The 46806-nt window shown below is 35.7% G+C and carries 32 protein-coding genes, 5 tRNA genes, 1 pseudogene and 1 riboswitch; of the genes and pseudogenes, 9 read left to right on the top strand and 29 right to left on the bottom strand.

Annotation, left to right across the window (positions count from 1 at the left end; all coding sequences use genetic code 11):
• The coding region (locus Q5N74_RS17505; protein ID WP_304390290.1) for an Ig-like domain-containing protein at positions 1–13340 on the bottom strand (13340 nt) is incomplete at its 3' end.
• A 337-nt stretch (positions 13341–13677) separates the two neighbouring features.
• Between Q5N74_RS17505 and Q5N74_RS17500 the strand changes: the two genes are divergently transcribed.
• On the top strand, positions 13678–15267 hold the full coding sequence (locus Q5N74_RS17500) for a peptide chain release factor 3 (RefSeq protein ID WP_304390289.1): 1590 nt from the start codon (positions 13678–13680) through the stop codon (positions 15265–15267).
• 141 nt (positions 15268–15408) lie between these two features.
• Entirely contained in the window at positions 15409–15636 is a 228-nt protein-coding gene (locus Q5N74_RS17495; protein ID WP_304390288.1) for a (4Fe-4S)-binding protein, read from the top strand.
• 48 nt (positions 15637–15684) lie between these two features.
• On the opposite strand, the gene Q5N74_RS17490 is transcribed toward Q5N74_RS17495, so the two are convergent.
• The 24 genes from Q5N74_RS17490 to Q5N74_RS17375 all read right to left on the bottom strand — a co-directional run bounded on the left by Q5N74_RS17490 (position 15685) and on the right by Q5N74_RS17375 (position 37653).
• Positions 15685–16002: a DUF3467 domain-containing protein gene (locus tag Q5N74_RS17490; RefSeq protein WP_304390287.1), complete on the bottom strand. Its 318-nt coding sequence runs from the start codon at positions 16000–16002 to the stop codon at positions 15685–15687.
• Between the two features lie 133 nt (positions 16003–16135).
• Positions 16136–20437 (bottom strand): DNA-directed RNA polymerase subunit beta', encoded by a 4302-nt coding sequence (rpoC, locus tag Q5N74_RS17485; protein ID WP_304390286.1) that lies wholly within the window; start codon positions 20435–20437, stop codon positions 16136–16138.
• A gap of 77 nt (positions 20438–20514) precedes the next feature.
• Positions 20515–24327, bottom strand: a complete 3813-nt coding sequence (gene rpoB / locus Q5N74_RS17480) for a DNA-directed RNA polymerase subunit beta (RefSeq protein ID WP_304390285.1) — start codon at positions 24325–24327, stop codon at positions 20515–20517.
• A 124-nt stretch (positions 24328–24451) separates the two neighbouring features.
• Positions 24452–24826: a 50S ribosomal protein L7/L12 gene (rplL, locus tag Q5N74_RS17475; protein WP_304390284.1), complete on the bottom strand. Its 375-nt coding sequence runs from the start codon at positions 24824–24826 to the stop codon at positions 24452–24454.
• Between the two features lie 66 nt (positions 24827–24892).
• Positions 24893–25414 (bottom strand): 50S ribosomal protein L10, encoded by a 522-nt coding sequence (gene rplJ / locus Q5N74_RS17470; RefSeq protein WP_304390283.1) that lies wholly within the window; start codon positions 25412–25414, stop codon positions 24893–24895.
• Between the two features lie 19 nt (positions 25415–25433).
• Entirely contained in the window at positions 25434–26123 is a 690-nt protein-coding gene (gene rplA / locus Q5N74_RS17465; protein ID WP_304390282.1) for a 50S ribosomal protein L1, read from the bottom strand.
• Between the two features lie 20 nt (positions 26124–26143).
• Positions 26144–26581 carry a 50S ribosomal protein L11 gene (gene rplK / locus Q5N74_RS17460; RefSeq protein WP_304390281.1) on the bottom strand — a complete coding sequence of 146 codons (438 nt, stop codon included), beginning with the start codon at positions 26579–26581 and terminating at the stop codon, positions 26144–26146.
• Positions 26582–26655: 74 nt separating this feature from the next.
• Positions 26656–27210 carry a transcription termination/antitermination protein NusG gene (gene nusG, locus Q5N74_RS17455; RefSeq protein ID WP_304390280.1) on the bottom strand — a complete coding sequence of 185 codons (555 nt, stop codon included), beginning with the start codon at positions 27208–27210 and terminating at the stop codon, positions 26656–26658.
• Between the two features lie 9 nt (positions 27211–27219).
• Positions 27220–27414 carry a preprotein translocase subunit SecE gene (gene secE / locus Q5N74_RS17450; RefSeq protein ID WP_304390279.1) on the bottom strand — a complete coding sequence of 65 codons (195 nt, stop codon included), beginning with the start codon at positions 27412–27414 and terminating at the stop codon, positions 27220–27222.
• A gap of 119 nt (positions 27415–27533) precedes the next feature.
• Positions 27534–27606: transfer RNA gene (locus tag Q5N74_RS17445), tRNA-Trp, on the bottom strand.
• A gap of 61 nt (positions 27607–27667) precedes the next feature.
• Complete coding sequence (gene tuf, locus Q5N74_RS17440) at positions 27668–28855, bottom strand: elongation factor Tu (RefSeq protein WP_304390278.1); 1188 nt, start codon at positions 28853–28855, stop codon at positions 27668–27670.
• A gap of 66 nt (positions 28856–28921) precedes the next feature.
• Positions 28922–28993 (bottom strand) — tRNA-Thr (locus tag Q5N74_RS17435).
• A gap of 67 nt (positions 28994–29060) precedes the next feature.
• Positions 29061–29133: transfer RNA gene (locus Q5N74_RS17430), tRNA-Gly, on the bottom strand.
• 74 nt (positions 29134–29207) lie between these two features.
• Positions 29208–29289: transfer RNA gene (locus Q5N74_RS17425), tRNA-Tyr, on the bottom strand.
• A gap of 62 nt (positions 29290–29351) precedes the next feature.
• A tRNA-Thr gene (locus Q5N74_RS17420) sits at positions 29352–29425 on the bottom strand.
• A gap of 101 nt (positions 29426–29526) precedes the next feature.
• Positions 29527–29829 carry a ribosome-associated translation inhibitor RaiA gene (gene raiA, locus Q5N74_RS17415; protein ID WP_304390277.1) on the bottom strand — a complete coding sequence of 101 codons (303 nt, stop codon included), beginning with the start codon at positions 29827–29829 and terminating at the stop codon, positions 29527–29529.
• 36 nt (positions 29830–29865) lie between these two features.
• Positions 29866–30756, bottom strand: coding sequence for a tyrosine-type recombinase/integrase (locus Q5N74_RS17410; protein WP_304390276.1), 891 nt, complete (start codon positions 30754–30756; stop codon positions 29866–29868).
• A gap of 151 nt (positions 30757–30907) precedes the next feature.
• Positions 30908–31102 (bottom strand): 30S ribosomal protein S21, encoded by a 195-nt coding sequence (gene rpsU, locus Q5N74_RS17405; RefSeq protein WP_304390275.1) that lies wholly within the window; start codon positions 31100–31102, stop codon positions 30908–30910.
• 85 nt (positions 31103–31187) lie between these two features.
• Complete coding sequence (locus Q5N74_RS17400) at positions 31188–32354, bottom strand: acyl-CoA dehydrogenase family protein (protein ID WP_304390274.1); 1167 nt, start codon at positions 32352–32354, stop codon at positions 31188–31190.
• A 15-nt stretch (positions 32355–32369) separates the two neighbouring features.
• Positions 32370–33239, bottom strand: a complete 870-nt coding sequence (locus tag Q5N74_RS17395; protein ID WP_304390273.1) for a helix-hairpin-helix domain-containing protein — start codon at positions 33237–33239, stop codon at positions 32370–32372.
• Positions 33240–33266: 27 nt separating this feature from the next.
• A complete protein-coding gene (locus Q5N74_RS17390) occupies positions 33267–34958 on the bottom strand; it encodes a sodium:alanine symporter family protein (protein ID WP_304390272.1) in 1692 nt (563 codons plus the stop codon).
• 104 nt (positions 34959–35062) lie between these two features.
• Positions 35063–36085, bottom strand: coding sequence for a TrkA family potassium uptake protein (locus Q5N74_RS17385; RefSeq protein ID WP_304390271.1), 1023 nt, complete (start codon positions 36083–36085; stop codon positions 35063–35065).
• Between the two features lie 3 nt (positions 36086–36088).
• On the bottom strand, positions 36089–36316 hold the full coding sequence (locus Q5N74_RS17380; RefSeq protein WP_117176134.1) for a PspC domain-containing protein: 228 nt from the start codon (positions 36314–36316) through the stop codon (positions 36089–36091).
• 68 nt (positions 36317–36384) lie between these two features.
• Positions 36385–37653, bottom strand: a complete 1269-nt coding sequence (locus tag Q5N74_RS17375; protein WP_304390270.1) for a DUF2851 family protein — start codon at positions 37651–37653, stop codon at positions 36385–36387.
• 103 nt (positions 37654–37756) lie between these two features.
• Here Q5N74_RS17375 and Q5N74_RS17370 point away from each other — a divergent pair, with 103 nt between their 5' ends.
• The 6 genes from Q5N74_RS17370 (at position 37757) to Q5N74_RS17345 (ending at position 43036) form a co-directional block, all read left to right on the top strand.
• Positions 37757–39256 (top strand): glucosyltransferase domain-containing protein, encoded by a 1500-nt coding sequence (locus tag Q5N74_RS17370; RefSeq protein WP_304390269.1) that lies wholly within the window; start codon positions 37757–37759, stop codon positions 39254–39256.
• Between the two features lie 231 nt (positions 39257–39487).
• Positions 39488–39883 (top strand): DUF2721 domain-containing protein, encoded by a 396-nt coding sequence (locus Q5N74_RS17365; protein WP_304390268.1) that lies wholly within the window; start codon positions 39488–39490, stop codon positions 39881–39883.
• A 29-nt stretch (positions 39884–39912) separates the two neighbouring features.
• Positions 39913–40722, top strand: a complete 810-nt coding sequence (locus Q5N74_RS17360) for an amidohydrolase family protein (RefSeq protein WP_304390267.1) — start codon at positions 39913–39915, stop codon at positions 40720–40722.
• Complete coding sequence (locus Q5N74_RS17355; protein WP_304390266.1) at positions 40722–41204, top strand: CIA30 family protein; 483 nt, start codon at positions 40722–40724, stop codon at positions 41202–41204. Before Q5N74_RS17360 ends, Q5N74_RS17355 begins: the two co-directional genes overlap by 1 nt.
• A 63-nt stretch (positions 41205–41267) precedes the next feature.
• Positions 41268–41380, top strand: a riboswitch (TPP riboswitch).
• 62 nt (positions 41381–41442) lie between these two features.
• On the top strand, positions 41443–42048 hold the full coding sequence (pnuC, locus tag Q5N74_RS17350; protein WP_304390265.1) for a nicotinamide riboside transporter PnuC: 606 nt from the start codon (positions 41443–41445) through the stop codon (positions 42046–42048).
• A complete protein-coding gene (locus tag Q5N74_RS17345) occupies positions 42029–43036 on the top strand; it encodes an acyl-CoA dehydrogenase (protein ID WP_304390264.1) in 1008 nt (335 codons plus the stop codon). The genes pnuC and Q5N74_RS17345 overlap by 20 nt, the downstream gene beginning before the upstream one ends.
• Before the next feature lie 134 nt (positions 43037–43170).
• Here the strand turns inward: Q5N74_RS17345 and Q5N74_RS17340 are convergent.
• The 4 genes and pseudogenes from Q5N74_RS17340 to Q5N74_RS17325 form a co-directional block, all read right to left on the bottom strand.
• Positions 43171–43537, bottom strand: a pseudogene (locus tag Q5N74_RS17340) (DUF2200 domain-containing protein).
• Positions 43538–43640: 103 nt separating this feature from the next.
• Positions 43641–44264 carry an outer membrane beta-barrel protein gene (locus Q5N74_RS17335; protein ID WP_304390263.1) on the bottom strand — a complete coding sequence of 208 codons (624 nt, stop codon included), beginning with the start codon at positions 44262–44264 and terminating at the stop codon, positions 43641–43643.
• Between the two features lie 170 nt (positions 44265–44434).
• Positions 44435–45133 (bottom strand): outer membrane beta-barrel protein, encoded by a 699-nt coding sequence (locus Q5N74_RS17330; RefSeq protein WP_304390262.1) that lies wholly within the window; start codon positions 45131–45133, stop codon positions 44435–44437.
• Complete coding sequence (locus tag Q5N74_RS17325) at positions 45130–45438, bottom strand: hypothetical protein (RefSeq protein WP_304390261.1); 309 nt, start codon at positions 45436–45438, stop codon at positions 45130–45132. Before Q5N74_RS17325 ends, Q5N74_RS17330 begins: the two co-directional genes overlap by 4 nt.
• Before the next feature lie 519 nt (positions 45439–45957).
• On the opposite strand from Q5N74_RS17325, the gene Q5N74_RS17320 reads away from it, so the two are divergent.
• Positions 45958–46734 (top strand): IS110 family transposase, encoded by a 777-nt coding sequence (locus tag Q5N74_RS17320; protein ID WP_304390260.1) that lies wholly within the window; start codon positions 45958–45960, stop codon positions 46732–46734.
• The last annotated feature ends 72 nt before the right edge of the window (positions 46735–46806 follow it).

Raw genomic sequence — 46806 nt, 5'->3', positions numbered from 1 at the left:
GGGGTGAAGGTGATCACACCTGCGATATCAATATCTACGGTTCCGTTGGTTACTGCAATGGACTGTGCTGTTCCTGGGGTTAAAGTCGTTCCGTTGATAGAAACTATATTTAAGGTATCACCGTCTAAATCAGTATCTCCAGTTAATGGTAATAATTGAACTGACGTATCTTCATCGGTCGTATACGTATCATCGACGGCTACTGGAGCATCGTTGATGGCGGTTACGGTGATGTTTTCATTAGCGGTTGCTGTATCTATACCATCTGTAATTACATATGGGAAACTTACTGCGCCGTTGTAATTAGCGGCTGGCGTGAATGTGATCACGCCTGCGATATCAATATCTACGGTTCCGTTGGTTACTGCAATGGACTGTGCTGTTCCTGGCGTCAATGCGGTTCCGTTAATCGATGCAATACTTAGGGTATCGCCATCTGGATCGGTATCTGCTGTTAATGGCAATAATTGAACAGCTGTATCTTCATCGGTCGTATACGCATCATCCACTGCTATTGGTGTATCATTTACTGCGTTTACTGTGACATTCTCATTAGCTGTTGCCGTTGCTGTACCATCCGTAATTACATATGGGAAACTTACTCCGCCGTTATAATCTGCCGCTGGAGTAAAGACAATTATTCCTGCTGTATTAACGGTAACCTTACCATTAGTAACTGTTATTGTTTGTGCTGTTCCCGGAGTTAAAGTAATTCCGTTGATGGACACAATACTTAAAGTATCGTCATCACCATCTGTATCTCCTGTTAAAGGTAATATTTGAATACTCGTATCTTCATCTGTAGTGTACGCATCATCTACTGCGACTGGTGTGTCATTTACTAAAGTTACTGTGATATCTAATGTACTACTACTTGTACCACCATTACCATCACTTATGTTATATGTTACTTGAGGCACTGCTCCATTATAATTGAGTGCTGGTACAAATTCATAGCTACCATCACTATTTATGGTTAAAGCTCCTTCCGTTAAATTCTGAGTTACCCCTACACTATATGAGATACCTCCAATTACAAAGTTTGTAACAACTAAAGTTTCATCGGCATTAGGATCTGTATCATTACTTAATAATCCGGTAGCTGCTGCAACTGTTAGAGTCGTATTCTCTAAAGTACTTTTCGAATCTGGATTTGCGGTTGGCGGTACAAAAGATTTTGGAACATCAACTCTTACTAATGCGATATCACATAGACCTGAACCATCACATACTTGATATTCGAAAGTATCTGATCCTACATTAAACCCAGCGTTAGGAGTATAAGTAATGGTTCCATTTCCATTGATTACGACCGTTCCATTTACTGGAGGTGTAACAATACTTGACACTGTTAATGCATCTCCATCAACATCTGTATCGTTTGATAAAACAGGTATAGTTACAGCGACTCCTGGATTGGTGGTTGATAAATCATTAACCGCCACTGGAGCATCGTTTACAGGCGTTATAGAAATGTTTTCATTCGCCGTTGCGGTATCTGTTCCATCTGTAATTACATATGGGAAGCTTACTGATCCGTTATAATTGACTGCTGGTGTGAACGTGATAATTCCCGCTGTATCTGTGGTAACTGTACCATTAGTCACTGTAATTGTTTGTGCCGTTCCTGGTGTTAAAGTTGTTCCGTTAATCGATACGATACTTAAGGTATCGCCATCTGCATCAGTATCCGCCGTTAATGGTAATAACTGAACGCTTGTATCTTCATCTATTGTATACGTATCATCAACCGCTATTGGCGCATCGTTTACTGGCGTAATTGTAATAATCTCGTTCGCCGTTGCTGTATCCGTTCCGTCTGTAATAACATATGGAAAGCTCACACCTCCAATGTAATTGGTTGCAGGTGTGAACGTGATGATTCCTGCTGTATCTGTAGTTACTGTACCGTTAGTTACTGCGATTGTTTGTGCAGTACCGGGCGTTAATGTGATCCCGTTGATGGATACAATACTTAAAGTATCTCCTTCCCCATCCGAATCAGCCGTTAAAGGAAGTAATTGAACGCTCGTATCTTCATCCGTAGTATACGCGTCATCCACGGCTACAGGAACATCGTTTATCGAGGTTACTGTAATATTTTCATTGGCTGTTGCCGTTGCTGTTCCATCTGTAATAACATATGGAAAACTTACAGCACCGTTATAATTCGCATCTGGTATAAATGTGATAATCCCAGGTATATCAATGGTTACGGTACCGTTGGTCACAGCGATACTTTGTGCTGTTCCTGGGGTTAAGGTAATCCCGTTAATAGACACAATACTTAAGGTATCACCATCTCCATCGGTGTCGTCTGTTAATGGTAATAATTGTACACTCGTATCTTCATCTGTAGTGTATGCATCATCAACCGCAACAGGAGTTTCGTTTACTAAAGTTACCGTAATATCTAATGTACTACTACTTGTGCCTCCATTACCATCACTTATGCTATAAGTGACTTGTGGTACTGCTCCATTATAATTGAATGCTGGTACAAACTCATAACTACCATCAGTATTGATTGTTAAATCACCTTCTGTTAAATTAACTGTGGTTCCAGCTGTATAGGTTGTTCCGCCTATTTCAAAAGTCGTAACGACTAAAGTTTCATCTGAATTAGGATCCGTATCATTACTTAATAATCCAGTAGCTGCTGCAACCGTTAATGTTGTGTTCTCTAAAGTACTCTTCGCATCTGGGTTTGCCGTTGGCGGTAAAAAGGATTTTGGAACCTCAACGGTTACTAATGCGATATCACATAATCCCGAACCGTCACATACTTCATATTCAAACGTATCTGATCCAAATTCAAAACCTGGATTTGGTGTATAGGTGATTGTTCCATCTCCATTGATTACAACCGTACCATTTACGGGTACTGTTACAATACTTGAAACCGTTAAGACATCACCGTCAACATCTGTATCGTTGGTTAAAACAGGAATTGTCACGGCCACACCTGGATTGGTGGTTGATAAATCATCGACCGCCACTGGAGTATCATTTACCGGCGTTATAGTAATTGTTTCATTCGCTGTAGCGTTTACGGTACCATCTGTAATAACATATGGAAAACTTACTGCGCCGTTGTAATTGGTGTTTGGAATAAACGTGATGACTCCTCCTATTGTGATATCCACTGATCCGTTAGTCACTGCAATTGTTTGAGCAGTTCCTGGAGTTAATGCGGTTCCGTTAATGGATACAATACTTAAAGTATCACCATCCACATCGCTATCACCCGTTAATGGTAATAATTGAATATTAGTATCTTCATCTGTAGTGTAAGCATCATTAACTGCGACTGGCGCATCGTTTATGGCATTTACAGTAATGTTTTCGTTGGCTGTTGCCGTTTCTGTTCCATCTGTAATAACATATGGGAAACTTACCGAACCGTTGTAATTGGCAGCTGGTGTGAATGTAATAACTCCTGCTGTATTGATGCTCACTGAACCATTGGTGACTGCGATTGTTTGCGCCGTTCCTGGTGTTAAAGCAGTTCCGTTGATGGATACTATACTTAAGGTATCACCATCCACATCGGTATCTCCTGTTAATGGTACTAATTGAACAGCTGTGTCTTCATTTGTTGTATAGGTATCATCAACTGCTATTGGTGCATCGTTTGTTGGATTGATTGTAATAATCTCATTTGCTGTTGCAGTTGCTGTTCCATCTGTAATAACATATGGAAAACTTACGGATCCACTATAATTGGTATCTGGTGTGAAGGTGATTATACCTCCCGTATCCGTTGTTACGGTTCCGTTTGTTACCGCTATACTTTGTGCTATTCCTGGAGTTAACGCAATTCCGTTGATAGATACCATACTTATAGTATCACCATCTGCATCCGAATCTGCCGTTAATGGTAATAACTGAACGCTTACGTTTTTATTAACGGTATAACTATCATCAACTGCTACAGGGACATCGTTCACACTATTTACCGTTACTGTTACGGTGGCAGTAGATCGATCTCCATTTACATCTGAAATGGTATACGTAAATGTATCAACACCATTAAAATTTAATGCTGGGGTATAACTTACTGAATCGTCTGTTGGATCGGTTGGTGTTCCATTATTATTTACTGTTACTGTTCCGCCATTAACGGAGGTTGCACTTGGTAACGTTATAGCCCCACTATTTGGACCATCACCACCAAAACTATCAACGCCGTTTCCGTTATCGGCTAGTACATTAATTATGGTAGCACCGCTATCTTCATTGATAGTTACAGCATCATCAACTGCTATTGGTAAATCGTTCACAGCACTTACTGTTACGGTAACTGTTGCTGTTGATGTATCGCTATTTGAATCGGTAATGGTATATGTAAAAGTATCTTGACCATTAAAATCTGAAACAGGTGTATAAATTACGGTATCATCTGTTGGATCTGCTGGTGTTCCATTATCATTTACAGTTACGGTTCCTCCTTTGGTAGTTGTACCAGTTGGTAAAGTTATAGCCCCACTATTTGGACCATCACCACCAAAACTATCGGCTCCGTTTCCGTTATCGGCTAACACATTAATAATGTTAGCACTACTATCTTCAACAACAGTTACAACATCATTTTTAGCTAAAGGCACATCGTTCACAGCATTTACTGTTACGGTTACCGTCGCTGTTGACGTGTCGTTATTAGAGTCTGTAATAGTATATGTAAAAGTATCTACACCATTAAAATCTAAGGCAGGTGTATAACTTACGGTATCATCTGTTGGATCGGTTGGTGTTCCATTATCATTAACTGTTACTGTACCACCTGCTACAGATGTTGCGCTTGGTAAGGTTATGGCTCCACTATTTGGACCATCACCACCAAAACTATCAACGCCGTTTCCGTTGTCGGCTAACACATTAATTATGGTAGCTCCACTATCTTCATTCACCGTTGCGGCATCATCTAAAGCTGTTGGTAAATCGTTAACAGGATTAACCGTTACCGTTACTGTCGCTGTTGATGTATCGTTATTAGAATCTGTAATGGTATATGTAAAGGTATCAATACCATTAAAATCTAAGGCTGGTGTATAACTTACCGTATCATCTGTTGGATCGGTTGGTGTTCCGTTATTGTTTACGGTTACTGTACCACCATTAACAGAAGTTGCGCTTGGTAAAATTATGGCGCCACTATTTGGACCGTCACCACCAAAACTATCTGCTCCGTTTCCGTTATCGGCTAATACATTAATAATGGTAGCTCCACTATCTTCATTTACTGTTGCGGCATCATCTAAGGCTGTTGGTAAATCGTTCACAGGATTTACTGTTACGGTTACTGTAGCTGTTGATGTATCGTTATTAGCATCGGTAATGGTATATGTAAAGGTATCAACACCATTAAAATCTAATGCAGGTGTATAATTTACCGTGTCATCCGTAGGATCGGTTGTTCCATTATCGTTTACAGTTACGGTCCCACCTTCCACAGATGTTGCGCTTGGTAAAATTATGGCACCACTATTTGGACCATCACCACCAAAACTATCTGCACCACTTCCGTTATCGGCTAGTACATTAATAATGTTGGCGCCACTATCTTCATTAACAGTTACGGCATCGTTTACTGCCGTTGGTAAATCGTTAACTGCCGTTACTGTTACCGTTACTGTGGCTGTTGATGTGTCTCCGTTGGCATCTGTGATGGTATATGTAAAGGTATCGACACCATTAAAATCTAATGCTGGTGTGTAACTTACGGTATCATCTGTTGGGTCTGTTGGTGTTCCATTATTGTTTACGGTTACTGTTCCGCCATTAGCAGAAACAGGACTTGGCAATGTAATGGCACCTCCATTTGGACCATCACCACCAAAGCTATCAACGCCATTTCCGTTATCCGCTAACACATCAATTATAGTAGCTCCGCTATCTTCATTCACCGTTGCAGCATCATCTAAGGCTGTTGGTAAATCATTCTGAGACACCACAAATAAATCTAATGTACTAGAAGCTGTACCAGCATTACCATCTGAAATGGTATAAACAACTTGAGGAATCGCTCCGAAATAATTTGGTGTTGGTACAAAGACATAGCTACCATCAGCATTTATGGTTAAGTCACCCTCTGCTAAATTTACCGTCGTACCTGGTGTATAAGTAATTGAATTCACTACAAATTGAGACACTGTAAGTGTTTCATCGGCATTTGGATCTGTATCATTACTTAAAAGACCCGTTGCTGCATTTACCGTTAAGGTGGTATCTTCTGGAAAACTTTTAGAATCTGAATTTGCTGTAGGTGGTAAAGGCGTTTTAGGCACTGTTACCGTTACTGATGCTGTATCGCACAATCCAGAACCATCACAAACTTCATATTGAAAGGTATCACTACCCGCTACAAATGTTACATTTGGTGTAAAGGTAATTGTTCCATCGCCATTAATAACTACGGTTCCTTGTGTTGGAGGGACTGTAATACCAGATATGGTTAAAACATCGCCATCTACATCACTGTCGTTTGTTAAAACAGGAATTGTTACGGCATCTTCTGTTACTGTGGTGGCTAGATCATTAAGGGCTACCGGCGCATCATTAATAGGATTTACGGTGATGGTTACTGTGGCCGAAGAGGTGTCTCCGTTGGCGTCAGTAATGGTATAATCAATAGTATCTGTCCCGTTAAAATTAGCGGTAGGTGTATAAGATATGGTATCATCCGTTGGGTCTGTAGGTGTTCCGTTATTATTTACAGACACAGCTCCACCATTGGCACTTGTTGCAGAAGGTATTGAAATAGCTCCTGTATTTGGACCATCAAGACCAAAAGTATCTGCGCCACTTCCATTATCTAACAATACATTAATAATAGTAAGACCGCTATCCTCATTTACTGTAATAGCATCATCTTGGGCTAATGGCACACCATTAAAATAAGTAACAGTTGGATCGTTCGTTGCATCAGCATCGGTTGTTCCATTACCGTTTGGTGATTCGATGGTTTCATTATTTGGTATGGCACTACCATTACCATCAACATCCGTATCTGAAACATCACTTACATCATCCACTCCGTTAGGGCTATCACCTAAAACAGAAGCACTATTCTCTATAAATTTGGCATTTAAATCGGTTTGCGTAATGGTTTGTGAAGCCGTCACTATAGCTGTTTCTCCGGGTGCTAAAGTCGCAATTGGGCTACCAACAATACTTCCTAAATTCGCATTAGCATCTGTAACATCTATATTTGTTATGGTTACATTACCACTATTAAAAACGATGATATCATATTCAATCACGTCATTTAACACACGACCAAATGTTGTTATGGTTTTTGTAGTTATTAATTCAGGATTAGCAACAATAATTGTTTCTGTTGGATCGTCTAAAACGTTTCCATCGGCATCATCATTATCATCACTAACATCGGTCACATTAATAGCGATAGACGTATCTCCACTTGCTGTGACACTATTAGAAACACCGCCTACATTCGCATCATTTTGAGTTAAAGTATATGTGGCTGTATAAGTTGCAATTTCATCGACTAACAACGTACCTTCTACACTCCCTAAATTTGAAGGACCTACAAATGTTGGACCACTCGTTAAAGTTAATGGTGTTGCATTTGCATCTAATAAGGTATCTATAATATTTACATTGGAAAGTTCTGTATTTCCTGTATTGGTTACAAGAATGGTGTAGGTAAGCACATCGTTAGCGCCATCAACACCATTTCCATCATCGGTTAAAACAACTGTCTTAACAGACTCAATACTTGGGTCTTGCACATACAACACACCTTCATCTTCAACTGGACACGCATTTCCTGTATGACTTATAACTACTTTATATACATTAGAATGCATCGCCAAAGTAACAGCAGTTAACGTAACGCTGTTGGCGGTTTCACCTGGCATTAACACATCATTTTCAAACCATTGAAAACTTAAACCAGCATCTGCATTCGTATCGTAATTTGGGGTTCCTGCTGTGAAACTAGAAGCCTCTAATGCTGCAGCCGAGGCTGTAAAAGTCGCATTATCGCCTTGTTGTACGGTTTCGTCTGCTACTGGTGGTGTAACCGTTGTTTGTACCGCTTTTGTAACTGCAGGTGTTAAGCCTGTATACGCCGTAACTGCCCCAGCTACTTTACCTTCAACATCGTACCCAGTACCATCTACTTCACCATCATTATTGGCATCGATATGGCCTGCTTCAATAGCATCATTACAACCATCATTATCGCTGTCTATATCTAAATAATCTGGAATAGAATCGTTATCATAATCTGAACACGAAGGTTGTGATAATATAACATTATCAATTAAAACCCCTGTTTGCCCCACACCTAAACTCGTAGACTGAATAATTATTTTTACCGTTCCGGAAGCTGTTGGTAATAAGTTAATTGTAAAGGTATTCCAAACAATGGAAGACGCTCTTGCTCCCACAACTCCAGGACTATCTACCGCTGCAATATTATTTGGTTTTAAGGTTGTTAATAAGATAGGACCTGTTCCATAATCGACAGATACTTCGGCTTCAAATAAACTTTCAACCGAACTATAATCTAATGAAAAGTTAACGGGCACCCCTTCTGTAAATCCTAAAAATGTTTTTTCAATACCTGTTGCACTTGGAGTTCCGTATAAATCTAGACTTTGAGTTCCTGCTGATGCATTAAAAATATCAAAAACAATATCGAAATTATTGGTATCAGTTAAAGTCCATCCTTCAATAGAGTTTTGTGCTAATAAGGCATCTACTTCGCCATCATTATCGGCATCTGGTCTTCCTCCTACTGTATCAACACCTAATATTTGAATGTCTGGCACTTCAAAAGAATCATTATAATATAATTCACCAGGACATTCAACACTGTCTAAAATACCATCATTATCATCATCTAAATCACAGCCATCTGGTACACCATCTGCATCTGCATCTGCGGTATCATCAAAACCATCACATATATCATTTAAATTAATAATGCCATCACCATCATCATCACATTGGTCTCCTGTAACGCTCGCATCATAAGCACTTAAGTTTGCTTGCCCGCCAGTTGCTATACTTGGTACACCATTAGTATCTACTGCATTACCAAGGCTACCATCTCCCGCTACTTGCGCCAATGTAAACCCGCCATCGCCTTCTAAAGCATCAACACAACCATCGTTATCACTATCGGTATCAAATTTATTTGGGATACCATCGCCATCGGCATCGGTAATAATAGTTGATGGGTTTATATAATTGCTAACACAATTAAACTCTATATTATGCAACCTTCCTGTTGAAGTAGCATTCTTAACTATGGCAACACCTCCCAATCTAAGTGTAAGTGAATTTCTATTGGTATATCTTGCTGAAAAATTAGATTCTGGAAAGCCATTTCCTGAGCCATTAAACACGGCCGCTTGCCCTGTAGCATACAACAAATCTTTATTTTCCATGGTTAAGCTAGTTGGCGTATTAAGCGTATAACTTACCGGAAACGTTGTTGCATTTATTTCAGAGAATTCGCCCGAGCCATCGCCATCTATATCATTATAGTTCACGAAAAATTCGGCTAAACCTGCAGGTGTAGATGTGCCCGCTTGTACAAAATCTATTCTATATTCCACAAAACCTTCATGACCAACATGAGGAAGTGTAAATCTGGTTATGGGTTTAAACGACCCTATATCTGTCGCATTATCATCTAAATCTACAACGGCAGCATGAAAGGTTTGAACAATGGTTACTAAAGCATCATAACCTACAGCGACATCGCTAAATCTAAATACTTCGTCTACTAAAAAGGTGCTTGCATTACCATCGCCTGTTTCTTCTGTATAATTAATAAAACTTAAAACAGTTCCTGCACATGAAGGTTGAAAATTAGCTACTGTTCTTGTTTCATCTTCATCTAAAATACCATCGTTATCATTATCTAAATCACCAACATCTGGCACCCCATCTCCATCTACATCATCACAGGAGTTTTGAATGGTATTGGTGTAAATGTTATTGGTTCCTGTATAACTTGCGCCAACTACAAGACCACGAGAGTCTACTGTTGGAGTTCCTGTTCCATAAAAACCATTATTATCACCATCGGCATCAGGTTCTAAACCATAATATGCTTCATCGGCATCGGTACACCCATCGTTATCACTATCTGGATCCATGTGGTCATGAATACCATCTTCATCGGAATCTACATAATTACAAGCAAACAGTATCATTTCCATAATATCTGCCGTTCCAAAATTACCAGCTTGCGAAATTTGTAATTGGAAGCTTGAAATTCTACCTTTAATTTGCAAAGAACCTGCTGCAGAACCATCACTATCATCTAATGTACTTTCTGATGTATATAAAGGATCGGCTAGCGAACCTGCACCGGCATCTCTTACGGTTGTAGGTGTTGCCAGAAAATCGTCTGTTCCTGTTAATCGTGTCCATGTGGCACCACCAACCAAGGTGATTTCTGCTGAATATTGCTCGCCACTACCGGCATTTATTTCGCCCAATCTATCAATATGTAAAATGGGGTTTACAATAACTAATGGGTTACCATACCCATCTTCAAAATTAACCGTAACTGTAGAGCCCCACTGGTATTGCCCTTCTATTGAAACGTCTCCTTCCAGCGTTTCAGACCAGAAGTTATTACCAGCAGCATTAAAATTACCGTTGGCGGTAAAACCTGGTGTTGCGTTATTAGATATACGTGCTATAACCCCGTTATCGAAATTATAAACAACCTCAGTCCCAGAGCCTCCCCACGTACCAGATTGTTCTGGTGCCAAGCAAAAGCCTTCATTAGTATCTAAAATACCATCGTTATCATCATCTAAATCATAGCCATTTGGTACGCCATCACCATCTGTATCCATAAGATTATAGGTAATAGTGATGGTTGAAATGTTAGACGTATTAGCATCATTATCATTTACTCTATATTGTATAGGTGTAGGGTTTGTTAAAAACCATGCTCGTGGTGTAAAGTTAATGATCCCTAATTTTTGGTCCAATAACCAAACACCTTCATTAGCTACTGTAAAACCAATAGCGTGACCATGTACATCATTCACAACATCTGTAGCGTTAGCAGGTACAATCACATTAATGCTCGATCTGTCTATAGTACCATCAGCATCTGAATCATTAGCCAACAAATACACAGGAACCGCAGAGCCTACTATATTATCTTCACTTAAATCGTCTTGGGTTACAGGACTTACGTAAGGAGTACAGGTTTCAAGTTCATACTCTACAGCATCGACCGAGAAATCTTGATCTATACCTGTAATTTCAACATAGCGTGTTCCCACCTCTGTTACCGTAAACTCAACAATATCTGGGTTGGATGCTAAAGCACTTGTGCTAACAGCAATTTCTGTAGCTGCAGGAAATGGGAATAACAAAAGTTGGTTATCCGCATTTATAGTACCATTATACGTACCTCCATCTTTACTTAATATATAGAATTTAATAACACTACCCACACGAGGAGATACACCGGCACCAAAATCGAGAACCATAGTACGTCCATCTTTATCTGCTTCAGCAAAATTACCATTCGGGGCGCCTAATGCTCGGGTATCATTTTTAAAATTACCAGATGTTACTGTAGTGGCATATGCTGGCGACCCAATAAGTTTTTCGTTAACACCACACCCACTAGATTCTACAGTAACCGTAATAGTTGCTGTATCACAAAGGGCTGTTGTATCACAAATCTCATAAGTTAATTGTGCCGTACCAACATAACCAGGTGTAGGCTCAAAATTAAGAAACCCATTACCGTTACTTGAAAAAGTACCTCCAGCCACAGTAAGTGCAGATGTAGGGTTGAAAGTAGCGGTGTCTATATTATTGTTATCATCTGTATCATTATCTAAAGCATTAAATACGAAAGAAGTTGTATTATAGGTTGAATAATTATCATCATTTGCAACGGGTGCCACCGGCGGTGGGTTTACCGCAAGCGGAAATGACAAAAAAGTTTCACGACCACAAGGATCTGAAACTATAAGCGTTATAATTAAATTTTCAACACTAGTTACGGGTGATGTTGAGAATGTTGGATTAGGAATATTAACATCATCAAAAGAACCTCCGCCACCATCAAAAGACCATAAGTATGTAATGTTACTTCCTGATATTGGCGAATCTGCCGAAGCATCAAAACTAATAGACTCTCCACCTTCAATAGCGCCTGAAACAGGCAGGTTATTCACTATAATAGGTGTTTTACCTGCTGGTGCATCAAACGAAAAATTAAGCATAACACGTTGTGCAGCGACATCATCTACAGACCCTTTATTATGGCTATGCCCACCCTCATACATTATTTTTCCTCTATCAGGATCTCCAAAACCAAAACCATAAGCCACTTTTGCGGCTTTACCTGGTGTATTTCCGGCTAATAAATCGGCTTGATTTTCATCCCATACAGAAACTGTGGTTGTTGGTCTCCAACTACCACCTGGACTGGGTAAGTACACTTGTTCCGATCCATTTTCAGTAGCAGCATCAATAGGCCCTAAAAATTGCATAAAAGAATCTGAAGGGTTATCATAAGTATATGGCCCTCCAGAACCATCATCATGTGCATTAAAATCTATTAAACCTGGCACCGGGTCGCTTGATAAAAAGTTAAGTCTTTGCGTAGGGTCCGATGGGTTTTCAATTCCTTCCAATACACTAACTGCGTGACATGCTGCCCAAAACCAACCTTCATTACCTCCGTTGGCTCTTGTGTTATTCCAATCGTATAAAATACCATGAGTCGCCCAAGTAGGATCGGCATGCGGTAAAATAAATAAATCGTCACAACCATTTAAGTTTAATGGTGTATCTTGTCTGTATGCCGTCGCTGGTATACCAGCGTTCTCCATATACTCTATTCCTATTGCGCCGTTATCTAAATCCATTACCCAGTTTGGGAATGTGGTAAGTTCTTTATGTAAATCTACTGTTACGTCAGTTAAAGTAGTATAGGTTACAACACCTTGTGCTTCCCAATTTGCCAAACTATTTATTACAGATTGGTTTTGAGTATAATCTTTATGAATAATAAAAGGACCACCTCTAAAATCTAAACCGTCTACAGTGAAGTCTACTCCGTTTCTAAATTTAGTTTTGTTAATTGACCATAGAACGGGTACTTTATTAACATCTAACAATTCATAAACCAAACCATAAGGTTTAAGTGCGTTACCCACTGTTTGTGGAAACACACCCATATCTATAATAATAGACCCTTTCGGAATATCTGCCGTTTGAGCTGATATCGTTAGTGAAAACAAAAGAATAAGGGAAGCAATAATAATACTTCTAAAATTATTGGCCCTTAAAAAGATACATTTAATGCAATTCATAGGATTCTTGTTAAGAAATTGACGTAACTGAATGTAAATAAGCGCCTTTTAATTGTTTATTAGGAGCCAATATCGATGAGTGGCAAAAAAGTGTAGACGGATGCGCCGTTTGGTAAGACGACCAAAACTCGATAAAAAAGGCTTTTTACCCAACTCACTCAACCTCAATATTTAACACTTAAATTGAAGTAATTTAGCCACGAAACACTCCCTTTAGAGGGCCTTCTATTTAATTGAATACGTTATGGAAGAATACTTTTAAAGAAAACAGTAATTAATCTGCTTTAACGGTATGAAATAATTATTTTTGCACCTCCTTAATATAAAATACGCAGCAATGAGTTTTAAAAGTGAAATAAATAGACGCAGAACCTTTGGTATCATTTCACATCCTGATGCAGGAAAAACAACCTTAACGGAAAAGTTACTTCTTTTTGGAGGTGCTATTCAAGAAGCAGGTGCTGTAAAAAGTAATAAAATAAAGAAAGGTGCAACCAGTGACTTTATGGAGATTGAACGCCAACGTGGAATCTCGGTTGCAACCTCTGTATTAGCTTTTGAATATAACGGAACCAAAATTAATATTCTAGATACGCCAGGTCACAAAGATTTTGCTGAAGATACTTTTAGAACCCTTACCGCTGTTGATAGTGTTATCGTTGTTGTTGATGTTGCCAAAGGGGTTGAGGAACAAACAGAGAAATTAGTTGAGGTGTGCCGCATGCGTAATATCCCGATGATTGTTTTCATCAATAAAATGGATAGAGAAGGTAAAGATGCTTTCGATTTATTAGATGAAATTGAACAAAAACTAGGTTTAAAAGTGGTGCCTTTAAGTTTCCCTATAGGCATGGGATACGATTTTAAAGGTATTTATAATATTTGGGAGAAGAACATTAACTTGTTTAGTGGTGATAGTCGAAAAGATATTGAGGAAACTATTGAAATTTCAAATTTAGACGCACCAGAATTAAACAAACTTATTGGTGACACAGCTGCCAAAGAATTACGTGAAGAAATAGAATTGGTTGAAGGTATTTATCCAGAGTTTGATAAACAAGCCTATTTGGACGGAAATTTACAACCCGTATTTTTTGGTTCGGCCTTAAATAATTTTGGAGTTCGTGAACTATTGGATTGTTTTATAGACATTGCCCCAAAACCACGCCCAAAACAAAGTGAAGAGCGCTTAGTAGAGCCTAATGAGGAGAAGTTTACAGGCTTTGTATTTAAAATACATGCCAATATGGATCCCAACCATCGTGATAGACTAGCGTTTATTAAAATCGTTTCTGGTACTTTTGAAAGAAACAAGCCGTATTTACATGTTAGAAATGGTAAAAAACTAAAATTCTCAAGTCCGAATGCCTTTTTTGCTGAAAAGAAAGAGATTGTAGATATTTCATACCCAGGTGATATTGTTGGTTTACACGATACCGGTAATTTTAAAATTGGAGATACTTTAACCGAAGGTGAAAACATTAACTATAAAGGCATACCAAGTTTTTCACCAGAACACTTTAGATACATTAATAATGCCGACCCATTAAAATCTAAACAATTATACAAAGGTATAGACCAATTAATGGATGAAGGTGTTGCCCAATTATTTACACTAGAACTTAATGGTAGAAAAGTTATTGGAACTGTAGGTGCGCTGCAGTACGAGGTTATACAATACCGTTTAGAACACGAATATGGTGCCAAGTGTACCTATGAAAACTTAAATGTATTTAAAGCCTGCTGGGTAGACCCTATTAATTCTAAGACGGATGAGTACAAAGAGTTTATACGTGTAAAACAGCGCTATTTAGCTAAAGACAAACAAAACCAGTTAGTGTTTTTAGCCGACTCGTCTTTCTCGTTACAAATGACTCAACAGACCTATCCAAGCATAAAATTCCATTTTACGTCAGAATTCGCTTAATAAAAAGGACAGTTAATCTAATTTATCGCAAAAAAAGTGCATTTCACCTAAAGTTTAGTACATTTAATCGAATCCCGATCAAAATCGAGTTTTATGTAAACTAACTTTAATGTAGAATAATAACCCCAAAACACTCTACTCATGGAAACAAATGCTACTTATTTCACCAATGAAGATATAACTGTAACCTTCGATCCTTGTGTATGTATACATGCCGAACGTTGTGCTAGAGAACTTTCAGATGTTTTTAGAAACTCTGTAATTCCATGGATTAACCTAGACGCTGCATCTACAGATAAAATAATCAGTCAAGTAAAAAAATGCCCTTCGGGAGCTCTTAAATTTTACCCCAATAAAAAAGTTGCTTAGAAAGCATAAAAAAAGCCTTTGATTTATAAAAATCAAAGGCTTTTTTTATTAAGCTTGACCAGTTGGTCCAAAATTCAAAGGCATTGGTGGTTGCTCATAATCTTTAATTTCACCATGCGCATTTTCAAACCTAGATACATTTTCACCTAAAGCTTTAAGCAATCGCTTAGCATGCTGTGGTGTTAATATAATTCTAGACTTCACCTTACTTTTAGGTACCCCTGGCATAATGCTCACAAAATCTACAACAAATTCTGATACCGAGTGGTTTATGATGGCTAAGTTTGAATAAATTCCTTCAGCTACCTGCTCATCCAACTCTATATTAATTTGCCCTGGTTTTGGGTTTTCATTTTCGTCTGACATAATCTTAATATTTTAAATTAAAAAGCCTTCAAGTTGATTTAACATGAAGGCTTTTATTTTTATATACTTCTACCTCTCACGTTCATATACATAGTAATGTATTCTGAATTTATGATGTTGCAGAACTATCTAATTAATTATAATTTAATTCTTGCTTTACTTGCATCATTTCATCAAACTCTTCTTTAGAGCCTACAATAATATCAGTATACTTACGCATTCCTGTACCTGCTGGAATTCTATGACCAACAATTACATTTTCTTTCAAGCCTTCTAAACTATCAACTTTACCAGCTACTGCTGCTTCGTTAAGTACTTTAGTTGTTTCTTGGAAAGATGCTGCCGATATAAACGATTTTGTTTGAAGTGACGCTCTTGTAATACCTTGTAAGATTGGCGTTGCCGTTGCTGGTTTCGCTTCTCTTGCAGTAACAAGATTTTTATCTTCTCTTCTTAAAATTGAATTCTCATCTCTTAAATCACGAGCCGAAACTATTTGACCTGCTTTAAGGTTTGAAGAATCTCCTGCATCTTCAACAACTTTTAATCCGAAAATGGCATCATTTTCTTGGATAAAGTCATCTTTATGTGCTAATTGATCTTCTAAGAAAAGAGTATCACCAGAATCGATAATTTGTACTTTACGCATCATCTGTCTTACAACAACCTCAAAGTGCTTATCATTAATTTTCACACCTTGTAAACGATAAACTTCTTGTACTTCGTTTACCAAGTATTGTTGTACTGCTGATGGGCCTTTAATATTCAAAATATCGTTTGGTGTTATAGAACCGTCTGATAAAGGCATACATGCTTTAACGTAATCATTTTCTTGAACAAGAATTTGATTCGATAGTTTAACCAAGTATTTTTTAACTTCACCTAACTTAGATTCAATAACAATCTCACGGTTACCACGTTTAATTTTTCCGAAAGAAACAACACCATCAATCTCACTTACAACAGCAGGATTAGAAGGGTTACGTGCTTCAAACAACTCGGTTACACGCGGTAAACCTCCTGTAATATCACCCGCCTTAGCAGATTTACGAGGTATCTTAACTAAAATCTTACCAACGCTAATTTTCTCTCCGTCGTTAATCATTAAGTGAGATCCAACTGGTAAGTTGTAAGAACGAATCGTTTCTCCGCTAGCATCTTCAATATGAAGTGTTGGAATTAACTTCTTGTTTCTAGATTCAGAAATTACTTTCTCTTGGAAACCAGTTTGCTCATCAATCTCTACTTGGTAAGTAATACCCTGTTCGATGTTTTCGTACTTAATTTTTCCAGCAAATTCTGAAATAATAACACCGTTATATGGATCCCAAGAACAAACTACATCGCCTCTTTGTAATTCTTGACCGTCTTTAATTAATAAAGTAGAACCATAAGGAATATTATTCGTGCTTAGAGTAATGCCTGTTTTCTTATCAACTAATTTAAGTTCAGATGTACGTGAAATAATAATATCAATATCATTTCCTTCTTTATCTTTACCTTTAACAGTTTTTAAATCTTCAATTTCGGCTATACCGTTAAATTTAACTGCTAATTTATTCTCTTCTGAAATGTTACCTGCAATACCACCTACGTGGAATGTACGAAGTGTTAACTGTGTACCCGGTTCACCAATAGATTGTGCAGCAACTACACCTACAGCTTCACCACGTTGCACCATTTTACCTGTAGCTAGGTTACGACCGTAACATTTAGCACAAATACCTTGTAATGCCTCACATGTTAATGCAGAACGTACTTCTAAACTATCAATTGGAGAGTTTTGTATTGCTTTAGCAATATGATCTTCAATTAATTGTCCTGAAGCTACTAATAAATTATCAGTTAAAGGATCGTAAACATCATTCAACGCTACACGTCCAACAATTCTTTCCTCTAGAGTTTCTACAACTTCATCATTTTTCTTTAATGGCTCTACTTCTACTCCTCTTAATGTACCACAATCTTCTGTGTTAATAATAACATCTTGTGAAACATCTACTAGACGACGGGTTAAGTAACCAGCATCGGCCGTTTTAAGAGCCGTATCCGCAAGACCTTTACGAGCACCGTGAGTTGAGATAAAGTATTCTAAAATTGATAATCCTTCTTTAAAGTTAGAAAGAATTGGATTCTCAATAATCTCACCACCACCTGCAGTCGATTTTTTAGGTTTCGCCATTAATCCACGCATACCTGTTAACTGACGGATCTGTTCTTTCGAACCACGCGCACCAGAATCAAGCATCATAAACACCGAGTTAAATCCTTGTTGATCTTCACGAATACGTTTCATAGACAATTCAGTCAATTCCGCATTTGTAGAAGTCCAAATATCAATAACTTGGTTATAACGTTCGTTGTTGGTAATAAGTCCCATATTATAGTTACCCATAATACCATCAACTAAAGTATTTGCTTTATCAATCATTCCTTGTTTCTCTGGCGGAATAATAATATCACCTAAACTAAATGATAAACCACCTTGGAATGCAAACATAAATCCTAATGTTCTAATCTCATCTAGGAAGTCTGCAGTTTCAGGAACTGATGTATATTTTAATATATCACCAATGATATCTCTTAATGATTTTTTAGTAAGAACTTCATTAATGTAACCAGCTGCTTGAGGTACTTTTTGATTAAATAGTACACGTCCAACAGTAGTTTCAATAATAGTTGGTGCTAATTTACCATCTTCATTAATATCTAATGTTCTAACTTTTATACCTGCATTTAAGTCTACTCTCTTTTCGTTAAAAGCGATTTCAACTTCTTCTGGTGCATAAAAGGTTAAACCTTCACCTTGTACTTTTACTTCTGGAGTCGATTTACGTAGTTTGGTCATGTAGTAAAGACCAAGTACCATATCTTGAGAAGGTACAGTTACAGGAGAACCATTTGCAGGATTTAAGATATTGTGTGATGCCAACATTAATAATTGACACTCCAAAATAGCTTCTGGACCTAATGGTAAATGTACTGCCATCTGGTCACCATCAAAATCCGCATTAAACGCCGTACAAACTAAAGGGTGTAATTGAATCGCTTTACCCTCAATTAATTTAGGTTGAAACGCTTGAATACCCAATCTGTGTAACGTAGGAGCACGGTTTAGTAATACTGGATGTCCTTTAAGAACGTTCTCCAAGATATCCCAAACCACAGGTTCTCTTTTGTCTATAATTTTCTTTGCAGATTTTACAGTTTTTACAATACCTCTTTCAATTAGTTTTCTAATTACGAAAGGCTTGTAAAGTTCTGCTGCCATATTTTTTGGCAATCCACATTCATGTAATTTTAATTCAGGTCCAACAACAATTACCGAACGTGCTGAATAATCCACACGCTTACCAAGTAAATTTTGACGGAAACGTCCTTGCTTACCTTTTAATGAATCTGATAATGATTTTAACGGTCTGTTAGAATCTGTTTTAACCGCTGAAGATTTACGTGTATTATCAAATAACGAATCTACAGATTCTTGTAGCATACGTTTTTCATTACGTAAAATTACTTCTGGTGCTTTTATCTCAACCAATCTTTTAAGACGGTTGTTACGGATAATTACACGACGGTATAAATCATTTAAATCAGACGTTGCAAAACGACCACCATCTAACGGCACTAACGGACGTAATTCTGGTGGGATAATTGGAATTACCTTCATAATCATCCATTCTGGACGATTTTCACGGTTATTGTTAGATTCTTTTAAAGACTCCACAACTTGTAAACGTTTTAAAGCTTCTGTTTTACGTTGTTTAGACGTTTCAGTATTTGCTTTATGACGTAATTCATATGATAAAGCCTCTAAATCAATTCTAGATAATAATTCGATTAAACATTCAGCTCCCATCTTAGCAAGGAACTTGTTTGGATCATTATCATCTAAGTATTGGTTATCTTGAGGAAGAGCTTCAAGTATATTCAAATATTCTTCTTCTGTTAAGAAGTCCATTTTTTGAATTGGTTCACCTTCTTCATTTTTAGCATTACCTGGTTGAATTACTACATAACGTTCGTAGTAAATAATCATATCTAATTTCTTAGATGGTAAGCCTAATAAATAACCTATTTTATTTGGTAACGAACGGAAATACCAGATATGAGCAACAGGCACCACTAAATTGATGTGTCCTACACGGTCACGACGTACTTTCTTTTCGGTTACTTCAACACCACAACGGTCACAAACAATACCTTTGTAGCGAATTCTTTTATATTTACCACAAGCACATTCATAATCCTTTACAGGACCAAAAATACGCTCACAGAACAAACCATCTCTTTCTGGTTTGTGGGTTCGATAATTGATAGTTTCTGGTTTTAAAACTTCACCTCTAGACTCTGCTAAAATAGACTCTGGTGATGCCAAACCAATTGAGATTTTATTAAATCTCCTTACTGTATTCTTATCTTGTTTTCTTGCCATGTTCTTCTAGTATTCAGTTTCAGTCTCAGTATTCAGTTTCTCGTAATGGAAACTGAATACTGCCACTGTATACTTTTTTATTCTTCTAATCTAATATCTAAGCCCAAACCTTTAAGTTCGTGCATTAATACATTGAATGACTCTGGTAAACCTGGATCTGGCATTGGTTCGCCTTTTACGATTGCTTCGTAAGTTTTAGCTCTACCAATAACATCATCAGATTTTACAGTTAAGATTTCACGTAAAGTGGCTGAAGCTCCATAAGCCTCTAGCGCCCAAACCTCCATCTCACCAAAACGTTGACCACCAAATTGTGCTTTACCACCAAGAGGTTGTTGTGTAATTAATGAGTACGGCCCGATAGAACGTGCGTGCATTTTATCATCAACCATATGTCCTAATTTCAACATATAGATAACTCCTACAGTAGCTGGTTGGTCAAAACGTTGACCAGTTCCACCGTCATATAAATAGGTATGTCCGTATCTTGGAATTCCTGCTTCATCAGTCAATTCATTAATTTGATCGATAGTTGCTCCATCAAAAATAGGTGTTGCATACGTGCGACCTAATTTTTGACCAGCCCAACCAAGAACCGTTTCATAAATTTGACCAATATTCATACGAGATGGTACCCCAAGTGGATTTAATACAATATCAACTGGTGTTCCGTCTTCTAAGAAAGGCATATCTTCTTGACGAACGATACGAGCAACAATACCTTTGTTACCGTGACGTCCTGCCATTTTATCACCAACTTTAAGTTTACGTTTTTTAGCAATATAAACTTTAGCTAATTTAATAATACCTGCTGGTAACTCATCTCCTACAGAAATAGTGAACTTCTCACGTCTTAAAGACCCTTGTAAGTCATTTTCTTTAATTTTGTAGTTATGTATTAAATCGGCAACTAATTGGTTTGTATGCTCATCTGTTGTCCATTTTCCAGACACTAAATGTGCATAATCATCAACAGCATTTAACATTTTTTGAGTGAATTTTTTACCTTTTGGTAATACTTCTTCACCTAAATCATTAAAAATACCTTGAGCAGTTTTACCGTTTACAATGTTGAATAATTTTTCGATTAAAACTTCTTTTAAATCATCAAATTTTCTATCGTAAATAGCTTCTAATGCTATAATATCATCTTTATCTTGTGCTCTCTTACGTTTATCTTTTACAGCTCTCGAGAATAATTTTTTCTCAATAACAACACCGTTTAAAGATGGTGACGCTTTTAAAGAGGCATCTTTAACATCGCCTGCTTTATCACCAAAGATAGCACGTAATAATTTTTCTTCTGGAGTTGGATCAGACTCTCCTTTTGGAGTAATCTTACCGATAAGAATATCGCCAGGTTTAACCTCTGCACCAATTCTAATCATTCCATTTTCATCTAAATCTTTAGTAGCTTCTTCAGAAACGTTAGGAATATCATTAGTTAACTCTTCGTTACCTAATTTAGTATCTCTAACTTCTAATGAATACTCATCAATATGTATAGATGTGAAAATATCTTCACGTACAACTTTTTCAGAAATTACAATTGCATCCTCAAAGTTATACCCTTTCCAAGGCATGAAGGCCACTTTCATGTTTCTACCTAATGCTAATTCTCCTTTTTGAGTTGCATAGCCTTCACATAAAACTTGTCCTTTAACTACTTTATCACCTTTAACCACAATTGGTTTTAAGTTGATAGAAGTACCTTGATTCGTTTTTCTAAATTTGATTAACTGGTATGTTTTAACATCACTATCAAAACTTACTTTAGCATCATCTTCAGTACGATCGTATCTAATTTGAATTTCATTCGCATCCACATAAAGTACTTCACCACTTCCCTCTGCATTAATTAATACACGAGAATCTGATGCTACTTGACGTTCTAAACCTGTTCCTACAATAGGAGCTTGAGGTAATAACAATGGTACGGCTTGACGCATCATGTTAGATCCCATCAAGGCTCTATTCGCATCATCATGTTCTAAGAACGGAATTAACGAAGCCGAAATAGATGAAATTTGATTTGGTGCAACATCTGTATAATGTAGACTTGTTGGGTCTATAACAGGAAAGTCACCTTCCATACGTGCAATTACCTTTTCATGTAATATCTTACCTTCTCCATCAACTTTAACAGTTGCTTGAGCGATTAATTTACCTTCTTCTTCTTCAGCACTTAAATAAATTGGTGTGTCTTTAATATTCACAACCCCGTCTGTTACTGGACGGTAAGGTGTTTCAATAAAGCCCATTCCATTCACCTTAGCAAATACTGAAAGTGATGAAATTAAACCAATATTTGGTCCCTCAGGAGTTTCAATAGGACATAAACGACCGTAGTGTGTATAGTGAACATCACGTACTTCGAAACCTGCTCTTTCACGAGATAAACCACCTGGTCCTAGTGCAGATAAACGACGTTTATGTGTAATTTCAGCAAGTGGATTCGTTTGATCCATGAACTGAGACAACTGGTTAGTACCAAAAAATGAATTAATTACAGACGATAAGGTCTTAGCATTAATTAAGTCGATTGGTGTAAATACCTCGTTATCACGAACGTTCATACGCTCACGAATAGTACGTGCCATACGTGCTAAACCAACACCAAATTGTTGAGATAATTGCTCACCAACTGTACGTACACGACGGTTAGATAAGTGATCAATATCATCAATCTCAGCTTTAGAGTTGATAAGCTCGATTAAATATTTTATGATAGTAATAATATCTTCTTTAGTAAGCACTTGCTTATCCATCTCGATATTAAGACCTAATTTTTTATTCATTCTGTAACGCCCAACTTCACCTAAAGAGTAACGTTGATCACTAAAGAATAATTTATCAATTATTCCACGTGCAGTTTCCTCATCTGGCGGCTCAGCATTACGTAATTGTCTATAAATATGCTCAACAGCCTCTTTTTCAGAGTTTGTTGGATCTTTTTGAAGTGTATTATGAATAATAGCATAATCACCTTGTTCAGCGCTTTCTTTGTGTAAAAGAATCGCCTTCACATCAGCATCGATAATTTCTTCAATATTATCTTTATCTAAGATAGTATCACGATCAAGAATAATTTCATTACGCTCGATAGATACTACTTCACCTGTATCTTCATCAACAAAATCCTCATGCCATGTGTTAAGTACACGTGCTGCTAATTTACGTCCCTGATATTTTTTTAATCCAGTTTTAGATACTTTAATTTCTTCAGCTAAATCGAAAATCTCTAAGATATCTTTATCACGCTCAAAACCGATAGCTCTGAACAACGTGGTAACAGGTAACTTCTTCTTTCTATCAATGTACGCATACATTACCTGGTTAATATCTGTAGCGAATTCAATCCAAGATCCTTTAAAAGGAATAACCCTTGCTGAATATAATTTAGTTCCATTTGCATGGAAAGATTGCCCAAAGAACACCCCCGGTGAACGGTGTAACTGAGATACTACTACACGTTCTGCACCATTGATACAAAAAGTACCACTTGGAGTCATGTAAGGTATCGTTCCTAAGTACACATCTTGAACAATGGTTTCGAAATCCTCATGTTCAGGGTCTGTACAATATAACTTTAACCTTGCTTTAAGCGGAACACTGTAAGTAAGACCTCTTTCAATACACTCGTCAATAGCATAACGTGGTGGATCTACGAAGTAATCTAAAAATTCTAAAACAAATTGATTACGTGAATCAGTTATTGGAAAGTTCTCCATGAAGGTATTATATAAACCTTCATCGCCTCTTTCTTCAGACTTTGTTTCTAATTGGAAAAAATCCTGGAAGGATTTAATCTGAATATCCAAGAAATCTGGATACTCTGTTCTATTAACAATAGACGAGAAATTTAATCTTTCAGCTTGTGTTGATAACATCAATGGACGGAATTTTGATTAAAAAATAATAGTTATGGCGTATCTAATTCTTATATACGCAAAATGGTTTAGGTCTTGAAGGTAAACTTCAGACCTAAACCTTTATGTTGTTTGGTTGTTAAGCTTACTTAAGCTCAACCTCTGCTCCAGCTTCCTCTAAAGATGCTTTTAAAGCCTCAGCTTCATCTTTAGAAACGCCTTCTTTAACATTGCTTGGAGATCCATCAACTAATTCCTTAGCTTCTTTCAATCCTAAACCAGTTAATTCCTTAACTAATTTTACAACTGCTAATTTAGATGATCCAGCAGCTTTTAATACAACTGTGAATTCAGTTTGAGCTTCTTCAGCTTCACCACCAGCAGCAGGACCAGCAACAGCAACTGCAGCAGCAGCAGCAGGCTCGATACCATACTCATCTTTTAATATAGTTGCTAACTCATTTACTTCTTTTACAGTAAGGTTAACTAATTGTTCTGCGAAATCTTTTAAATCTGCCATTTTCTATCGTTTTTAATAAATTTTTAATTGTAATATAATTGTAATATAGTGCGTACTTGTCTAATACTATCCTTCTTTTTCAGATAGTGTTTTTAATATGCCAGCTAGTTTACCACCACTTGATTTAAGTGCCGATATAACGTTTTTAGCAGGTGACTGTAGTAAACCTACAATCTCTCCTAATAACTCTTCTTTAGACTTGATATCAACTAACATGTCTAATTGATCGTCGCCAATATAAACGCATTCCTCAATAAACGCTCCTTTTAATAAAGGTTTGTTTGATTTTTTACGGAAGGTTTTTATTAACTTAGCTGGTACGTTACCTGTTTCAGAATACATCACAGATGTATTTCCTTTTAAAATAGTAGGAAGGTTTCCGAAATCTCTTTCAGATGCTTCCATTGCTTTTTCAAGTAATGTATTTTTAACTACTGCTAACTTTACGTTTGCTTTAAAACAAGCACGACGTAAATCTGAGGTTGTTGATGCATTTAATCCTGAAATATCTGCTACATAAATATTAGCATTATTGGCTAGTTCTGCAGTTAACTCCTCAATTACTAATGATTTTTCTTCTCTTGTCATAATAATAAGTTTAACTTAATTAACCAATTTTAGGATCAACAGCAATACTTGGGCTCATCGTTGAAGATAAAAATATGCTTTTCACATAAATTCCCTTTGCAGTTGTCGGTTTTAGTTTCATTAATGTTGTTAATAATTCATTTGCATTACCTGCAATTTTATCAGCACTAAAAGATGCTTTTCCTATAGCAGCGTGAACGATACCTGTTTTATCAACTTTAAAGTCAATTTTACCAGCTTTCACTTCAGTTACCGCTTTAGCAACATCCATTGTTACTGTACCAGTTTTTGGGTTAGGCATTAAACCACGAGGACCTAATACACGTCCTAAAGGACCTAATTTACCCATTACACTTGGCATAGTAATAATAACGTCTACATCAGTCCAACCGTTCTTGATTTTCTCAAGATACTCATCTAAACCTACGTAATCTGCCCCAGCTTCTCTAGCTTCCGCTTCTTTGTCTGGAGTTACTAATGCTAATACTTTCATGTCTTTACCAGTACCGTGAGGAAGTGAAACAACACCTCTTACCATCTGGTTTGCTTTACGAGGATCTACTCCTAAACGTACTGCAATGTCTACTGATGCATCAAACTTAGTATTAGTAATTTCTTTTACTAATGCTGATGCTTCATTAAGAGAGTAAACTCTCCCTTTTTCAATTTTTGCTAAAGCTTCTTTTTGCTTTTTTGTTAATCTTGCCATTTCTTAATGTCTTTAATAGATTAATTTGGTGCGTTTCCAGTCACGGTTATACCCATTGACCTTGCGGTACCAGCTATCATTCTCATAGCAGATTCAATAGTAAATGCATTTAAATCTACCATTTTATCTTCTGCTATAGTTTTGATCTGATCCCATGAAACTTTAGCTACTTTTTTTCGGTTTGGTTCTCCCGAACCACTCTTTAACTTGGCCGCTTCTAATAATTGTACTGCAGCTGGAGGAGTTTTAATTACAAAGTCGAATGATTTGTCTTTGTAAACTGTAATAACCACAGGTAATACTTTACCTGGCTTATCTTGTGTTCTAGCATTAAACTGCTTACAGAACTCCATAATGTTAACTCCAGCAGCACCTAAAGCGGGTCCAACCGGTGGCGACGGATTCGCAGCACCTCCCCGAACTTGTAACTTAACTACTTTACCAATTTCTTTTGCCATTTTTAATAATTTAAGTTGATACGCTTCTTAATTTGGAAGCAAAAAACCGTATCTTTTATATAGTGTAACAATTATTATACTTTTTCAACCTGCATATAACTAAGTTCTAATGGTGTTTTTCTTCCGAAAATCTTAACCATTACTTCTAGCTTACGCTTTTCTTCATTTATTTTTTCGATAGTTCCATCAAATCCATTAAATGGTCCATCAATAACTTTAACAGTTTCCCCTTTAGTAAATGGAATCGCTACTGTTGAATTCTCTTCAACTGATAACTCATCCACCTTACCTAACATTCTGTTTACTTCAGATTGTCTTAATGGTACAGGATCTCCTCCTTTAGTTTCACCTAGAAAACCTATTACATTAGTAACCGAACGGATAATATGAGGAATCTCACCTGATAAATTTGCTTGAACCATAATGTAACCTGGGAAAAACACTTTTTCTTTGTGTATTTTCTTTCCGTTACGTATTTGAATCACGCGCTCTGTTGGAACTAATACTTGATCTACATAATCTTGTAAACCTAAACGAGATATTTCATTCTCGATATAAGTTTTAATCTTATTTTCTTGACCACTTACAGCCCTAACAACATACCATTTTTTTTCGCTTACCTCAGACATATTTCTTATTTAACTAATCAATTGAAAATAAAATGCTATCGCCTTACTAAATACTGTATCGATTCCCCAAATTGCTAAGGAAAATATAATTGAAAATACAGCAACTAACACCGTTAAACTTTGTGCTTCTGCCCACGTTGGCCAGCTCACATTATTTTTCAGTTCGCCAAATGATTCTTTTACGTAATTTACAATTCCAGCCATTTATATGTTTTTTTCAACAGATTAAAAATTTCTGTCTATCAATTCAACATTGATTTAAGGGAAATCTTTATTTCTTAATTCTATTTAAGAAGCTTACTTTTTAAGTAAGCTTCTCTATGCACGGGCGGAGAGACTCGAACTCCCGACACCTGGTTTTGGAGACCAGTGCTCTACCAACTGAGCTACGCCCGTAAACATAAGTCAAGGTATTCCGAAGATACGGAATACCTTAACTTTATATATATTAAACTTCTTAGTCTAAAATTTCAGTAACCTGACCAGCACCTACTGTACGACCACCTTCACGAATTGCAAAACGTAAACCTACAGTCATTGCAATTGATTGAATTAATTCAACCGTAATTGTTAAGTTGTCACCTGGCATAACCATTTCAACTCCATCAGGAAGTGCAATGTTACCAGTTACATCCGTTGTACGAACGTAGAACTGTGGACGGTAATTGTTATGGAATGGAGTGTGACGTCCACCTTCTTCTTTTTTCAAGATATAAACCTCAGCTTTGAATTTAGCGTGTGGAGTTACAGATCCTGGCTTAACAATAACCATACCTCTAGAGATTTGAGATTTCTCAATACCTCTTAAAAGGATACCTGCGTTATCTCCAGCTTCACCTCTATCAAGGATTTGACGGAACATTTCAATACCAGTAATAGTAGAGTTTAATTTCTCTGCACCCATACCAATAATTTCAACTGGATCTCCAGTTTTAGCAATACCAGTTTCGATACGACCTGTAGCAACAGTTCCACGACCAGTAATAGAGAATACGTCTTCGATAGGCATTAAGAATGGCTTATCAATTTCTCTTAATGGCTCTTCGATCCAAGCATCAACAGCTTCCATTAATTGCATAACTGTATCTACCCATTTTTGCTCACCATTAAGTGCACCTAAAGCAGAACCAGCGATTACAGGTCCATTATCTCCATCATATTCGTAGAAAGATAATAAATCTCTAATTTCCATGTCTACTAATTCTAGTAACTCTTCATCATCAACCATATCCACTTTATTCATGAATACAACCATACGAGGAATTCCTACTTGACGACCTAATAAAATGTGCTCACGAGTTTGTGGCATTGGACCATCTGTAGCCGCAACTACTAAAATAGCACCATCCATTTGAGCAGCACCAGTTACCATGTTCTTTACGTAATCCGCGTGACCTGGACAGTCAACGTGAGCGTAATGACGGTTAGCTGTTGAATACTCTACGTGAGAAGTATTAATTGTGATACCTCTTTCTTTTTCTTCTGGAGCGTTATCAATCTGGTCGAATGATTTCGCTTCTGATAAACCTGCATCAGCTAATACTTTAGTAATAGCAGCAGTTAAAGTTGTTTTACCGTGATCTACGTGTCCAATTGTACCAATATTTAAGTGTGGTTTTGAACGATCGAAAGTTGCCTTTGCCATGTTTTTTAAATAATTTAATCTTAGTTATATAATAATATTTGTGTATTCTACTTTAATTTCAAATTGAGCCAATGACGAGAATTGAACTCGTGACCTCTTCCTTACCAAGGAAACGCTCTACCCCTGAGCTACACCGGCGTGTCATTTACGATTGCCGATTTTGATTTACGATAACATATCGCACTTCGTAACCCGTAAATTTTTGAGCGAGAGACCGGGTTCGAACCGGCGACATTCAGCTTGGAAGGCTGACGCTCTACCAACTGAGCTACTCTCGCATTTTCAACAAGCTTTCACTTGTATGGTTTCAATATTTCAAAATTTACTAATTCCTGCCTACGCAGAAATTTTGTGGGGAGAGCAGGATTCGAACCTGCGAAGACGTAGTCAGCAGATTTACAGTCTGCCCTCGTTGGCCGCTTGAGTATCTCCCCAAACCACTTGAAATTCTAAATATAAATTCAAAATTTCAAACGTTACTTTCAATTTTTCAAAGAGCCGATGGAGGGACTCGAACCCACGACCTGCTGATTACAAATCAGCTGCTCTAGCCAGCTGAGCTACATCGGCGTATTTTACACTTTTTAAGCATAAAAAAAGCCCGCTATTTCTAACGGACTGCAAATGTATAGATTTATTTTTTTATTCAAAACATTTTTTAAGAAATTTTATCATAAATGTGCTCTTAATTTTTCTTTTCGCTTTTTTAACTGCCTTTCTAGGGAGGCAACAGCGATATCTACGCCTTCCTCGAAACTTTTACATTGCTTTTTTACTACAAAACTATCACCTGGAACACTTAGCTTCGCTTCAAATATCTTATTTTCTTTTCCACTGGTGTTTTCAACTTTCAAAAAAACATCTGATTGAATAACTTTATCATAAAACATATCTAATTTATCCATTCGTTTTTGAATAAAGTCTAATAACTTTTTGTCTGCATTAAAATTTACTGATTGGGTGATTACTTTCATTCTTTTTATTTTTTGGTTAGACAATATCGTTCAATACTATTTCTTACTTCTTGGATGTGCATTTACATGTACTTTTTTTAACTCTGCTATACTATTATGAGTATAAACTTGGGTTGCTGCCAAACTTGAATGACCAAGAAGCTCCTTAACAGCATTTAAATCAGCACCTTGATTAAGTAAATGAGTTGCAAAAGAATGCCTTAATATATGCGGACTCTTTTTTACTTTAGTTGATGCCTTACTAAAATAATCATTTATTATTCTGTAAACAAGTGTTTCGTATATTTTAACTCCTTTTTGGGTTAAAAACAAATAATCACTATCGGTAATGTGTTCTAGCTTTTCTCTTGCTTTCAAATACACATGCAGGGTGCTTATTACTGATTCTAATAACGGAATAATGCGCTCCTTATTTCTTTTACCGAGCACCTTTAACGTTTTATTATGTAAATTGAAGCTAACCATCTTCAGCTCTATCAACTCTATCCTCCGGATTCCTGTTGAATAAAATAACTCGATGATAAGTTTATTTCTAATCCCTTCAAAACCATCTTCAAAATTACTAGGATCTAAAACTAAAGCTACCTCAGTTTCTGAAAAAGGAATCTGGATTTTTTTACTTGTTTTTAAGGCCTTGTGCTTTATTAATGGGTTTGTCTCTATTGTTTCTGTTTTTAATAGAAACTTATAATAGGTATTTAAAGCTGAAACTTTTCTGTTGATACTCCGGTTAGACATGCCACTATCAACTAAAGAAACAATCCATGTTCTAATTTGAGCATAGTTTACTTGATTGATTGAACTTTCTTGATATTCTGAAATGATAAAGGCTGAAAAAACATCTAAATCATTTTGATACGCTTTTACGGTAAGTGCTGAATAATTTTTCTCAAGCAAAAGATAATCTGTAAACGACTTGAAAAACATAATTAGATAGATAGATTTTTAGAACACTCGACTTTTAGACTGTTAAAGTTAAAAGTTTAAACCTTATAGAGCAACTTTTATATGCCTTTAAATGCAAACCAAAAAAAAAATCCCGCTTATAGCGGGATTTTTAATTATATTTAAGAACAGATTATACGTTTTCTGCATCTCTTAGTCCTTGAACGTATTGTGCTTTTTGTACTAGCACTCTACGCTCTACAGATGGCTTTGTAAATTGTTTACGAGCTTGTAACTGGCGCTTTGCTCCTGTTTTGTCAAACTTTCTTTTAAAACGCTTTAGCGCTCTATCTATATTTTCTCCTTCTTTAATTGGAATTATTAACATAGTGTCTTAACCTCCTCTCTTTTAGATTTTCAGGGTGCAAATATAAAAACAATTATTAATTATCAAATACCAATTAACAATTATTTTATGTTGCTGGTTTATATTCTACTTTATCAATAATCATCTTCGCTAAAATCTCTCTTAAAATCTCTGAAGTCCCGCCGCCAATAGGCCCTAACCTACTATCTCTAAAAAGTCTGGCCATTGGATAATCTTCCATATAACCGTAACCACCTAAAAACTGTAAACATTGATAAATAACCTCATCGGCCATTTTTGTTGACTTCAATTTAGACATGGTAGCATATTTTACAACGTACTCGCCCTTATTCAACCTAAAGGCAACTGAGTAATTGAACTCTTTGCAAATTTCCATATCCGTATATAAATCGGCTATAGAATGTCTTAATGCTTGAAACTTATCGATAGACTTGCCAAACGCGACACGATCGGACATGTATTGCAATGCGTATTCCAAGGCAAATTCTGCACGTGCATGGGCATTCACTCCCATTATTAAACGTTCTAATGAAAAATGCTGCATGATATACGAGAAGCCTTTATTCTCTTCTCCCATTAAATTAGTTACAGGCACTTTTACATTATCAAAAGCTATTTCACCCGTATCGGATGCACGCCAGCCTAATTTATCTAATTTAGTTGCAGAAATACCTGCAGTTTCTCTATCTATTACAAAGATACTAATACCCTTGTTTCCTAATTCTGGATTTGTTTTTGCAGCAACTACCAAGTAATCGCTATAAACACCGTTAGTAATAAACGTTTTAGAACCATTTAGAATATAATGATCACCATTCTTAACAGCGGTAGATCTCATACCTGCCACATCACTCCCGCCAAAAGGCTCTGTAATGCACAAACAACCTACTTTATCACCCGAAATACTTGGAGCTAGATATTTTTGTTTAATAGCCTCATCCCCTTCTGCATTCAAATGGGTCATCGCCAAATAAGCATGCGCCCAAATAGCAGCAGCAAAACCACCTGAGTTTATTTTTTGTAGTTCTTCTAAAAGAATAACGGTATAAAATAAATCTAGATTTAAACCACCATAAGCCTCTGGGTAATTAATCCCAAAGAAGCCCATGTCTCCAATTTTTTTCCACACAAATTTATCGATAACACCTGTTTTTTCCCAGGTTTCAATATGTGGAACTATTTCTTTTTGCAAAAAATCTTGAAGGCTTTCTCTAAAAAGGTTATGCTCTTCTGTGAAGTACATGCTATTCATTTATTCTTTCGTTTTTCAATCGATGGACAAATATAATTTAATTATATCGATTTTATTTACTGGAAAGTCTTTTACTTTCCTTAATTCATCGAAGGTTTTGAAGCCCTCTCTTAACTGTCGTTGTTCAACTATTTTAAAAGCCAAATTATAATCAATATGCTGTATGGTAACTAGTTGGTCTACCGTCGCTTTATTCAAAATAATCTTGGTAATAGGCCTTGGTGTTTTCACTATATATTCTTCGCTAATGCGTTCTAAAACTTCAGGCGTTAAACCGTATACATCCTCTAGTTGAATGGCATCAATAAACCCACCTGGGAATTTATTTCGGAACTTTATAATCCTATCGGAGAGCACTTCGCCAATACCCTTTATTGTTTGCAACTCTTGTGCCGTTACTTTATTTAAATCTTGCTTTTGCTGAAATGATTTTGGTCGCTTAACAGTCTGCTCTTTGAAGACAGGCTTCTTAGCTGTGTTAGAAACCCATTCCGGAAATTTAAAATAAGGCGACATACTGTTTAAAAGCGAATCGGACACCTGTGTAACTTCTTGAAATTGCTTTACTGAATTAATCCAATTGTTTTGTTTTCTGAAGTTGAGTAGTCGATCAATTTCTTCATTAGACATTCCTAAAGAAGCCCCTTTATAATCTGTAATATAATTAGGGTTGAACTGATACTTTTTAGGTTTTCGCGCTTCTAATTCTAAAAGCTTAAGCGAATCAATCTCCTTTTCATACTTAGCCAGTTCTGTTTTATTTACAACTAATGCTTCCGAAGGCGCATCCATATAAAAATAAAGACACTGAAGTATTACAATAAGTAGGATTAATAAAAAAATCCCATTTCGTTGACTTTTAGAAAACGTGAAATGGGATTTCATATATTAAAATGTTAAAAAATTAAAATATTAATTCTCTAAAGCATCCTTTTTAAGCTTGATAGCATCCAAATATCTATTCAATTGTTTTTTAACAACTGGGAATAGGAAATAAAGACCAATCATATTTGGGAATACCATGGCGAATATCATAGCATCTGAGAAATCCCAGATAGATTTCATACTAGCAGCAGCACCAATAACCACGAAAGTTAAAAATAAAATTTTATAAGTTAAATCTGCAGCTTTCCCTCTTCCGAATAAAAACTTCCAAGATTGCAACCCGTAATAAGACCATGAAATCATAGTAGAAACCGCAAATAACACCACTGCAATAGTTAAGAATATATTAGAATAAGGAATATATTCTGCAAACGCTTTGGCTGTAATACCTGCACCTTCATAAGACTCGCCGTTTATAATAGCGACCCCTTGCCCTGTAACATCTCCATATTCAAAGAAACCACCGAAGTTGAAAATAATAATAACTAAAGCCGTCATAGTACAAATAACAACCGTATCAATAAAAGGCTCTAATAAGGCCACTAAACCTTCACTAGCTGAATATTTTGTACGTACTGCTGAATGCGCAATAGAGGCTGAACCTGCTCCTGCTTCATTCGAAAATGCTGCACGTTTAAAACCAACTAATAACACACCAATAAAACCACCAACACCAATTGCTTTTGGATTAAAGGCTTCTACAAAAATTAAGCTTATAGCATCATCTATAAGTGTAAAATTACTTAAGATGATATATAAACAACATATAATATATAATAACGCCATAAAAGGCACCACTTTTTCTGTAACCGATGCGATACGTTTAATACCACCAATAATAATAATACCTACTGTAAAGGCTAACGCAATACCAATCCAAAATCCAGCACCCGTACTTTCAAGTCCTAATAATTCTTTTAATACAATAGTTGCTTGATTCGATTGTGCCGCATTACCACCACCAAATGAACCACCAATACAAAAGATAGCAAATAAAACCGCTGCTACTTTACCTAGTTTTGCAAAACCACGTTCTTTTAAACCTTTCTTTAAATAATACATCGGGCCACCGTAAACAGTGCCATCTTCTCCCACATCTCTATACTGCACACCTAAAGTACATTCTACAAATTTGGTAGACATTCCTAATAAACCACAAACAATCATCCAGAAGGTTGCCCCTGGACCACCAAGTGCTATGGCAAGTGCCACCCCTGCAATGTTTCCATTACCAACAGTACCAGAAACGGCTGTTGCTAAGGCTTGAAAGTGGCTTACTTCCCCTTCACTACTTTCATCTCTAATCGTGTCTACAATATCGCCATCTACGGCTAAATCATTTTCAACGCTTACAAGATGCTCTTCTATATCATCTATTTTATTAATATCTATACCTTGAGCAACACCACCTTCACCGTAAAGTTCTTTGGCACCATGCTTTTCTATATCTTCATACTTACCACGAACTGTTTTAATAGCTTTTCCAAAGTATCTGATGTTTGGAAAGCCAAAATAAATTGTGAAAAATAATGCACTAACTACTAATAATATTAAAACGAATGGAGTACCCCCTACTTGAAAAAAAATAACATTTGAGAAAAAATCTGAAATTGGTTTAAATGCTAAATCTATTTGTTGATCTAATCCTATTTCAGCTTCTTGAGCAAATGTTAAAAATGGAACAATTAAAGTTATAATTGAGGAAAGGTATTTCTTCATAAGAATGTTAAGTTAATTTACTTTTTTGAAAGATTCGCACTAAAAAGCAGCAAGATGCTAAAAAAAAATGATTTTTTAAAACATTAGCTGTTAAATTAGCGAATTCAATAGTCTATATTATATGTTGAGTTTAATACTTCAATTTGTTCTGGCCTACCCAAAACAATAATTTTAGAATTTGGAGCTAATTGTAATTCTGCTTCTGGATTTACTATATATTCTCCGTTTTCATCTTTATAACCTATGATGGTACAACCCGTTTTTTTACGAAGGTCCAAATCTTTTATAGTTTGATTTACTTGATTGGTGAAAAGTTTTTCAACCGCAACTTCTTCTATATTAATATTTGTTTTACCAACAATAGCTAAATTATCTAAAAATTCCATTAACCCTGGCACAACAACTAAAGATGCCATGTGGTCGCCGCCAATTTTATCTGGTAAAATAACATTATTAGCCCCTGCAAATTTTAATTTATTATAAGATGATTCATTAGATGCCCGACTAATAATATTGATATCCTTATTAATTTGTCTCGTAGAAAGTACTACAAATAAGTTATCGGCATCGTTAGGTAATGCTGAAATAAAACTAGACGCCCGCTCAATTCCTGCTTGCATAAGCACTTCGTCTTCATTCGCATTTCCAATAACATATGGTGCATTATCCAATTGCAAACGCTCTTCCATCTCTTTATTCTTCTCAATAACCACGAATGCCTTATTGTGAGCACGCAATTTAGTTGCTGCCTGTTTTCCGTTTCTACCATAGCCACAAATAACCACATGGTTTTTAAAACTGTCTATCTGTTTTTGCATTCTTTTATACTTTAATTCTTCAACATTGTTTTTACTTAAAATATATTCGGTGATAATGGAAAGTGCATAACCCATAATTAAAACACTCGCTAAAATTAATACGATAGTGAAAATTTTAGATTCTTGATCTAAGGGTACTACTTCACCAAAACCAACCGTTGTCATGGTTATAACGGTCATATAAACAGCATCCACCCATGAATAGCCAGAAATTAAACGGTACCCCGCAACCCCAACTAACAATATAAAAACCATCAAAAAAACGGCGGCGTATATTCTGGTTCTAAAAAACTTAATAAGTGGGTTCATAAATTATAAATCGAAAACAGAAGATCGCTTGGTGTACACTAAATCTTTAATGCGCATCCAAAATGCCAAAAACAAGTACAAAGCAAAACCAAAACCAAGTGTTACAAACGTTAAATACATAAACGAGGTTCTTACAACCTTCGCTCTTATGCCCAAACGCTCTGCAATACGTTGACATACATAGTAACCATGTTTCTGAAAAAATAATAATGGTCTATAAATTCCGTTCATGCCGCAATTTAGTGTTAAGTTTAATTGTTTAAAAGTTTATTTGTTTAAAAATGCTATTAAACCCTGTATTACCGAACGAGATAACTGCCCACAGCACATTGTAAACATTTGTTTTTAGCACAATATTCCGTTTTAAGCTGAAGTAGTGCCTGCGATTGTAATGATGAATTTGAAACGTTTCGCAAACCATTAAAGGCTTCAATAATACTGTTTTTTTCAGAAGCTAAATCTGAAGCTATTTTTAAAATTATGGCATCAGATTCCTCTCCTCTTTCTTTTGAATAACAGAACTTAATGGGCAACACCGTATTGATTAATAATAAATCTACAAAAGACTTAGTAAGTGTTTTTGTTGATGCCTTGGATGTTTTTTGAAACGTGTAATGAGAACTCCAAAACGATGCCGCCGACACCTTAAAAAGTGCATAGAAATCTTCTAGACTTTTGGCTTCCATAACTTTTGAAAACAAATTTTTATGTTCATAATACAAACTAGCCAATTGTGAAATTCTAATGGTTGGAAAATTTGGTGGTCGCAACCTAAAAAATTGCAATGGCATGACCGAGTCGTTTTCAAGTTTGAATTTTTGCTTTAAAAATTGATAATCTTTCACCAATTCTAAATAATAAGCGTTTTCAAAACCCTGCTCTAATAAACCGGCTTGTCCAAAAAACAGCGCTTCTAAGGTTTGTTGATTGGCTTGTGATTTTCTTACAATAGAAAAATCGATGGATTTAGCCATACTATAAAACGACTCCCCATTTACTTTAAGTCCGAAATTTTTAGCCAACATTATAAAAAACACCGCTTCCCAGTCATTTTTTGTTTCCTTCAATAAGTCTTGAATAGTCTCCGATTTGCGTTCCAACCTTTCAAAATACAAACGTTCTAGCCAATTATTCAACAGAAAATCCTCAATTGATGCAAAATCATTTTCGCAATTAATCCATTTACCACTTTTCGAAAAGAGTTTTTCGTAATTATTTAAAACCTCTTTGCTGGTAAAATCTTTTAGCTGTAGTGTTGGAATTGGCGTATTATTATTTCTAAACACATCAGTATCATGCTCCCAAACCACATGCAAAATAACCGTATCATACGCTTTATCTTGTTCATGATTGTGTAAAAACCAATCCGATGAGTTCACATGAATTTCTACATTGCCCGCCCAAAGTTGCTCGCCTATTTGAAGCTGCGCGTTAAAAAAATCGGGACCTGAATTAAAATTATGTTGCCCAACAGATGTGACTAGAACAGTCTCTCCGTCGGTCGTTTTTAACTTATTCAGCTCGATTTTTTTATGTTTCCAGATGTAGTGTAAAAAATCTTCTTGCATGCACCTAATGTAGAAAATAATTTTAATTTTTAGTAATTATCCGACAATCAAAAGAATTATATTTGTTCCGAATTTCAAAATATTTTTTGATTAAAAAAAGAGCTTGAACAACAAACACACACTTGCCGCAAAAAGTCTAATTAAAAACAACCCTTTATTCTTTTTTGGTGTATCCGCATTAATTGGGTGTATCCTTTTAAACTTTGGCATTTTCAGGGACTATGCTTTCACGGATTCTTATGAATTTATTTGGCTCGCTGATGTCTCGCCCATTTTTCAACACGAATTTATTCGAGGAGGCAGACCGCTTTACGGCTTACTAAACCAATTCACTTTTGGAACACTCTGCGACAGTATTTCAAGCTTAAAATGGATTCGATTTATCGGACTTCTTGGTTCTGTTCTATTTTCAATTCAAATATTTAAGTTTCTTTTAAAATTGAAGCTAAAACCTTTTGAGTCTGCTCTTTTTTCATTTTTGATGTTATCAATTCCATCATTCACTATTTTTATAGGATGGAGTGCCACGTATCAAATTCCATGGAGTTTAAGCATCTCTTTTTTCGCTGGTCTCATTTTAATGAAAGCGTTAGAGGATAAAAAAATAAACATCCTAAAATGCCTTATAGCTCTAGCGCTTGTAATTATTTCGTTAAGTTTATATCAATCTGCAGGTACCGCTTTTCTTATTCCATTTATTTTTACCGCTGTGGTTTCTAACCAATTTGAAAAACGAACACTTATTCAATTATTAGTGTTTTTGGGTATTTCTTTAATATTATATTTTATTGTTTTTAAAATTAACCTTTATTATCTCAAGGTAGAGGCCTTAGGCCGGTCTCAATTAAACATTATAAAATTCCCTTTTAGGTATTTGTTGTTTTATGTAAGAGAGTTGAAGACTATACTTAAAGTGAGTGGTATTATACTAGGGTCTCATTTATTTTTAATTATAGGCTACATTACTTTTATAGGCTTCTTTGTAAAGCAAAAAATCGCAAACAAAAACTACTTTGTCATTTTCTTTTTACTTTTTGTACTTCCTCTAAGCTATCTACCAAATCTTGTTGCCGACCAAGTTTGGAAATGCAGTAGAACCGTTGCACCTGCAGCCATTAGTGTATTGTTTTACCAATTTTACTTTTTAAAACAATTAAGCCAAAGCAATAAAGTTATAAAATACGTTTCACTCTTATTAGCCATTTCTGTACTAACTGTAGGTTTTATTAACCAAAACATGTACATTTCAGATATTCAACATAGAGAATATAAGGCTTTAAGGAAGGCTTTTGAAAAAATTCCGCTAGACAATACAAAAAACATAATTTTCATAATACCCAACCCAGATTTTTTAAAAGAAAACGGCTATTATTCAGATTATTATTCAGATGAATTCATTCGAATTTCCAGTTCAAAAGAATGGGCTTCTAGTCCTTTACTCAATCAAATTCAAAAAGAAAAAAGCAAACTAAATAGTATTCAAAAAAGTTATGTTCCAAACCATAGCTATGAAGTACGCACCATAAATGATCCTGCTATAAACACGAATAACTCTATAATAATAAACCTAAACGAGCTATTGAAAAAAGAATTTTCAAAGTAATATAACAAAAAGACAGATTCCGAAAATAGCTCTAACACCAATTTTAACGTCAATTAATTAGTGAACCATGAGGTGTTCATGCACTTCAAAAGGGATATAGGACACGATCTAAATTAGTTTTACATGCTTTTCCCAATATAAAATTCCACGGATTAGCGGATTCCAAATAAACATTAGATATTTTTTTCAGTGCCTATTTTTAATTAGTAATTTTGGTCAAACTCTTAAAAAATGGAAGAATTAACACTTACCACCCCAGCTGTTTTATTTTCAGCCATATCATTAATCATGCTTGCCTATACCAACCGGTTTCTAGCCTACGCCGCTGTTATTAGAGATTTGCACAGCAAGTACAAAAAAAATAAAGACAAAGTTTTAATTGCTCAAATACAAAACATAAAACAACGCTTATACCTAACACGCTCCATGCAAATTTTTGGTATTTCCAGCTTGTTGCTTTGTGTTTTAACCATGTTTTTAATTTATATTGAACAGCAAACCCTTGGTATTTGGGTATTTGGAGCTGCTCTTATTCTGCTCATTATCTCTTTATCATTACTCATTATGGAGATTCAGATTTCGGTAAAAGCCTTAGAACACCATATTAGCGATATTGAAAACAATTAAATTCATTTCACACTAAAACACACCACAGTATGATTATTGACGTACACACACATATAAACAATTACCACGAAGACCGTGTTGTTTCTTTAAACGATTGCTTAGACAAGCTAACAGAAACCATGTTAGAAAATAAGGTCGATTACTCCTTAGTACTTTCGTCGTATAAGGTAAACGAGCATAGACCAAGTACCAAACAAGTCGTAGAAGCCATTAGTGGCCGAGACAATCTGGGTGTGGTTGCAGGTATTAGTTACCTAAATTATAACTACCGCGATTTAAAAGAAATTAGTGAATATCTAGAAGCCGGACTTATTAAAGGTTTGAAATTTTACCCAGGTTACGAACCTTTTTACCCGAATGATATTCGCCTGAAAGTGGTGTACGACATGGCTATTGAATTTGATGTGCCCGTGATGTTTCACTCTGGTGACACCTATGCACCAACAGGTAAAATAAAATTTTCACACCCCATACATATTGATGATTTGGCAGTTGATTACCCCGATTTAAAAATCGTTATCTGCCATGTTGGAAACCCTTGGATTAAAGATTGTATGGAAGTGGTTTACAAAAATAAAAACGTACATGCGGATATTTCCGGATTGGTTTTAGGTGATTTCTCAGATAAATTTGAGCGTTATATGAAAACCGAAATTGAAGAAATGATTACCTATGCAGGAGACCCTAAATACTTACTTTATGGAACAGATTGGCCTATTTCAAATATGAAATCTTATTTAAAATTCATGAACCAATTAGAACTTCCTCAAGAAAAAAAGGAATTAATACTTTGGAAAAACGCCGCCGAATTATTCAAGATTGATGTAAGCAAATTATAATGGTTTTATTCAATTTTAATACCTCTAGTGATATTAGTAACTGGAAAACCATTAACGACGTGGTTATGGGTGGTAAATCCACCAGTTTATTTACTTTAAATGATGCTGGTTTGGGTGTTTTTAGTGGGCAAGTTGTTTTAGAAAACAATGGCGGGTTTGCCATGGTTCAGTTTCCTTTTCATACTAAAAACACATCAACGTTTACCAAAGTATGCCTCAAAATAAAAGGTGATGGTAAAACCTATCAGTTTAGAATTAAAAGCCTCTCGACCGATAAGCACTCTTATATCGCGTCATTTACGACCACTTCAAATTGGACTACTATTGAAATTCCTTTTAGCAGCATGTACCCTGCTTTTAGAGGTAAAACTCTAGATGTACCAAACTATCCAGGCGCTCAAATGGAACAAATTGCTTTTCTGATTGGAAACAAGAAAGAAGCTGTTTTCAAATTAGAAATTGACAGTATTCTACTAAAATAACCTACACCTATTTCAAACAAAAAAGCCGATTCACTTTCATTAACCCATCTATAGTTCTAACTTTGCTCCCGAATGGGGTGCTTGTTTTAACAGGCTGAGAAGATACCCAAAAGCCACTTTTTGGCTTAGTACCTGATCTGGATAATGCCAGCGTAGGGATTTTATGGATAGAGTGTTATTGCAACCCTTCCATTATTGGTTCGTCTCCTCAATGCATCCGTTTTAAACCATAAAACCAATGATGGAGGCTTTTTTATCACCAATTATCATCTTACAATGGCTAGGTACAGGCTTTGGAATTACGCAGGTTCTTTTATCTAGAAAAAATAACATTAACAATTACCTGTTTGGCATCATCTCCATTCTTATAGGTATGTGGGTGTTGTATTATTCAAAACTTTATGCCGATATTCTATTAAACCTTTACTATTTAGGTATGAGTATTTATGGCTGGTTTTACTGGAAATTTGGCAAACTAAAAAAGGAAGTCCCTATCACCTATGCCAGTATTTTAGAACACTATAAAGCCATTGGTATTGTAATAGCTTGCTTCATCATCATGTCGTATTGGCTGGTTTTCCATACCAATTCAGATGTGCCTTATTGGGATGCTTGCACCACCGCTTTTGCTTGGGCAGGTATGTGGCTTATGGCCAAACGAAAAATGGAAAACTGGATTTATTTGAATATTAGCAACATCATTTCCATTCCCTTACTTTTTTATAAAGAACTTTACATTTATGCAGGTTTAACAATATTCCTATTCGCTATTGGCACATCGGGGTATTTTAAATGGCGTCACATTATTTTAAATGAATCAAAACATGCATACAAAGCAGCTTAAGCCTACTATTTTAGAAGCTTCTGTGTTTTCACAGGAGGTATTGGGTTGGATTGCTGAAAACAATTTTTGGAGTCTGTGGGTACCTAAAACCTATAACGGATTGGAATCAACCCTTACCGAAGGTCTACAAAAGCTCCAAGCTTTAGCAAAGACAGATGGAAGCTTAGGTTGGACCATCACCCTGTGTAGTGGTGCCAACTATTTTATAGGCAATTTACAACCCGAAGCGGCTAAGCATATTTTTCTAGATTCAGATACACCTGTTTGTTTTGGAGGAAGTGGCGGTGTTTTTGGAACTGCGGAACAACAAGGAGACCATTATATTATTTCTGGTGAATGGCATTATGCTACAGGCGCTCCTTACCTTTCCCATTTTACATTGAATGCCAAAATCATGGCTGATGGCGACTTTCTGTTGAATGACGACGGAACCCCATTAGTATATTCATTTGTAATTCCAAAAGAAGCCGTTCAAATTATTAAAAATTGGGACACCATGGGTTTGAAAGCTACAGCAACCCATTCGTTTAAAGTTGAAGACGTCGTGATTTCATCACAATATGCCTTTGTTTACAATAAGGTTCATTTACCCCAAGCTATTTTTAAAATTCCGTTTTCAATTTTTGCCGACTTAACTCTTTGGGTCAATTATATAGGCATGGCAGAACATTATTTGGAAGAAGCAACTGCTATTTTAGAACAAAAAAACTTAGAACCGTTTTACACTATACTGCATACAGCCAACCAACAGCTCTATCATTTTGCCCAAGAAATGGAATTGTTTACCACCAACGACACCTTAATCACCGAAACCTATATTGAAACTATACATACTAGCGCTTCTGTTTCGGTTAAAGCACTATCGCAGGCCATTTTAAATATACATCCGCTTTTAGGTGTGAAAGCGAGCAGCCAAAACCATGTTTTAAATAGAATATTTAGAGATTATTTTACGGCAACACAGCATCATAATTTTTCTAAAAAGTAATTTTCAGTTATTAGGCATTTCCATTTCGTATAAATCAAGGCCATGAGGTTTATCATTGGGTTGGTAGGGTCTAATCATAATTTAGTATTCATCTTATTGCTAGTCCTAGTCCTATTTATTTTTGGTTGTTTTTTTTACGCTTGCCGTAAAATCTTCTCCATCTTTCTCCCCTTGGCCAACTCATCTACCAACTTATCCAAGAATCGTACTTGTTTTGTTAATGGCGTTTCAATGTCTTCTATTCTATAACCACAAATAACACCTTTAATTAAATTCGCATTGGGGTTCAATTTTGCCACGGTAAAAAAAATTTTCAAAAGTCACTTTATCATTAATAAGCTCTTGTAGTTTTTCGTCATCAAAACCCGTTAACCATGCAATCACTTGGTGTAATTCTTCTTTGGTTCTGCCTTTCTTCTCCACTTTAGTAACATAATGAGGATATACCGATCCAAATAGCATTTTCGCAACTCGAGTGTCGTGTTCTGGTGTTGTTTTCATGTTGTTTTAATGTTTTTGGTTAGGGTTTTATTTTTATTGTTTTTAATCATTTTCTGTAACTTAAAACCAAACAATTAATCATAATATGTTATACAAAGTTGTTTTAAAAGCCAATTCCAATATCAATTCCCGCATTGATCGAAAATCCTGCCCCATAAGCATCCGTACGACTCGTATTTTCGCTAACACTTCCCAATGCAATTCCTGCACCTAAATAGGGGTTTAAAACTATTGTTTTTGCTATTATAAATTGGTAGCCAAAAAGCCCTCTAATATTGAAAATAGAATAATCATTATCAATAAGAGTATCAGTCTTATTTCGGCTATCCGTATAAGAGTATGTCTCATTTAATTTCAAATATTGAATTCCTGGGCTTACGTATAATCCTTTCGGAATAGGTAAATGACTAAAAAAATATCTATAATCAGCATTAATAGTAAAACCCTCAACAGTATGCTTGTTATTGTTGTTAAATGAGTTTGTACCAAAAGCGGCTTCAAAATCTTTATCAGCATCACTTCCTGAAACATCTCTAAGTGTTCCTGTTCCAAATCCAATTTTTATGGCGCCTTTTTCACTTATTACTCTTTCGTATTGAAATTCATAAAATCCCGTAAGCAACCCGAGTCCGTTCATCCGAATCGAGTTTTTAATTTCTGTATCGCTTTGAGCATTTAAATTAGCCGATAGTATAAATACGGATAGTAGTAATGTAATTTTTTTCATTAGTTTAATTTATATTTTGTTTGTTTATGTTGATTGACTTCTCGTGTATGGAAAGTAACGTGTTTGTGTGTCAGGATTTTCCTGAATAAAATCAGATGCAGGCAAGCAAAGCACCTCACATTGGTTAAGTTAAAATCGCAATTTTTCATACACGGTATTGTAATGCGTTTTTATCTTTTGTAATTTATACTAAAAATTGCGCCATAAGAAAATTTACTTGATTTCATTCTCTTTTCATCTAGAATTGTTAATCTTTTTGCTATTAATGGAGCAAAAACCATGCTTAAATTCTCTTGAACGTTATATTCAAATGCAAAATCGAGACAAATAGATAATAGTGTTTCATTTAGGTCATTGCCTAAATAATTTATTTCTCCTTTTAAACCATCCTCATAATAAATATTTTCTTTTTTATCAATTTGAAAATCTAAAATGGTACTCAATGACGGTTTGAGATCGAACTTACCCCATTTAAAAAGTGTCATTCCAACTTTTATTGGAACTCTTAAATAGTAAACTCTCAATTCGCTTTTGGTAGGAGGAATTACGTTTGTTAAAGAACTGTAATTATATAAAAGTTCGTAACCTTCCGATGCGTATGCAATTCCAGTTCCTACAGATATTTTTTCATTAAAATCATAAAAAATATTTAGTCCTACTGCATACCCTATAAGAGAATTATAAACATTGTTTGCATTAGAATACCCTTTAAATGGATTATAAATATCACTAGTATTAGGAGGCGTTTTTTTAAATTCATAATTACTGAATTCCAACTGACCAGAAAGCCCAATACTTAATTTATTATTTTGGGCCCAAATTGAAACTGCGCTGAATGTAAACAGAAATATTAAAGTATTAATTTTCATTCTTTTAATAATGTATTACCACGTTTTTTTACTCCGATTTCAAATTCCATTTTCAATTTATTTACTTTTTTTTTATTCGCCAACCAATGAAAAGGTGAGGGACTTGAGTAAAGTCCAAAAGACATACAATTCACTAATAAGTCAGTTCCGTCATAAATTATTGTCAATTGTTTCCCCAAATCAAATCCAATAGAATTTTTCCAAGAGAAATTTATAATTGTCATTTGCTGATTACTCGAATAAATACTCCAATTATTTTCTTCCGTAATCTTTTTAATCAAAGTTACGTTCTGTGCTCTACTCAATCCTTTTATGCGTTTTAATGTATTTAAATTGACAATTGAGTAGATAAGAAGAGAACTAAATGCTAGAGACAAAATCAATAAGAAAAACGAAATTCCAACCGGTTCATTCTTTATCAAATCCGAATTAAATTCCGAAACCCAAATAAATGGAAAAGCAATAACGAACATTGTATATAGAAAGTATTCCACAATTCGCTCGAGAATCCATTGCTTAAAAATCAGTTTTTTAGCTTGTTTTGATTTTAGTATGTCGATTTGAATTATCAGTTTCTCGAAATGTTTTAACGTTGATGTATAACTTAAGTTAGCTTTTATTAATAAATTTTTAAATTTAAGTATATAAACAGAAAGAACAAAAAGAGAGGATTAAGGTTATTTTGTATAGTGAGATTTGATCTCGATTTTCTTGAGAATCCCCTCTCTTTTCTACTATTATTTCGTACAGTTCTAAGAGACTAAGGATCTCGTTTTTAAGTTGTAGAAAACACGGTAGATACGTTCCTTCATAACATATTAAATATGAATGAAAATACGAATTATTTTGGAATTGACATTAGTAAAGATGTTTTTGATGTGATGGGAAGCGATGGTCTGTTCCATCAGTTTAGCAATGAGCTTACTGGTTTTAAGAAATTCATCAAACTCATGAGGTGTAATTCCCATTGTGTTATGGAATCTACTGGTGTTTATCATTTACGATTGGCTTATTACCTAATAGAACATAACATTAAAGTTAGTGTTGAAAATCCTTTGTCAGTTAAACGGTTCATCCAAATGAAGCTATCAAAAATAAAGACAGATAAGAGTGATTCTAAAATGATTTATGAATATGCCGTTATGAATGCACCTAGCTTATGGACAGGTCAAACTAAAAGCCAAATAGAATGTTCTCATCTATTAAGTTTAAGTAATTTATATACCAAAGAGATAATAGTTCTTAAAAATAAATTGCACTCAGAAGAAGCGCAAGGTAGTCCAGTTCCTAGAGTAATACGTTCCATAAATAGGAGCTTAAAATTTTATAAAAAAGAAATAGAAACACTGGAGATAACCGTTTTGAAATTAGTAAAACAAGAGTATCAGGACTTGCATAGTCGCATTAAAAGCATTCCTGGTTTAGGAGCCAAAGCCAGTGCTCTATTAATTGTTTTGACTGATGGTTTTGAGCGTTTTAATACAGCCTCAGAACTCTGCTCTTTTGCAGGTTTAACACCTATTATAAGAGAATCAGGAAGTAGTATAAGATCACGACCTAGAATAAGTAAAATGGGAAATAGGCGGTTGAGAAAAGTGTAAGCTTCCCCTATAACCGAACTGTTTAAAAGTGTAAAATAATTATTAATTTTAAACAGTATTATGAGAAAAAGT

The sequence above is a fragment of the Mariniflexile sp. AS56 genome, from assembly GCF_030552475.1.
In the GTDB taxonomy this organism is placed as follows: Bacteria; Bacteroidota; Bacteroidia; order Flavobacteriales; family Flavobacteriaceae; genus Mariniflexile.
The sequence above is the reverse complement of the archived record's forward strand: the minus strand, read 5'-3'. Positions and strand labels throughout refer to the sequence as shown.

Coding starts and splice junctions, on each gene's coding strand:
- Q5N74_RS17500 (WP_304390289.1), top strand. CDS start 13,678: ATGAGTTTTAAAAGTGAAATAAATAGACGCAGAACCTTTGGTATCATT.
- Q5N74_RS17495 (WP_304390288.1), top strand. CDS start 15,409: ATGGAAACAAATGCTACTTATTTCACCAATGAAGATATAACTGTAACC.
- Q5N74_RS17490 (WP_304390287.1), bottom strand. CDS start 16,002: ATGTCAGACGAAAATGAAAACCCAAAACCAGGGCAAATTAATATAGAG.
- rpoC (WP_304390286.1), bottom strand. CDS start 20,437: ATGGCAAGAAAACAAGATAAGAATACAGTAAGGAGATTTAATAAAATC.
- rpoB (WP_304390285.1), bottom strand. CDS start 24,327: ATGTTATCAACACAAGCTGAAAGATTAAATTTCTCGTCTATTGTTAAT.
- rplL (WP_304390284.1), bottom strand. CDS start 24,826: ATGGCAGATTTAAAAGATTTCGCAGAACAATTAGTTAACCTTACTGTA.
- rplJ (WP_304390283.1), bottom strand. CDS start 25,414: ATGACAAGAGAAGAAAAATCATTAGTAATTGAGGAGTTAACTGCAGAA.
- rplA (WP_304390282.1), bottom strand. CDS start 26,123: ATGGCAAGATTAACAAAAAAGCAAAAAGAAGCTTTAGCAAAAATTGAA.
- rplK (WP_304390281.1), bottom strand. CDS start 26,581: ATGGCAAAAGAAATTGGTAAAGTAGTTAAGTTACAAGTTCGGGGAGGT.
- nusG (WP_304390280.1), bottom strand. CDS start 27,210: ATGTCTGAGGTAAGCGAAAAAAAATGGTATGTTGTTAGGGCTGTAAGT.
- secE (WP_304390279.1), bottom strand. CDS start 27,414: ATGGCTGGAATTGTAAATTACGTAAAAGAATCATTTGGCGAACTGAAA.
- tuf (WP_304390278.1), bottom strand. CDS start 28,855: ATGGCAAAGGCAACTTTCGATCGTTCAAAACCACACTTAAATATTGGT.
- raiA (WP_304390277.1), bottom strand. CDS start 29,829: ATGAAAGTAATCACCCAATCAGTAAATTTTAATGCAGACAAAAAGTTA.
- Q5N74_RS17410 (WP_304390276.1), bottom strand. CDS start 30,756: ATGTTTTTCAAGTCGTTTACAGATTATCTTTTGCTTGAGAAAAATTAT.
- rpsU (WP_304390275.1), bottom strand. CDS start 31,102: ATGTTAATAATTCCAATTAAAGAAGGAGAAAATATAGATAGAGCGCTA.
- Q5N74_RS17400 (WP_304390274.1), bottom strand. CDS start 32,354: ATGAATAGCATGTACTTCACAGAAGAGCATAACCTTTTTAGAGAAAGC.
- Q5N74_RS17395 (WP_304390273.1), bottom strand. CDS start 33,239: ATGAAATCCCATTTCACGTTTTCTAAAAGTCAACGAAATGGGATTTTT.
- Q5N74_RS17390 (WP_304390272.1), bottom strand. CDS start 34,958: ATGAAGAAATACCTTTCCTCAATTATAACTTTAATTGTTCCATTTTTA.
- Q5N74_RS17385 (WP_304390271.1), bottom strand. CDS start 36,085: ATGAACCCACTTATTAAGTTTTTTAGAACCAGAATATACGCCGCCGTT.
- Q5N74_RS17380 (WP_117176134.1), bottom strand. CDS start 36,316: ATGAACGGAATTTATAGACCATTATTATTTTTTCAGAAACATGGTTAC.
- Q5N74_RS17375 (WP_304390270.1), bottom strand. CDS start 37,653: ATGCAAGAAGATTTTTTACACTACATCTGGAAACATAAAAAAATCGAG.
- Q5N74_RS17365 (WP_304390268.1), top strand. CDS start 39,488: ATGGAAGAATTAACACTTACCACCCCAGCTGTTTTATTTTCAGCCATA.
- Q5N74_RS17360 (WP_304390267.1), top strand. CDS start 39,913: ATGATTATTGACGTACACACACATATAAACAATTACCACGAAGACCGT.
- Q5N74_RS17355 (WP_304390266.1), top strand. CDS start 40,722: ATGGTTTTATTCAATTTTAATACCTCTAGTGATATTAGTAACTGGAAA.
- pnuC (WP_304390265.1), top strand. CDS start 41,443: ATGATGGAGGCTTTTTTATCACCAATTATCATCTTACAATGGCTAGGT.
- Q5N74_RS17345 (WP_304390264.1), top strand. CDS start 42,029: ATGCATACAAAGCAGCTTAAGCCTACTATTTTAGAAGCTTCTGTGTTT.
- Q5N74_RS17335 (WP_304390263.1), bottom strand. CDS start 44,264: ATGAAAAAAATTACATTACTACTATCCGTATTTATACTATCGGCTAAT.
- Q5N74_RS17330 (WP_304390262.1), bottom strand. CDS start 45,133: ATGAAAATTAATACTTTAATATTTCTGTTTACATTCAGCGCAGTTTCA.
- Q5N74_RS17320 (WP_304390260.1), top strand. CDS start 45,958: ATGAATGAAAATACGAATTATTTTGGAATTGACATTAGTAAAGATGTT.